Below are 53,780 nucleotides of genomic sequence, written 5' to 3' on the forward strand. Positions count from 1 at the left end.
TGAGGAAAGTTCTGCTGCATGGTTTTGCAAGCGATCTCCAGCGACTGACGCGATGCTCTTTTCGAATCGGCACAACGGACGAAGGCTGAGATCTTGACGATTCCGCTCGAATAGTTCGCCGTGCAGTGGCGGCTCGATGGCCAGCTGGAATTGCATGTTCCTAGTGGGCTTGGAAGCGCCCTTGATGATCGCCTGTCCGGGGTGGAGGAGTTTGGACGCCTCGGTGGAGCCCACCAGTTCCACGGACTCACCCGGGTCGTTTACCCTCAATGCGATTGTCGTGTTTAAGTTCGCCTTGGTTTGTCCCGTCAAAGCGCCAGCCGGACGCTGCGTGCTGAGAATCAGATGGATTCCTAGAGCTCGACCCACCGCAGCTAAACGATCAATTCTGGCGCTGGCTTGAGGAAGCGTTTCGACGAAAACACGGAATTCGTCAATGACTACCAGCAAGCGAGGCAGAATCGGGCCTGATTCGTCGAGATCTTGATATTCCGCAATGTCGCTGCAGCCTTGTGCTGCCAGAAGCTCCTCGCGCCGCCGCACCTCATGTTCTAGTTGTTCCAACGTGCGCTGAGCCGCTGCCTCATCGAGGTCGCTTGCGAAGAGCTGGACATGGGGCAAACCTGCATAGACGCCTAGTCCAGCTCCACCCTTGAAATCAATAAGTGCGAAGGCAAGCTGAGTCGGCGGGTAGTTCCGGGCAAAATCAGCAATCAGGCGCCTGAGCGCTTCTGACTTGCCTGACCCTGTAGTGCCGCAAATCAGTACATGCGGACCATCCTCATGAAGATCAAGGAACACGTCCTCTTGCTGTTCATCGAGGCCCAGATGTGCCCGTACGGCTAGTGACGGGGATGCAATGGATTCTGCGTTCTTGGTTATTGCCTGCTTTTGCAGCTGCACATACTGCTGCACCATCCTGTCGAACCGCGAAAGGCTCAGCGTGCTTAGGTTCTGCAGCACTAAGCGTTCGTCGGGCAAACGCGAGGACACGGGGCTTGGAACAATCCAATTCTCCACGGATTCGGCCAGCACCGGTGAAACGCCCAGCACCAGGGCGCCGGAAATAGGTTGAGGTTCCTGGGCAGTGACGTACAACGTCGCCAGGTTGGTTTCCTCTTTCCTGGTGAAGCTCGATTCTTCGGGAATCGACAGGTGGGCCACGGAAACGTTGCTCACCAAAAGCAGCGACGCCGGAAGACACCTGACACTGGGATCGAGCACGAGCCGTATCTGGCCGGAATGTATGGCCGGGAGATAGCGTGCAAGTACTGCGGCCAGAATAGCCCCAGCGCTTTGCCCTTGTGCAGAATTCAGCTGCCAGACGCTCGGGGTACTCGGGAAAAATACTGGACCGAACCAGGGCGCGTCCGACTTCGTCTTCCTGAGGCTACGAAATACTTTGCGGATCCCCGTGGGATCAGAACGAGAGGTGTCCTGCGGAGACCACAGTCCCTCGCCCCAAACCAGTGGTGGTATCCGGGCATGCGACAGTCCCAAAGAAGCGGAATCCAGTCCGGCTACGAACGATTCTCCGAGAGCCGGAGAATATTTACTTCTCGCGATAATGGCGGAAGCTCGTTGCACTTCCATTTCCCTTTTCCATTCGCGACGCTCCACGAACAGTTGACCGGCAGGCACCATACCCATAAGGGCCGAAACGCCACTCAAGATCAGAAAGAGCATCGAACCGGTAACCAAGGCAAGCAAGACGCCGGAGATGATCGGAACGAATGCTGCGAGGACCAGAGCAATTAAGCGGGACAGCTCGGGCTTGGAAGGTACTTGGATTTCCAATTGTTCGGGGGTTACCAATTGACCGGATTGGGCGGTTAATGGATCGCCGACAGCGAATTCAGTGTTGCCCAGAAAGAAGCGCGATCCGTGTTCCAATTCCACGGACTCGCAGCGGCTGCCATCTGGCATGGCAAGTTGCTGCTCAGAGCAGGCTACCAGGCGCAAGCTCCGGGTTGTCACGAATAACTTCGCGTGAACCCGGGACACCAGCGGATCTTCTAACCATAATGGGGCGGTTCTGCCGATGACATGTTCTCCCTTTGTGAGCGGAATCCAGGCACCAGCGTCGGGGCCGCGAACTACATATAACTTGAGGCACGAAGCTGTGGTGCTTGTGGCGCGAACAGGTTGGGGCAATTCATTGAGCAGAAGACGTTCAGACGCATGCAGGATCCCCAACTCTTCTATCCGCGTTATTCCCGAATACCATCGTTGTCCCGGGAAATGCTGCTGCAGCAGTGCGGCGAGCTGCTCGCCCGATATTCGTCCGGACATGACAAGTTCGAATTGCCGCGGATGCTGGAATTTTCGGGAAATCAGAAGTAATTCATAGCGGACCATGAGGTCTCCTGAATGTAATGGAATGTTGTCGTTCCCATCTAAACCAGCATTGAGGGCGGCGCTGGAAGATAAGAATCTTGGTGTGGAGAAAGTACCAAGAACTATCCACAACTTCGGGAACCTCTTGAAAGCGGTCTCTGCTGCAGATAGCATCCCTTGTCATACGAATAGGTATGCTGCACCGACGACGCGCTCGCCGATAGTCCCCGAGATCGGGATCCTCCAGTAGGGAAGCCAAAGGAGTCAGTCGTGGATGCGCTGTCCATTGTCGAAGACGAAGTACGCGAGCTGGTTCGCCGGCGTGGATTGGACCCGGCAAAGCAGCCAGCGATGATCCGATCACTTATTGAAGAGGTCATTCGCGACTACGACGAACGCGCATTGCTTGGCGCCGTGCCTTCACTTGGATCGCTAGAGGCCGCCCAACGTTCAGTATTCGATAATGTGGCCGGGTTCGGAGCGCTGCAACCCTTATTGGATGATCCTTCTGTTGAAGAGATCTGGGTAAATTCTCCACATCAAGTATTTTGCGCCAGAGGTGGCCAAAGCGAACTGACCCACATACGCATGGAATCGGCAGAAATCGCGGCTCTAGTAGAACGCATGCTCAAAACGTCGGGCAGGCGTCTGGACCTTTCCCAGCCATTCGTCGACTGCCAATTGCCTGATGGGTCTCGTCTTCACGTCGTGATTCCAGACATCACCCATGAGCATTGGGCCATCAACATTCGTAAGTTCATTGCTCGCGCGGGAAAACTTGAAGATCTAGTTGAGCTGGGAACCTTGAGCGAACAAGCAGCGAGGTTCCTTTCTACGGCGATCAGTGCCGGTCTGAATGTCATCGTTACTGGCCCTACACAAGCCGGCAAAACGACAATGCTCAACTGTCTGGCATCAGCGATCGGCCCCAGGGAACGCATTATCACCATCGAGGAAATCTTTGAGCTGAATCTTTCACTAAGAGATGTCGTTGCCATGCAAACTCGCCTCGCCAATCTTGAAGGCACCGGTGAAATCACGATGCGCCGGCTGGTCAAGGAGGCCTTGCGCATGCGCCCGGAACGGATCATTATCGGCGAGGTCCGCGAAGCAGAGTCCTTGGATATGCTCATTGCCCTGAACTCGGGAATCGCGGGGCTATGTACCTTGCATGCGAATTCTGCCCGCGATGAGACATGTTCAGAAAAGCGTGTACTAAAAGTCGCGTGAATCAGCTTGATTCTAGGAAAGGTCCTGTTCGCCCTCCACCTGTTGCAACGCATCGGAGACCTTTTCGACCGTCATCGCGCCGAAGGCGCTATTCCCGTACCACTTGCCACGCTCGCACCGCCATTCGAATTCAGTCCCCGGTGGTAGCCCGTGATTATTTTGGATCAGCGGGAGCCAAACTCGTCGGGTTTGTTTTGGCCAGGTGAATGGTACTCGCACAGGATCTATGTCCCATATGCGCGTGTAAGTTGGCCATCCTTCGGCTGAGGGGACCCTTGCAACGACGATGAGCTTATGGCCGGGGACAGGCCATGGCCCTAGCGGTTTCAGACTATGCCTAGATCTTCCATTGGGAAGATCAAAATCATCCTCTTTGTACCACCACGTCGATGAACTCATCGATGGTCGCTTTACGCATTGCTTGACCCAATGCACTAGTAGCTTCCGCGCAACGACCAACTTCTCAAAAAACCGCTGAATGCGAGTTGCCGGCGGCAACAATTGGTCTTTGTGCGGGTAGTACTCGGCGACTTTCATTAGTGGTCGAGCCTTACGTTTACGTCGACCTATCTCGACGATGCCCTGCAGAGAAACCTGTCCATTATGGTAGTTGTTCTGTATGAGCCCCTTGATGCGCTCGTAGTCGAAGCTCCAGGTTGCTTGTCCGCCCCGTCCCTGAAGGCTGTAGGGGATTGCAGGTCCCTCGATCCCGCTTGAAAGTTGCAACCCTTGATGGTTTCCACCCAGGTAGATCCTACTAATTTGTGTGGGCTGTGAGCCGTTGTTCACCACGGTTACGTTCAGCATGAACCGGCCGGTTCCGGGCCACTTCTCGTGGTCGGAAGGAAAGAGTACTATCGGCACCGATTGGGCTATCTTGATTCGTGGTCGAGTGTCAAAATGAGTCCAGAGCGATAGGAAAATTGCAATAGCAGCAGCAATTGCCGTGATCCAATCTGCAACATCAAAAGCCGCGGAGTTATTCTCAGATGCATCGCTCGCGTTCGCTTGCATTATTTTCAGCGGCTCTCCGAGGCCCACAATCATTTCAAGTAGCATGCTTCTCATTCTGGCGCACATGACATTAAGCCCATAACCGTCTTTCAATCTCATTTTGTCGGTATCCGCGCGATAGACTCGAACCGGTTGCGGGGTTAAACCCCGCGACCGGAAGTAGAAAGAGCCCAGATGCCTGCACTAGCCGCACCCGCTGCCGATCTCCGTACCGCACTTGAACGCGCGGCCGATTACCCGCGCCTGCGCTACATGGGCAGCAAATACAAACTAGCGCCAGCCCTGGCTCAGGTGTTCCGCGACCTGGGCGGTGAGACCTTCCTGGATGCCTTCTCCGGCTCAGGGTTCGTCGGTTACCTGGCGAAGTCCATGGGTTATGCCGTCACCTCCAATGACTACATGGGTTACGGCCGCGCCATCGCCTCGGCGGCCATTGGTGCCAGTGAGCCACTACTCTCGCCAGACCTGATCGAGCAGATCACAGGACCGGCTGCAGATGACCGCTCGTTTATCCAGGACACTTTCGAGAATGTGTTCTTTACAGCCGATGACCGCAAGTTCTTGGACTCTGCCTGGTCGCACATCGACTCCCTGGATGGGCACACCAAAGATGCGGCTTTGGCCGCTCTGATTCTTTCTGCTGCCCGCAAGCAGCCCCGCGGTGTTTTTACTATCTCGGGTGACCTGTCGCATTACGACGATGGGCGTCGCGACCTTCGGTTGCCGATGCGTGAGCATTTCATTGAGCACGCGGCTGCCTACAACAGGATCGCTTTTGACAATAAGCGAGATCATCAGGCTTTCAAGGGCGATGCCTTGGAACTCGAAAAGACAGCGTATGACGTCGTATATCTAGACCCACCGTACGCGCCGCCCAGCGATGATGCCGACTACACTAAGCGCTACCACTTCCTAGAGGGCCTTTCGGACTACTGGGCAGCTGGCGAGATCATGGAGCACACCAAAACCAAAAAGATCCCTAAGCGCCATTCAGCCTTTGCCAGCAAGCGCACGGCCGCAGAAGCGTTGCGGGCGACCTTTGAGAAATTCTCAGACGCCGGCGCCCTAGTTGTTTCATATTCCTCTAATTCGGTTCCTGGTATGGATTGGATGATCGCGGAGCTTGGCAAGGTCAAGGCCTCAGTTGAGGTTCACAAGATCCCTCACACTTACAGCTTTGGCACGCACGGCACCGCGCTGCGCCGACAAGCCCACGAATACATCTTTGTTGCTAAGGATTAGACTTGCCCGTTCCCACTTTTGAAGAGCTCCTCGGCACGCTGCGGCCAATGGTTCCACCAGCCGATCTCTTAGCAGAATCTGAGCTGCAAACCACCGTCAGGGAGGTTAGCTCTGAGCTAGCAAGCCTTCCTGAAATCACCGTTGATGCTCTCACTGAGTGGGTCGATGCACGAGCTGATGCTGTGCGAGTTCTCGGCTTGGCGGTTGGCCTGGGCCAGGAGCGTTTGATCAATTGGGCGCGGCATCATTTCAACACGGGCGGTTTTGGGGTCCTTGCGCGTGAGTATTCCCGCGAAGTGGTCGAGCTATTGGAGGCTGAGCACAATCTCACCCGTGCCATCAATCAGGGGCGCGGGGTGCAATATACCTACTCAGACATCCTGGTCACTCGGGCAGCCACCCGAAGTACAGCAAAGCGTGCGGCATCTGCAGGGCGCGGGCTTGAAGATCTGCTAGAAGAAATCGCTGTCGATTTAGGGCTGAAATACTCCACCCGTGGCCGATTCACTGGAATTGCCGGCCGAACTGCACCCTACGACTTGGCGATCATGGACGCTAATGGTCGCCCTGTAGTTGTGGTCGGCGCCAAGGCTTTTGACTCCACAGGGTCCAAGCTGACGGACGCGGTGCGAGAAGTTGAGGAAATGGCGCAAACCAGGCTCCCGACCCAGTTCGTTTACGCCGCAGTTGATGGGATCGGATGGAAGGGGCGCCAATCAGACTTCAGGCGACTGCATGCACTTTGGGCAGAATCCCGGATCGACGGCGTATATTCGGCGAGCACGATGCCGGAATTTAAGGATGAGCTTGTAAAGGCATGTCAGCGTCTTGGGCTGCTCGGTGCCTAGCGCCCACACTGCCCTCATCTCCTGCCTAGGCCCAACCCTGACTGCCGCTCTCACTGGCGGCCAGGGTGATCCCGCAGACCGGCGCCTCACTGTCGCCTTGCGCATCTTCCAGACGATCGAGGTCCAGGAGGGCGCGGATCTAGCACGTGCCTGGATGATTGGCGGTAACCCCGCGCTGGGCGGAGACACCCCAATCACGGCAATCCGTGAGGAGCGCTTCAGCGATGTAGAAGCTGCGGTCGGCAACTACCTAGCCGGCTAGCAACCTCCCACGCCTCATTCGTCACGCGACTCATCCAGGATCTGCCCCACCAACTCATCATTAAACCCATTCTCGAGCAGGCGCCTTGCCAGGTCTCCAGCTTGCCCTTGGCTAATAGGTGCTCTTTCAGGCTGCAGTGCCCGGGCGGTGTCCATGATGATCTCCCACGAGTTGCCATCCAATTCCTTAGTCACCCTTGCTGTTCCTCTGCCCACGCATCCGCCTCAAGCTCAATCTGCTGGCGCACATTCTCCACGCTCAGCTCACTGAACCGGGCGGCTGCCCGCTGAACCAAGGCTGCGCCTTCTTCGTCGTAGATGGGCATCTTGACAACCCAAGTACGGGCAGCACTTGGCGGCAGGGAGCATGCTGCATCCCAGAAGAGTGATGCAAGGGTTTCGGTTTGGTCTAGGGTCATGATTTGCGACCCCATTTGACCTCGCAGTTCGTGACTTCGTTAATTTTCGCCATCTCAATCCTTCTCTCTACTAACGGGCAGGAATCACTCTACACCTTTGAAATTCGCTATTTGACATGGTGTGATGCAGAATAATTGCGCAAAAGGTACCTATAATTTAGGGCACAAAAAAGAGCCCCGCAACGCCTCCCGGTGAGGGGAAACGCTGCGGGGTTGGGTGCCCAGATCAGTTTTCGCAAAAAGTGCGATAACTGGTGACTGGGCAACTGGCGCAAAGTTTGCGCCGGTTCGGTTAGTCCTGGTCGGATCCAGCGGCCAACCAAGGTGTGTGCCTGCGGAGGAACTGCTCCACCTTCGGCAGTGCGAGCGTGCGCGTGATTGCACCAGCGATGCCCAGGGCGACGGCTGCCGCGCCTGTGGCCGCCTCAGGGCTGGCTTCGGCAATTGCGGTGTAGATTGGCCCGGCCATGGTTGCCAGGGCAACCAGGGCTGCGAAGATGGTTCGGGCCGTGGCCCGCCACGGGTGGGCGGTCTGCGTGGTGGATGCTCTGTGCTTGCTCATTTCTTCACCCCTCGGTTGGCTGGAAGATTGAGATAGCGGATTTCCGCCTTGATGGTCATGCCCTGGCGCTTCCCATCGATCAGGCCCTTGTAGAGGCCCTTCTTGGCCAGGAAGCGTTGCAACGCCTTGACCAGCATGGGGCCGAACACCGGCTTCTTGCCATGGTCGGCCTCGATGATGCCCTGGTAGTAGCCGGCTTTTTTCAGCCAGCGCTGCATGGCAGTGGTCAGCGACTTATCGCGGTAGCCGATAGCCGCCATGAGCTCGACCCACGCATCGTGGCTGGCATCGGTGTGCACGCTGGACAATGCCAGGGTGACCGCCGGCCAGCTCTTGCCGCTTTCCTTGGGCTTTGGAGTGGAAGGTTGCGGCGTGGCTGCGCCACCCTTGATGCCCCACGAACCGGCCCTCTCAGCAGCCGCAGAGTGCTTGATGGACACATGGATATGCTTGGTGTGGCCGTTGCTGCCGTTGTACGGACGCCAACGGGTGCCGCCCCAGATGCGGCGCTCGTAGATCACGTACGAGACGCGGGGATCATGGAGCACCTGGGCCAGCACGGCGTCGGTGTCGATGCCGTCCTCGTCGATGTCCAGGGCGCGCACCACGCCGCCGTCCGCGTAATCGGGGTTGTGGTCGCTCACTCGGGCCTGATGCGAGGGATCCCCGATCCATCCATCGGAGCTCTTGTCACGGTTGGGCGAGCGCTCGTTGATTTCGCTGCGCAGTGCGGCCAACGATGGGGCAAGGTAATAGGACATTGTGCCTCCTGGGCATGGAAAAAGCCCCGGCCAAATGGCACAGGGCTTAGTGTTCGATGTTCGGTCTAGAGCTCGTCGACGATTTCATCCGGCGGCTGGGGCGGCTCTTCACCGCGGGCACGCAGGCGGGCCTGCAGGGTGCGGGCATAAGCGAGCGCGTGGCGCAGGCGGGGCCTCAGCGTCTTGACCTCGCCGGCAAGCCTGGTCACTTCAGCTTCCAGGCGCTGCAAGCTGGCTTCCAGGGCCTTGACCGCATTGCCTCGGCGTGTGGCCTGATGGCCTATGATGGCCGCCACGGCTCCGAACAGCGCGACTGCCACAGGGGCAGGGATTTCAATCATTGATGGTTGCCTCCTTGGGCATGGGACCACCCCGCCAGACTTGATGCTGACGGGGCGTTGGGGGTGGTTAGTGGTCGGCGATCCACATTTCCGTGTAGAAAGTCATGCTTGAGCCCGTGGCGCGAACCTGGCCATTAGGAAGTAGATAGCCGCCGATCAGGGGTACTTCATACTTCGGACGCATGCCCTCCGGCACAGTAAGAACAAGCAGATTTGGGGTTAGCCCATTGATGACAGACCCGCGCAGGGCAGCCGCCCCATCTGGGCGGAGCATGATTTCCGGGGTGTCTCCTTCGTCAATCTGGAAGCCGTTCGTGAGTGGCAATGCTTGCCAGCCGGTTACTGCGGCCGTCGGGTACTTTGCTAAGCCGAAGTAATACGAGACGCTGTCATAATGCCCGGGCAATAGGGAGAGGACGCCATTTATTCCGACGGTGCCACTCGGAGACCCGCTCGACCCTGAAATCAAGCTTTTCGCGCTGCGGCCGGGTGGGGGTGTGGGAAGGGATAGCGAAGCTGATCTTGCGTAATGGGAGCCGCTTAACCAGACGAAACCAAAGGCATCTTCGCCAGCACCGGCTGAGCGGTTGAAAGAAGTTATGGTTTCATAAATGTCGTTGCTGGCGTTATAGGCGAAGTTGATTGTCATAACGGCGCCTGGCATCAGGGAGCCCCCCAGCGTAACTGCCCCTGTAGCCTCGGAAACAGTAAAACCGACAGGCATGTCTTTTGATGTACTTTTGAGGATTATCTCCTGCACCGGCCGGAAGTCCGCCGGCATCGTGAAGAGATGAGCGCCGGCCAGGAGCTGAGTACCGGTGTTGTTGTATATGGCGCCGTTGGCGAAAACTGCCCCACTACTAAGCTTCGTAAAACGCAGTTCGCCCCAGCGCTTCGGGTCGGCATCGGGCAGACGCCCGGTTGGCGGTGCCGGTTCGGTCCACTGCCCGTTATCGTATGGTGCACCAATTGCCCGGCCCAAGATCGTATTGCCCAGGTAGCCCACCCGGTCATTGACCGCCGGGCTGTAATCGCGCATCCACTGATAGTCGTGGCCGGTCGGGGTGGTGGTCCCTTCCTTGACCAGGCGCACCAACCCATTGGCGCCAAAGATCGGCTCGGGGCCGATGGTTCCGAATTCGAGTGAGGCACTGCCGCCTGAACCACCCCCGCCGCCGGAGCCCGCCGAGCTGCTGCGGCGGTTGACCTTCTCCATGAGCGCGGCCTTTTCGCGATCCCAACGGCGCAGTGGGCCAGTGACGGCGCCGACTTGGACGCCCGCCGGCCCCACCTTGATCGCCGCCCCGGTGATGAGTGCGGCTTCTTCACCGGCCCCGGTCTCAAGCGTCACCTGGTCACCGACGCGCCAAGCGGAGCCGTAGCGCTTCGATGCCTCATCGGAAGGGATGGCCTTGGAGACAATCTCAGTAGCACCCCCGCCAGCTGATGCCAGCGCATCTTCGCCAGCTTGGCGTAGGACTGACTCGTCCTGCTCGCTCGGTTGATCGATGAACGTGGCTCGGCGGACGCCCCACTGCGATTCGGCGGCTAAGGATGCCGGGGTGGTTACCTCGACGATGCGACGGTTCTCAGCCTCGCCCTGGCCAGCAACGAGCACGCGGGTCAGGGTCGGGGCGGTCTTACCCGTCTCGATTGCTTGCAGCTGTCCATTCTCGATGGAGAAGCGAACCAGCCCGGATCGATTGCGCAAATCAAAGACACGGGCGACCAGGCGGGTGCCCTCTTGGATGACGTTGAAGCCCATTGAGTTGGGGTTGCAAATCTCCACGGCTAGTTCGCCCAGATCTTGGAAGCGGCCGCGCTTGGTGAGAGTGTTTGAACGGGTGGATTCATTGATGGCAACCATTGATCCGCGGCGGCGTGCAGTCGGGGCCGCGCTGCCAACATTGGCGTTGATGAAGCCAGTGAGGACCTGCCCAGGCGTGCCGGTGCGGGTGTCGGTCTCAGCGATTTGATGAGAGCCCGCGGCAGAATCTGGGTTGGGGTAAGCCAGCTCTTCCAAGACGACGATGTTGTCTGAGACGCCCTCGACCTGAATGATGGGGGATTGACTCAGCCCCTGTTTGTGGCGGGGCGCAGTAGTCGGTCCGCTGAAAACTTCGGCACCGTCGATGCTTACGATGATGCCAGCGCCTGGTTGCCGCAGCGCACTGGCTAGCGCATGGCCGGCCGGAATTTTCAGGCTCCAGCTGCCGGCGTCGTTCAGCTCTGGCTGAATGAGCGCATCCAGGATTGCCGCCGGTTCGATGCTGCCCAGGCGGGCATACGTTCGGTCGCGAACCTCAAAGGTGACGTCCTCGGGAATCATGATGCTCCTAAATAATGGCCCAGCGGCGGTCGTAGAATTCGACGGTCAAGCTGCCGCCGGTCGAAGCCCTGGAAATGTTCCAGGCGTCATCGCCCGGGTGCAACTGTTTGAATCGCGGGCTCGGGTCCAGCTCTGCGTATCGATTGCGGCCCGATGAATCCCAGATGGAATGCTTCTGTGCGTTGATAGTGAGGCTCTGGCCGGCGGCCAGCTCGCCCCGCCAGTGAAGATTTGCCCCATCAGGGGAGGTTAGGCGCAGCGCGGTGGCCGGACCGGTCAGTGTCCAGATGGGCCAGGTCGCTGCGTCGCCGCCAACGGGGATGTTCCAGTAGCTCGAACCGTTCCATCCCAGGGTGGTTGGTTCGGTCTTGCGCCAGTAAGGATCCCCAGCGCGCAGAGTGACGATGAACTCAACCCAGAATTCGTCTTCCATGCGCACGGCGTCCCGTGTGTGAGCCCAGGTGCCGCCCGCGATTCGATGAACGATTAGCAGCCAATTGCCCATGGATTCGGGGTCTACCGAATAGCGCAGGGAAGTGGCGCCGTTACGCGGATCCAGGAATGAAGCCAGCTCTGACATGCGATCCTGCAGCCCTTGGGCGGTAGCGGAGGTCAGCATCAGTGGGACGTCGATATCACGGGCCAGGACTCGGTGGCCGGCATAAGCCGAGCCGTCGCCCGCCCCCTCATTCCAGCGCACCTCCACCGGAGGGAGACCCGTTCCGGTCAGCCCTTCGACAACTTGGGTCGCCTCGATGCCGCTAAGCATGCCATCCAGGCGGAGCGTGCCCAGCTTGGAATTGACCAGGTATAGATGGGACACGAGGCCTCCTTCGGTGGTTGGTTAGAATCCGAATGCTCGGCCCATTGCGCCTAAGAACTCAGATTCTGAATCGATGCTTTGATTTGGTGCCGCGTGGTAATTCACGGTCTTCGATGGTTGTCCCGTGCCAGCAGTAGCCGGTGCGAGGCTCGAACCGCGCTGCGGCTTGGGAACGGATACCAGGGTTTGCATGGACCGCTCGATGACTTGGCGCTTGCCCTCGATGCCTTGCAAGAACCCATCGCCGGTATCGCCGCCGTAGCGGGCAAAAACACGGCTCGGGGAGTTGATTTCCATCTCGCCGGTGAAGCCGCCCGTGATGACGCCTGGCAAGGTCTGAGTGAAGAACTGACTTACATTTTCCAGCCCGTCTTCGAGACCGCCAAGGAATCCATCGATGATGTCATTGCCCCACGATTGCGCGCCTTCAACGAGGCCTGTGAACGTCTCGTGCGCATTGTCGCCGAAGTCGGTAACCCACGCACTGGCTGTTTCAAAACCGCCTGTGATATTGCCGGTGAGGTCACCAAACCAGCCTTGAACATTCTCGATGCCTGGGCCGATGAAATTCATGAAGCCGCCCCAGGCTTCTTTGATCCAACCGGTGGCGGTCTCCCAGTTCATGGCTAGGGCGATGATACCTGCGCCGAGACCTGCTGCCAGGAGGATGACCCAGGTAATCGGGTTAGCCAGCAGTGCAGCGTTAGCTGCCCAAATTCCGGCAGTCCACCCGACGAACGCCATGGTGAGCACGCCGCCGACAACTGCGGCCGCGGCGCCTAGAATCCAGCTGTTCTCGGTGAGGTAGCCCAGGACGCCAACAACCACGGGCAGGATTGGAACGAGTGCTTCATCCATCAAGCCATTGAAGGCGTTTTTTGCCTTATCCAGTCCGGGACCTAACCCGGTATTCACAGTGTCGGTGATGCCTTGGGCTGCCCCGGTGAACTCGCCGGAGGCCTTGGAGCCGCCAGCCATGGCTGCCAGGAAACCGGGAATCTTCTCTTTTGAAAGATCTTCAAGCGGGGTTCCGAAAAGAGCAACGGCTAGCTGCACTTGCTTGGCGGGATCCTTAACCTTTTGGATTCCCTGCGCCATTTTGGCCATCGCCGCGGAAGCCTTTGCGCCGCCGCCCGCAATATCGGACGACATCCTGCCAGCGTTCAAGCCGATTGTGTCAAACGCTTCGATGGTGGACTTGTCGCCCGCAGAAATTTTTAGGGACATCTCCTTGTAGGCATCCCCCATCTTGTCCATGCCAATGACGCCTTGCTGCGAACCAGCGATGATCAAGCCCATGGATTGTTCGGCGGTGAGTCCGAGACCTTGCCAGTGGGTGGCGTACTCGGCCATGACGGGGAGGACTTCGCCGCGCATTTGTTTTGGGACTTGTTGCATGCCGCCGGCGATAAGATCCATGGATTTGCCCATGTCCATGCCCTTGAAAGAGTCCATCATGATGGTGGCAGTGCCGGTGATTTCTTCGGCGCCGACCTCAAAAACAGACGCCATATTTTGGGCGTTAGCGGTCCATGAGGCTAATTGCTCGTCTGTGGCCTTGACTCCAGCGGTATTGATCGAGGAGTAAACCGCATCGGCAGTACCCACGACCTCCTCCATGGTCGAGCCGTAGGCGCTTGTGAAAGCCTTGCCGCTGATTTCACCCATGCGGGCGGATTCGGCAGGGCCCAAACCGTTAGCTGCGGCCAGTTTGTTTGTGGCCGTCTCTTTCTCGATTGTTCGGCTGAAAGCGCCGGCAACGGCAAGCGCTGCGGCGGCACCGGCGGCCAACATGCCAGCCTTGGCAGCAGATCCGAAACCTTCACCGAATTTCTTGCCCGACTTCTTGCCTGATTCTTCCCCGGCCTTTTCGAGGGGGGCGCCCATGCCCTCGGCTAGCTTGCCCTCGGTACCCTCAAAAGACGGGATGATATGGACATAAATAGAGCCGGCATCAAATGATTCAGCCATGCGGTGCCTCCTCAGGTTAATAATGAATGGGGAAGAACCCCACCCGCGGCTAAGCGGATGGGGTTCTTGTGGTGCGCCTCGCCATGCGGGCCGCATGCCTTTCGGCTTTCGCAGCCAGCCGCTCGGATCTCTCACGCGCTTCATGCTCGGCTTGATACTTACCCTTAGGCGGCTCGGGCGGCTTCGGAGCATTGCGGCCCGACTGGCCATCCTTTGATTGCTGCCAGGCAAGCACGCTCAAAGCATGAATGGTTTCTTGGGCCAGCTGCTCGGCTATAGCTAGGGCGTTCCAGCCGCCCACCTCTTGGAAGGTGAGGCACCCGCGAGGGAGCCGGTCGATTGCCTCGGCGGCCCACCACAACGGAACCTCCTCGGACAGGATCTGCCCTAGGCTGACTCCGTAGTTTCGCCTCAGATCAATGTCCAAGGCGAAACCGTGAGCTTTGGCCAGGTATGCCGCTCGTATTAAGCGCCCGCCTGACGAGCTTTTCCCAGCGCGGTGAAAAAATCCTTAGTTGCCGACAGCGGGTATTCGGTCAGGAACTCGTACTCGTCCGCGCTCAGCAGGTGGAACGCGGCCTTGCCGATTGCGCCTTGCTCCATCAGGTGCTGAACCTTCAACGTCCAGTTGTGGGTGTCAACCTCGAACGGGTGTCCCAAGAATTCGATCTTGATGACGACGTCTTCGGGGTTGCGGTAATCCTGCGGCAGGGTTGCGCCAATCTCTGCGGCGCGCTGCTTAGTGGTCTGTGAGGTCGTTGCCATGGCGATGACTCCTGTTTAGTTCGTGGAATGGGTTGGCGATGAAGAGTGGAACCCCGGGGCGCGCATCGCCTCACGCCCCGAGGTGGCTTACTTACGCGGCTACGGCAGCAGCTGGGTCATTTGTGACCGTATCGGCGGTGCCGGTGCACGTAACGGTGAACTCGTGGAGAGTGGCCCCGGACGCGGTTCGGCCGACGGCGCCTCGGGCGGTGACTTCGCCCCTGCTCCAGATCTCGCGGCGATGGATCAGATCTGCCACCGACTCGTCGTAATTGTCGAACACCCAAACATGAGGGTCTGACTTTGTCTTCTGGATGTTCTTCCGCGTGGTCACACCCTCTACGCTCGTGGAAGCGGTTGAGCCAGGATGCATCAGACCCGCGACCACGGCGTTTTCTTCGGTGCAGACGAATTTCTTTTCCAGCTTTTCGCGGTTGATCTTCGTTTTTGCAGTCCGGCCGCCCTGGTGCACCTTGGTTTCGTTCACCGTTTCCGTGACCGTGTCCTCGAGGCCGGATTCGTCCAGGAATCCTGGGCTAACATAAGCCGCGGGGAGCTCTTCCAAGCCGACCGGCAACGGAGTTCCCAGCGGGGCCACGTAGACCGCGTCGTCGTCGCCGCCGTAATAGCGGATATTGGCTTCATTTTTCATGCGGTTGCCTCCTTGGCATTGGCCCGAGCGCGAGGCGCGGGCTCGATGGGTACTTCATCCCCATTGACAGGGGCGTCCTCGGTGGCCAGCCGGGCATGGCCAAGGTAGACCAGACGACGGGCCATTTCGGGTTTGACCTCGACGGTCACGCCGGCGGGTTTGCCGGAGTACTCCGTGGTCAGGATGATTCGGGTCATGGGGTGGCTCCTGCCTGGTAGCGGATCGATAGCTGGATGGTTTGCGTGTAGCGAGACAGTCCGGCATGTGCAGGATCGGGAAGGTTGGCCGGGCCGGAGACCTCGGCAACTTTGTAGACTCGGGGATTCACGCGGAACGCCGCTTTCATGCCCTCCAAAGATTGGCGGGCATCCTCGGCCAAATCCCACGCGGCGCTTGGCGTATCGGCGTACGCCTCGACAACCAGGATCGGCTGATCGACAACACGACCCATGCGGGATCCGCCAGTACGTAGGATCTTGATGAATTGCCCGGTGGTGGACTCCTTGGGCGGAGCATCGGCGACGTGAACGCCGGGGAGCTCAGCCGCCAGGTGTTCCTGGACTAGGCTTTCAGCATCGTGGAAGCGGACGGCCATTAGCTCACCTTTCCGGCGGAGATTGCCCTGGTGAGCGCGCGATCATTTTGCTCAGCCTGGATTGCTTCAAGATTGCTTGCAACAACGGCGGCGCGGGCTCGGTTGCGGCTCATTCCGCGCTTGACGATGAAGCCTGGACCGGCTGTAGCTGCTACTTTTTCGGCAACGCCGACCATGGAGTTTTGCATGCCAGCGGAGCGGGCAAGGTTGCGAATTCCGGCATGATTCAGTTCAACGCGGATCCTTACTTTAGCCATCAGTGCCCCTCTCGAACCAGATGGGCTTCAACGTGAGCTGCAACCCCGGATATCCCAAAATGTGGGATTGGGGGAGCATCCAGGCGGAAACGCCGCGGGATACTAGGAAGGGTGACCAGGTCGCCCTCGGTGATGTCGGAGCCCGGTGGTAGCAGTAGAAGCCAATCCCACGTTGCGGCTTGGTTGACGCCGCCAGCGGTAGCGCGTGGCTCCGACCAGCAGCCGGTGACCTCGTGCGTGGTCTCAGGCCCGGAGGCTTGTGGTGTGCCGCGCTCAATGACGGTTGCCTTGCGGTGCACCTGGACGACCTGACGGGCGAAAGATGGGAGTGCCACTAGATGCCACCGCCGATCCGGTACGGGGCCAGCAGAAGCCGTTCATGCTCCATGAGGACCACGCCGCCCGCGGCATTCGGGGCAACCATGGTCGGGGTTAGCTCGGTCATGCCTGCTTTCTCCCTGATCGCGCCAGTGGGTGACATCTCGGCACGTGCGGCCATCTGTCGGATCGTGTCAATGATCAGGCTGGCGTCTTTGATGCCGTGGGTGAGCGTAACGCTCACGCCGCGTAGGCGGTTCGTCCATCGCTGGCCGGCGGGTAGACGGACGAAGCCAGCCTCAGACCACTCGAGAGTTTCGGGGTCTAGCTCTTCACCCTCGTTGCTCATGGCCGAAATGGCGGCAATGCGGAGTGTTGGCAGGCGCAGCGAGTTTTCGCCGTTGCCGTCCAGCGTTAGCGTTTCCTCTAGCACCGGAGCGATATGCCAACCAGCGAAGTCGCGAACGGCCTTTTCGGCGGCGGCCAGGTAAGCCCGGGAGCCGCCCGGGGCGGGGATCATGGATTGCATCGGGCGGCCTCCTGGCTACTTGTCGAGGGTTTCGGTTTTGGTGTTTTCCGCCGGAGGCAGGGTTACCGACTTGTCTTCGGGCTTCGAGGCCTTGTTCTTCGGTGCCGGTGCTTTGGTGTCGGCGACCTGGTGGAACATCTCAACGCCTTGATGCATAACTTTTACTATTTTCACGGGGTTCCTTAGAAAGCTTTGGGGTACAACCAAAGGCCCGCAGCATGGTTAGCTACGGGCCCTCGGTTGAGGAATGCCGGCCTAAAGCTAGGCAGCAGGTGCGGCGCTCGAAAGCGTCACGATGGCGAAGGCCGACGGCTGCTTGACCTGCAGCGCCAGGCGCTTGGAGGCCTTCAAGGTCACCTTGCCGGTCTCGAAATTGTCGCCGTTCTCGCTGGACGCGGCCACGGCCACGCCGCCCTTGCGGTAGACCTTGGCGGTGGCGAAGGCACCAACCAAAGGCTTACCCAGGGTCGCGGCGGTGGTCACGATGGCATCCATACCCCAGACCTGCGCGCCCAGCGCGGAAGCGAACGGTCCTCCCGCGATCCAGCGCCCCTCGTTGTCCTTCTCCAGCCTGAGAGCCTCAAAGTCGGTGGGGTGGATTGCGACCGTGTCCGCATCGCGGTTGCTCGCGATGTTCACCTGAGTCTTGGCGCGGTGGATTGCGGACGCGTTGTCGGCCTTGTCCGTGGAGGCCACGGCCAGCACGCCGGTGCGGCGGGAGAGGCCCAGCAGATTCGAGCCGACGCCGTCGCCGTCCAAGATCTGGCGCTCCTCCTCGATCTCCACGTCATCCGCCAGCAAGCCGTTCACCTCACCGGAGATGTACTCGAGGTCATCCAGCATCTCCTCGGTCAGGTCGGTCATACCCTGGACCTTGGAAATGCCGTCGCGGTACTGCTTGAATGCGTAGGTGACTTTCGAACCCTTGGTGCCTTCGGCGACCGAGGTGACGCTGCCCTGCTTCGCTTCTTCGGCGGTGTAGGTGATGCCGGTACCGGTCAGGGTGCCGGAACCCATGCGCGAGGCCACGGTCGGGATGACGCGGGTCTGACGCTCAACCTCGCGGTCCACCTGGTCATCGCGCAGCGAGCCGGTGGTCAGTGGGTCGCCCGCAGCCTTGTATTCAGTCGCCGCGACATCGCGCACCTGGCCCGACTTCAGGCGGGCCAGCTGATCGCCAGCTTCAGCGACAAAGTGAGCGCCTGCCGACTTCGCGCGGGCTACCTGGTGCTTCGGGGCGTCCTGGTCGGCGTTCTTCACGCCGGAGATAATGCCTTCCATGGCGACCAGGTCGGCTTCGCGGCTCTTGGCCTCGGCGATCTCGCCCTTCAGCGAGCTCATGCGGGCCAGCTGCTCGGCGGTGGCGTTGCCAGCCTTAGCTGCGGTCAGGATGTTCTTGGCTTCTGCCAGGAGTGCTGCAAGATTCATTTGGTGATCTCCAATTCGAGATTGATTGCGGAAAGGTAGGTTTCGAGCTCGGCTGCTTGCGTTGCGGATGACTTGGCGGGCGGCTCCTCGGACTTGGCCTGTGAGGGCTCCTGGTCCTTGGCCGCGGGGCCGTTATCGGCTGCCTTGGCGTCGCTTTCAACCTCGGTGAGGGATGCGAGGAGTTCGCCCAGGGCTTCGTGGGCCTTGCGGATGAGCTCCTCATTTTTGGCGGATACCTTGCGGCCCGCCTTTGCCTCGACGGCCGGCGCGGGGGCCGATTTCACGTCGAGTAATTCTGTGGATTGGTTGGCACCAACGAGTGTTGGGCCGACTTCAAAAAGCTTGAGCTTCCGTAATTCGGTGACGTACTCGCCGTCACGTTCGCCACGGGTTGCCTCAAGCACCGAGTAAGCAAAGCTGAACTGCTTCACGCGGCGGCCCTTCATCAGGCGGTAGGCCTGCGCTGCGGTCGGATTATCTTCGATATCAAGCTGTGCGGTGAATTCAAGACCAGTCTCGGTTGCCTTGATCTCGGTGCAATAGCCGATGTGGTTGAAGGGATCCGAACTGCCGTGCGACCAGACAACCGGGACCGGGTCGCCGGATGCGGCGAACTCAGCCAGCGTCTCGTCGAACGCTTCGGGCATGACCACATCGCCGTAGCTGTCGACGTTGCCGAACACGCTCGCGACGGCGCGGATGATGCCAGCGCCGGCCGATTCATCGGGCGCGGCCTTCACCGTGAATACGGCATGCTTGGTTGCTGCCATTTGGTTGCCTCCTAGGGCTAGTTTGTTGTCCAGGACACTTCGACAGCGCAGCGGCAACCCGCTACGCCATCGGCGCCCAGGGAGGGATCGCCGGGCCACTGGGCACCGTTCGAAAATGGCTCGCCCGCGGGCACTGTCTCGCCGTTCATGCGGACATGCTCTGAGCGCGGGTTGCTGCTCGTGACCCGCCATGTCTTCGTGGCGGTGGAGCCGCCCACCTGCTCGGCGGTTTCTTTTGTGGCGAACGCGGCCAGGGTGGTTAGCAGAGTCGCCGCTGTAGCTTTGCCTCGCTCGCCCTGAGCATCCTTGAACACTCGTTCCGGGGTGCGTAGCGGCTGGCCGTCTTCGTCCTCGCCGGGATCATCCAGAGCCTCCTGGAGGGCCTCCTGTGTGGCAGAGTTGATCCAGACAGCGCGGGCTGCTGCAACTGCGGCCAGGAAGGCCTCGGTCTGTTCGGAGCTGTATGCGCCTGGGTCAGCGTCGATGCCGACCAGCAGGTCGGTTGCTACCTGTTCGGTCACCTTCAGCGAGGCGGCTAGCAGGTCGGCTGCTAGCTCGCGGTCCCAGCGTTCGCTGTCCCACCATTCGGCGTCAGCCTTGGCGTTGAGCTTGGCCAGCACGCTTGCCTGCTGGCGCTTGAAGAAGCGGTCCAGGGTGGAGGCGACCAGTTGCTCTGAAGCCTTGGATACCTTGCCGGTAGCTTGCACCGTCTCGGCCTCGTCGGCTGCTGCCTTGGTGGCGATGGCTGCCTGGGCCTTGGCCGGTGCCGGTGCGTCGGTCTGACCCGCAACCAGGAGGTTGAGCGGAACAGCCAAAACGTCGCCGCCTTCGACGGGTTGCAGGTTCTCCATTGCGCGAACTTCATTCACGGTTCGGTAAGGTCGGCCCGTTGCCTGGAAGTAGATGCTCGCCTGCTCTACCGGGTCATCACGGAGGCGCTCCTTGACGTTGAACTCTGCGAACAGAGCCTTGTCTGGATCCAAACGCGGGATCAAGAACTGTGTGAACCGCTCTTCCATCACGCGCAGGATCGGCCCCAGCGACTCGCCGTACAGCGATTTGCGGAAGTCCTTCAGATTCGCGTAACTCAGCCCCTGGGTGCTGCCCAGGTGTGCCGGATTGATACCGAATACGCGGCAGACAAGCTCAAGGGCCAACTGGTTGGATTCCAGCCATTGCGCCTCTTTCGCATTGAACTGGACTGACTCGATCTTCATGCCATCTTCAAGAATCGGCATTCCGCCAACCTTGCCGCCGCCGGAGCGGTAGGCGGCCATGGCTTCCTTGAAGCGGGAGAACTTTGTTTCGTCCCAAGGGGCATCCTTGTTGGCCGGCCGCGAAACATAGTTTTGAATCTGGCCGCCGTTTTTCCAGGTATGCAGCCGGAATTCCTGGGCGGCGATTTGCTCAGCCAGGACGGCGCGCAGCGTGTCCACCGGGGAGAGCCCGCGCGCGTCGTGGTCTGCGGTGAAGCCGGCGAAGTGCAGCAGGTGACGCTGCTCGATTTCGGATGTCCCATAACGGATCACAAGATCCTCATCGATCTCAGCACCGCGAACGATGGAGACACCGGAAGGAGTCAGCGGTCGGAGCTGGAAACCGCCGGCCGGCAGAGGTCGGATCAGTTGCCATGCATCGCTGTTGAGCACGAAATCGGCAGTCAGGTTGCGCACCCATTCCGTGCCCGTCTGGGCAGGGTTCGGAGATGCCAGCGTCTTTGCCGTTACGCTGTCGCGACTCTTGCGACGGGTGCCATCGGGCATGGTCTCCCAGATAGTGAGGCCGGTTAGCGCAACCTGGTTGGCGATGAAGTCCACGGCGGCGCGGACGTTCGACTGCGAGGCGTAGATGGTTTCTGGATCTGCAGCTCCCATCTTGAAGATGAAACGGTTGATTTCGGAGCTGGTGAACCGCGGCGCAGAGGTGACCGCGCTCTTGCGGAAGATGCTTAGGATTCCCATTAGGCGAGGAAGCCTCCTTCAAGGTCATAGAAACTTGGCCCAGCCGCGGCGGGTGCGCGGTTGGCTTCGGTCAGCAGAGCCCAGTGAGCATGCGACCCAGCAACGAGCGGCGCGATGTCCTCTGGGCTGGCCTTGAGGTCCCAAAGCCAAGCGGCCCCAGCGGTTCGTAGCTGCGCGGTCATGGCTGCCAGCGTGAGTGCCGGCTGTCCCAAGTGGGCCAGACGCCCGTCACGGACGGCATCAAAAAACAGCCCAGTCGCGGCGGGCAGGTCGGAGCCGCCCACGGTGATCACTGGAAGGCCCGCCTTTTCGATGTACTCGATCAGTCCGGATGCCTGGCTGCCAGTTCGTTGGAGCACGACCGCAGCCGCGCCGAAACACTCGAACTCTTGGAGGGTCGGGACCACCCACTCGGAGCCAGCCCGAGCGTGGATCAACTCCACGTGAGGGGTCCCCTCTAGATTCCAACCGGCAACTGTCAGGTAGGTTGTGAGGCGGTTCGCGCTCGTCTCGATGCCCAAGTAGAACGGGCGTTCGGGGTCCAACTCCGAGGTTGGATCCTCCAGGCCTTCAAAGATGCCCGGAGCCCAAGGACCGGAGACGGTAGCAACTACCCACTGGCATAGGTGCTCAGTCTTGAAGCCGCCAACGTCTGGGGATTTGCTGGCATCCTCAAGCACGGCAATGTCCAGGGTGTAGCCCAGACTCGGGTTGGCCTGTGCCCATGCTTGGTGGTCCAAGATGTCGGCATCTTCATGGGCGGACCATTCGAAAATTGCGCGGCGTGTAGTCGGATCATCGATCGCGGCAATGGCCGTATCGCGTTCTTCCCGGAGAACCAGGCTCTTGGCCGTGCCGGCGTTCGAGACGCCGTAGGCCTGGCCGTTTCGGCGGGCCGTGGTTGTGGCCTTGGCGGCGGCCCAGGCGTCGCGTTGCTCCTGGGTGCGGAGCTCGTCGAAAAACAAGAGGTCCACGGTCCAGCCGCGGGTGGCATCCGGCTCGGAGCTTTCCGCGCGCCATTCAGCGCCGTTGAGCAGCGGCAAACAGAGTTCGCCGTTAGCCGTGCGGGGTTTCCCGTCAAGCTGTGCAGCCAGGGCGGGGGTGCCCTTGACCGTTGCAACGGCCTCGGTCCAGGGCTTCTTGGCACCGGCCAGTTTGTGGGCGACGCCGAGAATAAGCTCGCACGATTCATCGGCGTAGAGCCGGTAGAGGCTCATCACCTTCATGACGGCCGATTTGCCGTTCTGCCTAGCAATGAGAAGTAGGACAGACCGGAAGCGCAGTTGCCCGCGTCGGTCGTACTCCAAAGCCCGGATTAGGAATTCTTCCTGCCAGGGCACGAGATGCCAGCCCATGACCTGCTCAGCAAACGCGATTGCCGCAAAGCCCATGGAGGTTTCGGGGGTGAGAGGCCGGAGTGGCTTGGTGCTGATTCGAGGATTGCGAATGCCCTTGATCGGGGAGAGGGTGGCGTCATAGCGCATTGCCATGGCGCGTCACCTCTATTTCTTTTTGGCTCGGGCCTTTCCTTCGGCTTGCAGCGATGCCAGGGCGGCCGCTGCGGGGTCAACCTTGGCGGCCGGGGCGGTGCGGGAATCTGGGGTGCAACCCAGCGCCTTGAGCGCGGCCAGCAAGTGCGGGCCCAGGTGCAGCGCCTTGGTGAGGTCTGCGGGATCGCCGGTAAGCCGAGCGGAATCGATGCCGTCGGCGTAGGTCAGGGCCAGCTCCTTGGCCGCAGCGTCAGCGGTTGTTAGCCCCTGGGCGCCACGCAGTGCGGTAAGAACTGCAGTTCGCAGCTTGCCGGCGGGCTTTCTTGGGGTTGCCATCAGGCGGACCTATTTCTGAACAGGAATTGCATTTTTGAGAAGTTCTTCATGCGTGTATTGGCGCTGGGCGAATCGATCGCAGAAGCGAAGGTGACCCAGAATTTCCATCGCGTTTCGGCGAAGGTAGAAGCCAGGGGTGATAATCCGGGGGCAGGTTTGGGTTAGCCACCCTCGGAGGCAGTCGACCGAACCGACGATGAGGCAGTCTTTTTGGCGAAGGCCGGAATCCTTCCTGACTCGCCGAGCCTCTTCAGCATTACGGGCAAGGATCAGGGTCGGTTCGAACGCCTCGGAGGTACCTTTGGAGGCAGGCTGCGCAGGAGCCTTGTTCATGCTCCACCGCCGGCCGGGAACAGGTCGCAGAGCTCCATCGCTTTAGTAGCGCCTGGAGAGTTCCTGAAAGCTGCTGTGACGATGCGAGGCTGACCACCCGTGGAGCGACCGCGCAGGTCGGAAAGCCTATAGATGAAAATGCAATTTTCCTGGAGCAATCCAGCTTTTCGGGCTGCTCGTTCAGCATCGTGCAAATCGGCTGCAAAGATAAGAGTTTTCACGGTTTTACCCCTGTTTTTCATATGTATTCGTGTATGTAAATCGGCCGCTTGCCAATGATGACGCGGAAAATGTCGATAGGGGGGGTGCAAGCCGGGGAGAGAGGCCCACTACCCGGGAGATCAAAGCCGCGGCAAAACTTCCGCAACATTTCAACCCCCTTACCCTGAGGGGCGTGCGAACCAATCTCTCGAAGTTGTTCCCAAGAGATTCGCTGCCTTCTTGTTTCCGCGTGCTCGGTTGCAACCGCGGTGGCTGGCTCGCAAGTTCGCGGGGTCATCGCCGTACTCCACATGCGTGGAGACAGGGTAAAAGTGGTCAGGCTCCCACACGGCGTCATCGTAAATATCCTCGATGCTGTAATCGATCGGGCGACCGCAAAGCCAGCAGGGCGCTTGTTCGGCTTCGCACTTGGCTTTGAAGCCAGGGCGAACAACTTCTTTCCAACGCCTGGTGGATCGTCCGGCTGACTTGGCCCCCATACCCATACCCTTACCATCGGCGTGTTGTGCGAAGTTCTTCATCAGTGGTCAGGGTGTAATTAGCGTATGAGTGAAGAAATCATCCTTGTACTAATTAGCTCTGCCGTCATTCCGGCTTTAGCTTGGTTTTTCCGTGACCCTTGGGAAAATCGGATCGAACGTATCGAGCGGCTACAAAAACTCGAAGATGGAGCGAAGCAAAATCCACAAGCTTGGGCACTGGCTCAAGCCGAGTTTGATTACGAACGCGAACGACGAAAAATGGAATTCAAAGGGGCAAAGCTCACCGTCTATGTTCTCGCCGGTGTCGTTATAGCTGTACTAATTGGATCAATCTCAATATTGTTGTTCGGGCTCGAAACTCCACTCAGCTTGTTGGCCGTAGTTGGAATAGGTGTCAGCTTCGGGTTGGCTCTGGGAATTCGAGACTATGCAAGAAGTGGACCAGCGGTGACGGATCAGCACATCGCTGATGCTCAGGCTGCTGCTGCTGCCGGAACGCCAGCCGATCCAGCAGCAGCACCGGTAAATCAGGAAGGGTAGAACTAGCCCCAACTAAAACCCAGCGAATCCACTGGGGAAAACGAATAAAGATACTCGCCGGCGTCGTAATCGATGCCGGTTAGTTCGTAGTAGGCGCCGTCAGCCCGTGTCAGCCGCGGCACCTGCCCAGACCCAGGCTCAAGCTCGCTCGGCATCGCCGTACCGTCCAGCGGCCCGCCAGCGAAGCGTGCCGGTGCACCCTGGGGGAGAATCCCAAAAGCTTTGGCCGTATCTACGGTGCTGCCCTCGCGGTGCATTGAAGATCTGATCCAGTCATCGGTGGCCTGGGTGATCCCGGCCGCGTGCATCTGGGCCAGCACCTCGGCGCGGGCCTGGGGGAGCAAGGTGTGAATGCTTGGCGGGAGCGTTGGTTCGGTGGCGGCCATCGCCATCATGCGCATGGGCGCCGGTGTCTCGGGAGCCACTGGCTCAGGTGGCTGCAGCGTCAAAGTCTTAGTGAAAGGAATCAGCTCGGTCATGATGCCCCCTAAGCTAGCTGTATGGATGATTCTAAATATCTCTTGGAAGTGCTTCCGCTCGCGTTGGTGCTTAGCTTGGCCGGCTTGCGGAATCCCGACGCCCCGCCCGGGCAATCGCCGGAATCCAGCCAGCGCATGCAGTTCGCTGCGCGCATCGCTCGGCGGATCGAAGCCGCAGAATCGCGGGAGACTGCTACAGCTTGGCTTGCCACGGCCAATGAGGAGCTAGGCGGTGAGCTGCCAATCAAGGCAATTCGGGAGGGTCGGTTTGACGACGTGGAGGCAGCAGCTGAGCGTTTTGTCAGTGGTTGGGCTGGCTAGCGGCCGCCAGGTTCAGGCGGCGTGCTGGTGGGCGCGGGGTTTCCCGCTTGTCTGGGCCGCACAGAAACACGGGCGTAGCCTCTTAATGTAGCCGTGGAGCTGAGGGAAATAAGAGGTGAAGGCGGTGAAGAAGCCATCTCCTGGAGGTAATGCAGCCTCTGGAATAAAGGGAATGCCTGCGCGCAGTTTCGGATCCCGTGCATGCAGCGGGGTGGCCATGGCGTGCAACAGCTCCTCAAGCGAGGTGATTTGTGCCCTGTATGCTTGCTCCTCCGACTGCGTTACCACTCGGCTAGCATCGTTCGCGTAGAGGCTGCCGCGGTAGACCGCATAACCGAAGGCACGCAGCGAGCGTTGCAGCTGCTTGGCCAGCAGCGGCCGGCTTGTGTGGTCACGCTTCAAGCCTTCCAGGAGGCCTGAGGCAGCCATGGCGGCATCTACCCGGGCTAGCGCCTGGGCTTCCAGGACTTTCGAGTAATCAGCCATGGGGTGCTCCTCAGGAAAGCTTGTAATCGGCCAGGGTGGCAATTCGTTCAGGGCGGAAGCCAGACCATGCTGGGATGGACGGGCTGGTCGGTTCGACCACCGGGGCTTGCATGTGACCCTGGCGGCGCAGGCGCTCCGCGTCCTGGAGGTGCTCGGCGAGATCGCGGACCTCGTGGGGGATGCCCAGAGCCTCGAATCGGCGGACTGTCGCACCACATGGGCCGCAATGCTTGCGCGTGAAGACGACAGCCACGGGAGCGGGGTCTGCGAAGGTAGATTGAACGGTCACTGAAGAGCCCCCTATATAAGGTGTGAAGATTGAAGCGCGCCGGCCGGGGAGCTCTTGAACCGCGACCAGTCAGATTGGCGGCGGGGCTGCAACCCAGGCGGCGCGCGAGATAGTCCCTGCTCGCACTCCGGTTATTCCATGCAGGGCGCCTCGGTCCATCGGGCGAATTATCTGCTTAGCTACTGAGCGGGCAACTCGACTCCGCCTGCGTGGCGGTAGCCAGCCGTGGAGGCCATAGAAGAATGCCGGCATCAAGTGCTTGGGGCGGTGTGTGTGAGTGGGCAGGGAAGTTTTCGGGCATGCAAAAAGCCCCCACCCAAGGATCAGGAGTGGAGGCCCATGCAGCAGATTGGAAGAGAATTCTAGGAACATGAAATGGCTGGTTTGACCCAGTTATCCCCAGTGATTCCAGTTTAACAGCTTTTCTGAAAACGTACAACCAAATGGTTGCAGGTTGTTGTTTACGAGTTCTTGCCGCAGGAAGTGCAGCTCTTGCCTTGTTGGAGGCGAGCCACAACGCGTCCACTTGCATCTTTCATGACGCTGTACTTGACGCGGTGGATGGTTTCCTTGTCGCAAACGTCGCAAACGAGGCGCTCGTTGTCGAATTCAATTTGAGTGTTAGCCATGGGCTAATTCTATTCGTCCGACTGAAGGGTCGGCCACAAGTCGCCGTGCTCGTCGGGCGTGTTAGGTGAAGGCGGCATGCGGAAGTACTTCCGCCCAGCTTCCTCTAGGCTCTCGATTTCTCCACGCTCAGCCATGGCTCGCACTGTGCGTTGGTCCTTCCTGATGAGCCGCCCCAGGCTAGCCGCTGTTCTCCAGCCTCGTTCCTCCGGCGCGAGTGGCTCCTCCGGCTTCTTTGTCTCGCTCCAGCGGGGGGATTCTCCTCGCTCCTCGATCCGCTGCCATCGTCTCAGGGCAGCGGCCGCGGTGATCCCCAGGGCGCGGCCGATCATTGCCCATGAGAAATCGGCGTCCTTGGCCTTGCCGATCAATTCATCAACCTGGTTCGTGGCTGCCTGCTGGACCGCGTTCGTCGCACGCAGGAGTGTAAGCGGGTTTGAATCAACTGGTGCGGGTGACGCCTGGTCCATCTGGTCGGGTTGGTCCTGTGGGTGGGGCAGATGTTTCTCAATCTGGATTTTTAGAGCGGAGGCAGTCTCCTCCGGTGTCCAGCCGGCAAGTGTGGCAATCTCGGCCAGCTGCGAAACCAGCTTTTGCGCTTCTTCTTCCAATGGGGTCGTCATGCGTCCATTGTATGTGCGAGGTGCCGCCGCGGTAATGATTGTATGCAGGGGGTGGCAACAGGGCAACGGGCCCGGCAACGGGCGTCAACAAGGGCTGTTGCCATGCAAATCGAGGGTTGACTAGGTGTTTTGTAGCAATGGCAACGCGGCAACAGGATTTGGGGAAAAGCTCTTTTTCTATAGGGGTAACTAACTATTTTTTCAGAGAGTTTTTAGAGAAAAAGCTGTTGCCTTGTTGCCAATGGCATAAAAAGCCTAGTCAGACGGCGTTTACGATGGCAACAGGGTCTCAAAAAGGCTGTTGCCGGGCTGTTGCCGCTGTTGCCGGTTGTGTATTGATGTTTAGTCTGAGTTGTATTCATTCATATACTTCTGTATAGTCATAGTCAGCAGAGAGAAGCAGCGCAACCAAAGGATCAGCAATGGATATTCAGGCATGGGAGACGCAATACCGGGCGATCTATGGCGAACTCCTCAAGACCAAGATCGACTACCCACAGGACGCGCTGATCTCGATCATGGGCAACCACAACTGGGCCGGAGAGAAGATGCCTCTCAGGGATTTCGACCGCATCACCGAGCGTCTGGTGGAGCTGGACCGCCGCGGCGTCGATCTCTACTTCAGGGTCAGCCCACTGGAAAACAAGTGGTACCACCCCAAGAGCCGCGGCGCTGCAGCCGACGGCCTTGGGCTACCCGCGCTCTACGCCGACATCGACACCAGGGACGGCGTGCATAAGCCCGCTACTGGTGAGCAGGCGGGGCTGGACCATCCAACCCGGGCAGAGGCCGTGAAAGTGCTCAAGAGCATGATTCTCCCGCCCTCCCTGCTGATCAGCTCTGGCGGTGGCCTCCACGCCTACTGGACCCTCAAGGAGCGCCTCAAGATCCGGAAGAACGACGCCGGCAAGCTGGATCTGACTAGCTACCCGGCGGAAGTCCTGGCCAGGTGGGCGGCCTACGTGCGTACCAGCTTCAATGAGCACGGATTCTGCGTGGACTATTCGGTGAGCGGCGACACCGCCCGTGTGTTGCGCGTGGCAGGGACTACCAATCACAAGGACCCGGGCAATAGGAAGCCGGTCGAGATCCTTTCAGTAGATCCAACCTCGGACCGGTCGCAGGGATTCTGGGGGAGTATGCTCCCGCAGCTGCCGAAGATCGAGCGTAAGGCCAGGTTGGCAGGAGCGACCAGCGGGGCTGCGTCGGAGCGCAGGGCAGCGACCAAGAAGCAGTGGGATTGGGCGGAGCGCGTCCCGGTCAGCTTCATCATGGAGGAGCTCTGGGGCATGAGCGAGATCAAGCCCGATGGGTGGGTTCTCCCCCAGGGCGATGGCCGCATCACTAGCAAGGCGCCGCACGGCTACACATTCACCGCTGAATCCGGCGTGCAGTTCGTGACGGCCTTCGGGCAGCGCCTGATGGATGCCTGGGGAACCGCGGTACCGGGATCCCCGGCGCTGAGCTCATACGATCTGATGCTTCAGCTCGTGGGTGATGACCGGGAGGTCGCCAATCTGATCATCAAGACCTACTCGGAGCCGTCCGATGACCTGGTTGATGCATTGGTCGGCGTTCAAGCCTCGTTGGCTGAACAAGCCGAATAGAAAGACTTCCTCACCGTGGAGAGACCTTTCGAAAGGTCTGCGCATGTCCAAAGGTGTGGGTCGAAAAGAATAACCGGTTCGCTGTCAGCAGGCAGCGTGCATAGAACCCGTAGAAGAGAAAGTGGGACCCGCCCTGGCAGGGGCGGATCCCGGTAACCCGTAGTAAGGATCACAATGAGCATTTTACCAGCAGCCGGCGATGGCCACACCGTAAACGGCGTCTACGTCGACATTCCTGATTTTGAGGACCGCGAGGATTTCCCTGAGAACGTCGATTACGACGACGCGCGGCACGCGGAAGTTATCGAAATTCCTCTTGCGGTTGAGTTGGCCGCCACCGGCACCGATGGCGCAGAGCGGGCCATGCGGGAGACCGCCTCGCTGATGGCTAAGCTGGAGGGCATGGATGATGGCTCGATCCAGCCGGACACCCCCGCACCGCGTAAGCCCCGGATTACAGCCGCCGCCAAGGCCTCGCCCGTGCTAGCCATCGCACCGGAGCCAGTCGAGCACCCGGAGCCGATCGGCAATCTCTGGGGTACAGTTCCGGATTCTTCGGTCATCCCGCAGGCGGCAGCATCGCCTCTCAATGACATTGGCCTGGGGGAGAGGTTGAGCATCTACTATGACGGCCGCTTGGCCTGGGTGGTTTCCAATGGTTCCGGCCACTGGAAGCACTTCAACGGGAAGTTCTGGGAAGAAGATGCCGAGGGTGTCAATGTCCGCCATGCCGTCCGTGTGGTTATCCGAACCATCGCTGAGGAGGAAGTGAACTTTTCCTCCCAGCTCTCCCCGTCGGTGAAGCGGGCAGAGAAAGCGCTGCAGACGGTCACTGCACTTGGCAATGAGGACCTCCTGCCGGCAGCCCGTGAAGCAGTGCAGAGAGCCAAAGACAAGGCTGAAATGGCAACCGAGAAGTTCGCTGACACCTGCTCGAATGGCAGGTCACATATCGACGCCGCGCTGGACGCCGCCAAAAACTTGATGACCATCAACGCTGACCGATTCGACCGCGATTACGACCAGATCAACACGCCTGATGGCTTGCTTAACCTGCGCACGCTGGCGGTAGAGCCGCACCGCCCGGAACAATATGTCACCCGCATTACCGCGGTTGGGTTCAAGCCGGGTGCCACCCACCAGGATTTGGAATCGGTGCTGGAACATCTGGATAACAACATCCCCGAATTCAGGGAATTCTTGCGCAGCTTCTTTGGCTTGGGTCTGACCGGCTACACGGTCCGAACCTTCATGGCGATTTGCGGCGCGGCGGGGGTTGGGAAGTCCACCGTCTTTGAGGCATTCATGCGGGCGCTGGGTGATATCAATGGTTCCGGCTATGGCAAGAAATTGTCCAAGGATGCAATCAACACCCGTGTTGGCGATGGGGCATCGGCCAGCCCGGCGCTGCACGACCTGCAAGGCGCAAGGTTCGTTTTTGCAGATGAGGCCGACAGGATTTCTGGCGATGCGTCCACGCTGAAGATCCTTTCCTCCGGCGGCACCATCCCCACCCGCACGCTTTATGGAAAACCAGTTTCCTGGAAGAGTCAGGCAACAATTGTGATCGCGTCGAATAACCCGGTGAGCCTGCCGGATAATGACGCCGGCATTGCGGACCGCCTGGTGGCCGCCACGCTGACCGTGCCGGTGCCAAAGGGCAAGCGCGATGGAACCCTGGATGACCGGCTGAAGACCGAACGCCCCCAACTTGAAGCGATCTTCGCATTTGGAGTTGAGGGAGCCCATGCCTGGCTTAAGAGGGGTGGGCAGCGCAAGGATCTGGGGATCACCCGGGAGATGGAGCTCGCCACGGCCGCATTCTTGAAAGATTCGGACCCCCTGGAACCATTCTTTGAGGCCCAGGTTGAGGAAGAGGAGGAGGATTCCCCGGCCGCGGGCAGGATGATGCTCTCGGTGGGGCAGTGGCATGAACTTTACTCTGCTTGGGCCAGCAGCCATCGGATCGCCTTCCCGATCAAGCACGAGGAGCTTGGGCAGCGCCTCAAGGAGCGCGGGCTGACCACCACCGGGGCTCGCATGAGCAAGGCTGGTGGATTCACTCAGACCAAGAAGCAGCGCCTAGTTGAGGGGATCTACCCCAACCAGCGGCAGCTTTGGATGCTAGCCGGGAACCCGCTTTCGGGGATCAACACGGTCAGCAGCTAGCAAGAAAAACAGGTGGCTGGAGCTCTTCGGGGCTCTGGCCGCCCGCTTTTTTTTTGCATCCACATACTCAGTTCAGAAGCGGCGTGCGTGCGGACCGGAGGCAGCATCTCTGCATGTTCGCTAATTGCAGAATGGCAATGTTTGTATTCAAACACTTACAAAAGGTGCTACGCTTATATCAACAAACAAAGGGGGACGCCATGAGCACTAAGGCACCAACCAAGCTGGAAGAGTTCCAGGCAAAGCTTGAAGAAGTCCACGCGGTAAGTGCTATCGAATTTGGTGAAGTGTTTTACGGCTGGGGCCAGGCGAACACCGCGATGATGATCCAGCAGGGGCGTTTTCCACTGCCAACCTGGCAGAACGCACCACGCGGAAAGCATTACGTTTCGACCCAGTCGGTCCGCGAGCACTTCGCGAAGACCGGCATCAGCCTCTAGCATCCCGCGCTAGCGGCAGAACAAAAAACAATCCCCGTAGTAAGGAAAAGAAAATGAACTTGAGCTTGACCCAAGCCCAGCAAAATGAAGTCACCATCTTGATGGCCGCAATCGAGTCCGAATACCGGGTGATCGGTCAGGAGGCATACGACGCCGCCACGGTCACCCTTGAATCGGCCGAAGACCTGCCCGAAGTTGAGATTGCCGACGGCGACGAGTTGTTCACCCAGCACGGGATCACTATCTCCGGCGGGCACGATCGCTCAGCTTGGACCCTCTTTGTGGCGGAAGGTACCGACGAAGATCGCCTGGAAAGCTTCCCGATTTATTACGGCGAGCTTGAAGGCCCGGGCGTGAACTCCTACCGGGAAATGCTTGAGGAGTGGGGGACCGCGATCGAGGGCGTCATCCAGGAGCGTGACAACTTCCGCGAAGAGCTAGCCGAATCAATTCGCGAAGCCGAAGAAGATAACTAACCGACCATGGGCCGGCTCCACCAGGGGCCGGCCTTAGTTCTACCAAAGGAGCTGTTATGAAGCACGCATTCACCAAAGACCGAAATGTTCTCTACACCTTGCCAACTTCGCACCTCGCACGCACACCGGGAGCCGTCCCTGTCGCAGCTGAGGTAGCCCGGGCCATGAGCACCCATCTGACCTGCGGCATGGCCCACTGCACCGCCAAGCTTCACTTCCGACAAGGCCCGTACACGGCCGCCCATTGGGCGCACTCACGCGGTGAGGCTGGCGAATGTGCAACGATGACCGGCCAGCCAGGCGAATGGCACGACCGCTGGCAACACGGCATTTTTGCCGGCGCACGCAGCGAGGTGCCCCTGGGAGGTGCCCGTGCGGACGCGATCCTGGACAGACTGTCCGGAAAGTTTGCTGCCATCGAATTCCAACATTCAGCGATTGACGCTGGAACGGTTCGCAAGCGGATTGAGTCGCACCGCGAGGCCGGCGCCATGGCCAGCGTTTGGATCCTGAACTCAGCAGCTGCCCACCCGCATCGAGGGTTCAACATAGAACGCACCTGGGCAATTGATTTGCTGAGGGCAGCAGTCGAACTGGGCACACGTCCGGAGCCTGGCAACCCCGGCTTTGCGGTACCGGTGCTCCTGCACAAATACGGCTCCCTGGTGGTCGTGGACAGTGTCCGTTTCATCGACGGCCCTGATGGGTCCGAGGTTGCCAAGGTAAAACTGGTCAAGGACAAAGCCACGGGGAAGACTTTACGAATCCCAGAAGAGACGTTCCGTCTGTGGGCTGCTGGGGCTAATCGGAAGTTTGTAGAGCGGTCCATGCCCGACGAACTTCTGGAATACGCGCCACGCATGGACGCGCTCACGACCCGGCTGGTAAAGCTCGCTCAATCCCACGAGCTCGCCGCATAACCACACACCGAGAATACCCGCCAGGCCACCAAGCCCGGCGGGGTTTCTTTTGCCCGCGTGGGGGAGACTTCCCCGTGCGTCTACGCATGTTCCTTGGTGAGGGGCGGAGACACTGCCCCGGGAAGGAAGTCATGAAGAATCTCCGACGTGAGGCCGTAGGCCAGGCAATTATCGAGCGCCTCCAGGAAATAGCACGAATCGGCATGCCACCGGTCGGCTATCAGCTCCCACGCCACGAACTGCTGCAGCGCCTCCAGCTGGGTGCCGCCGTGTGTAGCCCGGAGATTCCAGGTGCTCCTGGATGCATCATCACCGGGGCGGAGGGTGCCATCTGTGCAGTGGTGAGCCCCGCAGGCCGGTGGGTCGTATTCGAGCTGCCTGCCAGTCTGGACCAGGCCTCCTGGGAGAAAGCGTTCACCGACCTCGCTGGACGTGCCACCGCGTACCTATCCCACCCAACGGGGACGTTCCTGGCGATTGTGGATGGAAGTGCAGCTGATGCCGTGGCCCAGGCATCAGGCGAAACCCGCTAGACCACGCGCAATCAAGGCGCGGATCTCCCCGATTTTCACGCATCGCGGGTTGCTCATATGCGAGCCAGCCCGCACACAAACGAGTAACACCTACGAAAGGTTCACATTGAAACTTGTCGCAGTACACCAAGCAAATCATGACGGCTCGTTGGCTGAACGAACGGTACTTTCAGGCGCCGCCAAAGAGTCACTGGACGCGCTGATCACGCCAGGCAAGCCATACCTGAACCCCTTGCTTGGCCAGCTCAGCCAGGCGATCAAGCCAAGCGGTTTTGGCGAGGGAGGTACAGTGCCGGAGGCTCACGAGAAGTCAGTCCTCAATCTGGAAGCGATGACATTACTCGACCAAATCAGACAGACCACCGCTGAGCGTCTGGCCTTGATCACGAGAGAGGCACCACCGACCGGCACTCTGGCCGAGCAGCTAGTTCGCCTACTGGATCTTGCTAAGCGCGATGAAGATGAACGGCTGCGCACTTTGAAGACCGTAGCCAACCTGTTTGCCGGTTGGGTTCGCCGCATCGAGAGTGTTTTCAACCCTGCGCCGGCATGTTCGATACAAGGCCCATGCATCAGTTGCGGGGAAGAGCACGCCATGGTTCGCGAAGACGGGGTTTCGTGGAGCGAGGTCTGCGAGAAGCTGCGCAAGGGGGAGGCCATCCCCGAAACCGTGATCCTGAAGAAGGATGCGCTCGTGCTCCGTGGTGAGAAGCTGATCTGTCTGGAATGCGAAGCTGCTTGGACCGGCTTCGAAGAAATTTCTCGGTTCAAGTCCGACCAGGACAAGTTGGCCGCCGAAGCCGCCCAGGCCCTCCGCGCGGCGTAGGATCGAGCCATGGGAAAAGAATCCTTTGAGGAGCGTAGCACACGCCGTCCAGTCGAAACTCTTGAACTGTCGCCGCTGATGAGTGTTCACGACGTGCTGATCGGTGATCAACCTGATACCGCCGAAGTGGCCGCACAGGTGCTCTGCTCTCCACACCCGGACAATGCGAGCACCGAGCCTTTGGCTGAGTATATGCTCCATGCGCTCCGGCTAGAACAGCGGCTCGATGAGCTTGGAGTAGCAGCCTGAGCCCACACCAACGACAACACCCCGCGAGCGAACCGCTCGCGGGGTGTTGTCGTGTTGTCAGTCAGTCTGTGGTGATGCCCAGCTCAGCCGCCAGGTCGGCAAGTGGGGTACGCTCCTCGTTGGCCAGGCGGCGGCGGATTTCGGCCAACTCTTCCGGTGATTCAGTCGTCAAGTGAAGACCGCCCCGGGTCGCGTGGCTTCTGACTTTCATCTTCTAGCTTGTAAGCGGCGTCCGCGATTGGAAGAGGGACCAGGTCCCCTTTGATTAAATCACCGAGAGCGCCTCCAAGCGCGTTGTGAAGCAAAGTGCGGGCATTTCGAGATCGAATGGTTAGTTTGCTCCATTCGTTCCAGTGGATTGGATTCCCCTCCTGGGGCTCTAACGCCTCCGGGTACGTTGCGGCCAGCGCCTCGCGAGTTGGCTCAAGACTGCCGGCCAGCTCTCTGACGCGATCTTCTCCCAAGCGCGCTAGGACCCAGTTCCATGCCGCATCGATGATTGGTTGTAGTGGATTCTTAGTCATGAATCGATTCTATGGCGTGGCGTTCGGCTGGTCACAAATAATAACAGGGTCACCCGTGGCTGAAGTTCATGCATAGAGACCTGCATGACCGAAACACTCACCGCCGCGGAATGGGTCGCCCAGACCCGCGCCGCTCAGGGCTTGCCGCCCCAGATCCAGGATCCCCGAACCGTTGCTCATGCGCTGCGCGCTGCCGCCGCTCATGCTCCGGTGCCGCTCCGGCCGGCAGCTTAGATCTTCCAGACTGGCTCTAGCCGGCCTGGATCGAAAACTTTCCGCCCGGTCACAATCCGGCGCGGCTGAACAACTACCTTTTCGAATGCCTTCTCCATGAGCTGCCGCCTGATCGGCGTAGGCATGGTTGGCCACGCTGCCCGCAATTCAGCACCGGTCACCCGCGGCCGAGTCGTTTGCATTTGAGGCTCGCCCAGTTCGGCTATTTGACGATCGAATGATGCTCTAATCTCGATCCATTCATCAATCTCGATAACTCCCTCGGACATCGCGAGGTTCGCTCTCCGCCGTCGTTCCTCGATCCGATCACGGGCCTCCGTCCATTCCGCAAGGGATGGCCCTTGTCCATCCGGGGTGGCATCTGCCAGGCGGTCATGGGCAGCAAAAAGTGCCTCGGTGAGAAATTCCTCAGTTGAATCGAAATTGATGCTGAGTCGCCCGCACGCCTTCGTACCTTGATTCTTCGGACACCTATAATTCGGGACGCGAGATTTTCCAGCCAGTCCGCGGACCAGACCTGTGCCGCATAGACTACATGTCAAAAGTCCAGTGAGCAGGTACTTGCGGGGGCCGCCCCGCTTCTTGCCGCTCTGGCCAGGCGCCAGCTTCGCGCGCAAAAGGGTGTGTGACTCCTGGTCGAGAATGGCTGGCCAGCAGTCCCGCGCCACGATGACGCCGTGGTGTTCGCGATGGCCCGCGATGCGGGCAGAATAAAGCAGGGTTCGGACGGTTGACGCTCGCCACGTAGCGGAGTTCAGCGTTCCGATGCCGCGGGATTCGAGATCCCTGGAAACTTCATTCAGACCTTCGCCGTCCAACACACGCGCGGCCAGTTCGCGGATGATCTCAGCTTCTTCCTCCACCACTTCGCCGGAAGCCAGGTACCCGTACACTCTCTTGGCTGGCCAGGCGCCTGCTTGCGCTAGACTGAGCGCCTTGCGCTTGATGCGTTCCTGGGTCTTCTCACGCTCGGCGGCGGCCACGGCCCCGAATATGTGCGCCTGGAACCGTCCTTCGGCGGTGGAAAGATCGATGGCGGAACCAGTCACGGAGACCATGCCGACGCCGGATGAGTTGGAGAGCGCAATGAAATCCACGAGCTCGGCCATGGATCGATGAAGCCTATCCATGCTCCAAACGATGACCACATCGACGCCGCGGGCTTCCATGAGCTCGCGCAGTTCCAGATACGACGGCCGCTTCTTGAGACCAGAAGCGCTGATGTCGTTGTCCACGAGCTCGGCGACGACCTCGAGTCCGTTTGCGGCTGCGTAAGCGCGGCAGTCGGTCATCTGCCTGGCAACGCCCAAACCCTGTTTCTGCATATCTCGACTGATACGTGCGTAGATGGCGGCTCTCTTATTGGTCATTTCTCAAGCTTAGGTGCATGCAAATGATTCGATGCAAGTACACGCCGAACGTACATATTGGGTGCGTACAAGTGTATTTGAATATGTCCCTGACGCTATCACAAAAATTTGCACTTTGCCGTTGCTTGCAGGACCAAATATCACCAGCGACTTCACCATCAAGACCGTGGCTGCATGCATTGACCTTGTGGTTCATTGCGTGCGGAGTCCACAGGGCCATCGCTATGTCAACGAGATTCTCAGCGTGCGCAACCGCGTGGAGGAAGGGCAAATTGAGTCCTCGACGCTATTCGAGCGGCAAGCCGATCGCCTGCTGCCGGCTCGGGGAGCCGATTGGTCCCATGAAAAGTTTGATGTCGCTGGAATCAATATTGCCGAATTGATGGCGGTGTAGCGGTGGTTGCTTTCTTTGCTCTCCTTGGCGGGCTAGGCATTGCCCTCATGGTTGACTGGTTGCTCTTCGCCCCGTGGGCAAAATCGCCCAAACGTAGCTCGGCCATCAAGAATGCTCTTTTGCATGCAGGAATGAGCAATCTGGCTCCGGCAAAATTCATCGTGATTTGCCTGGTCTGCGGGCTGACTTCCGCGTTGGTGACGTTGGGACTCACCGCTTCGTGGCTCTTCGCCTTGGTGTTTAGCATCTTCGGTTCATTCGCACCATGGGTCTACCTGCGCCATCAAGCCACCAAGCGCCGCACAGCATTGCAAGAACAATGGCCAGAGGTGGTTGATCACTTGCGAAGTGCCATCCGGGCGGGCCTATCTCTTCCCGAAGCATTGAGCCAATTGGCTGTCGTCGGCCCGCAGGTATTGCGTCCGCTATTTCGGGATTTCGCATTGGACTATCGAGCCACAGCGAACTTCTCCGTGGCGCTGGACCAGCTGGGCGAACGCTTGGCAGACCCGGTAGCCGACAAGATTCTCACGACATTGCGGATTACGCGTGAAGTCGGGGGCACCGACTTGGGGCATACGCTCACAACTTTGTCGGCATTCTTGCGCGATGACGTGAGAACACGAGGGGAACTCGCTGCCCGCCAATCATGGATTGTCTCGGCAGCGCGTTTGGCAGTCGCCGCGCCATGGATCTTGCTGTTGGTCTTGGGCACCCAGGAAGCTGCGAAGGATGCATATATGACGTTCGGGGGAGTGATAGTGCTATGCCTGGGCATGCTGGTTTCCCTCGTTTGCTATCGAATCATGCTCCGGCTGGGCACCTTGCCAGTAGAAGAACGAGTCCTGGCATGAACAGCTATACACCGTGGGCGGCGCTTTGCGGTTTGGGACTTGGCATAGGCCTTTGGCTGGTCTTTGTGAACCTGCCGGGCTGGCGAAGAATGGCCTTCGCTGATCGTATTGCGCCCCATGTTCGCGTTGGCGTTCGAAGCTCACGCATGCTGGAAGACTCATGGCACTCTGACTCCGGGCACTCGGCTTTAGGCCAACTCGCTGCCCCCATGTTGCTGCAAATCAAGAAGCTGGCTAGCCTACACAGTCCTTCGGCAAGTACTCTTCGGAAGCGTCTGAACGCTGCCGGATTGGACATGAGCGTAATTGACTACCGGTCTCAAGAAATTGTTTATGCTCTGGCAGGCCTAGTAGCAGGATCTGCGCTCATGGCCTTTGCCGCCGTTCAGTATCATGTCTCTTTGATCCTATCGGTGCTAGTCGTTATTGGTTTCGGGATTGTTGGCTATGCATTGCGTGGTTGGTGGCTTGGCGAACAGATCCATCGGCGGGCCAGGAAAATATTGACTCAGTTTCCAACCGTGGCCGAAGTGCTGGCGCTAACTGTCGGCGCAGGCGAATCAACCACCGGGGCCATCGAAAGAATTTCACGAATCTGCCACGGGGTGATCGGTGACGAATTCACCAAGACTTTGAACGACATTCACGCAGGCACACCGATGGTCCAAGCGATGCAGAATATGTCCGACCGGATGCAAGTTGGAGCCATGACGCGATTTGTCGATGCAATCGTTGTTGCAACAGAGCGAGGCACACCATTGGCTCAAGTGCTCAGAGACCAAGCACAAGATGTCCGCGATGCGTCCAAACGAGAACTTATGGAAGTTGCAGGAAAACGCGAGATTTCCATGCTGGTACCGGTCGTGTTCGGAATTCTTCCTCTCACGATCGTTTTCGCCGTATTCCCCGGTCTGGCGTTATTGGAGATGAGTTATTGATCGGAGCATAGAAAAGCTTGAATCTCCCACTTTGAAATCCTTTAGCAAGTTAGAAGGGCCGTCATGAATCACATACAAGAAATGATGCTCAAACTGGTATTGCAAATCACTGCAACCGGTGAACTACTCTTTCGTAAGGTTTCCCCGAAACTCAGGGATAGCAGAGGCGACGTGCCCGGATGGGTCATGATTACACTCATGTCCGCGTTGCTGGTTGCCGCCTTGCTGGCCATTGCAGGGCCTAGGCTGCAGGACCTGTTCAACCAAGCGATCGATCGAGTTTCCGGATTGGGATGACCGCGCATGTGGTCGAATGCGGGGTCTCCTGGAAATTCGGAATCTGCGGAACTTGTAGATTGCGAGAACGGGTCTGCTGTAGCCGAATTTGTCATGGTCACAACGTTGCTTGTGGTCATCGCAATGACGCTCATCCAACTCGCGTTGGTACTGCATGTGCGCAACACCCTGATTGACGCAGCATCGAACGGCGCCCATTACGGTGCTTTGGCCAATCGGTCAGTATCCGACGCTCGAAGCAGAACTCGGATGTTGATCACCGAAAGCTTGCATGGCGGATTTGCCCGTGACATTGCTGTGAGCACAACCCGCGTTGGTGATAGCCAGTTGGTAACCGTATCGGTTAACACGAGGGTGCCCTTAATCGGGTTCTTGCCCAACGGGTGGGATTTGCAGGTTCAGGGAGAAGCTGTGCGTTATGGGTAGAGCCAAGTATCTCGCTGCCGCGATGCACAAGAGAATCCGGGCCGAAGATCGCGGCAGCGCGATAGTGGAGTTTATTTTTGCTTCAACTGTCTTGCTGATTCCCATGGTGTACCTGATTCTGGCCGTCGGACAGCTGCAAGGCGGTAGCTATGCCGTGGTTGGAGCTGCTGATCATGCAGCGAAGGTTTTCGCCGCCGCCGATAACCCCGCCCAGGCAAGGTCAGATGCGCACGCAGTCGTACGAAGAACCATGAACAACTTTGGATATGCCGACGCTCGCACATCGATTAGTTGCGACAAGGAATGCTTGAGTCCGGGCAGTGTCGTCACTGTGACGGTAGCGTTGGATGTTCCCCTTCCTTTCGTTTCCGACTGGGCAGAGGTATCTGCTTTCACCGTGGATTCTTCAGCCTCGCAAAGGACTGATCGCTTTGGCTAGGACAAAACGCGCTGCCCTGAATCCACGGGACGAGGATGGACAATCCTTAGTGCTGGCAATCGGCTTGTGCGCCATCACTTTGCTGACAATTTCAGTGGTGCTAGCAGTCAGCGCAGTCAACCTCAAAGCGCGTCAGCTGTTGTCAATTGCCGACGGGGCGGTCGTGGCTGCCGTGGATGAATTCGAATTTGTTGCGGACAATGGCGACCCGAGGATTCAGTTGGACCAGCAGCGCGTGCAACAAGCCGTGCAACAGTACCTTTCGGATGTGGGTGCGGCCGGCCGCGTCGACAATTTACGCATTGGCCGGGTGCAGATCACGCCTGATGGGCAAGGCGCGAATCTCGTGCTGCAGGGCTCGGTGCAACCGCCGATAGTGGGGTGGATCGTTCCAGACGGAGTACCAATATCTGTAGATTCATCAGCAAGAACTGTACTGAGCAGGTGAACACCTCCGCGCAGAGCAGCATGGATGTTCCAGGGAAGCGGGAAATGCACAAGTACGGGGAAGCAAGAGAAAGAACGTGTCAGCGAGCAACGCTGCTGTATGCCCCAGGAGCGGAATCCAAGAAGGATGGATCCAGCGCAACCGGATCCATCATTTTTGCGGTAGTTCGGGCTTCTTTGGAAGCTTGCGGACCCCACCTCCAAATCCCAGTTCAGAAATACTGTTCGAGAACTGACTGGCCGGATTCCCGATCGACCCGTGGATGCAAGCCTTGCAAGTTGGCTAGGGGTTCCACAGCGCGATTTTCAGTGAAAACCTTGATTGGAACTTCTTTTCGGCGATAGCACCGGACTCATTGATCAATGGCTAAATGACGTAGTCTTAGAGGACCATGGCAAAAACTGACTTCTCCGCTGAAATCCGCTCACTGCGTTCTACATTCTCCGCAATTGAAGACGTGAGCGATGTCGAGCAGATCAAAGCTGACATCGCAGTCCTCTCGGAGGAAGCTGGCGTTCCGAACCTCTGGGATGATCCGGCCGCCGCGCAGATCGTTACCAGCAAGCTATCGCATCGCCAGTCTGAGCTGGAACGGCTGACCCGGCTGAAGACCCGCATCGACGATTTGGAAGTCTTGGTTGAGCTTGCTGAACTTGAAGACGACGATGATACGTTGCACGAAGCGGATAGAGAGCTCGTCAGCGTCCAGAAGTCCCTTGCCGAACTCGAAATTGTTACCCTTCTCAACGGTGAATTCGATGCTCGCGGAGCGGTTGTCACGATTCGCTCCGGTGCCGGCGGCGTTGATGCCGCCGATTTCGCAGAGATGCTTTTGCGCATGTACCTGCGCTGGGCTGAACGCCGTGGTTACAAGGCCACCGTTATGGATACCTCGTATGCCGAGGAGGCCGGCCTTAAATCGGCAACCTTCGAAATCGACGCACCGTATGCCTTCGGCACACTCTCGGTAGAAGCCGGCACGCACCGTCTGGTTCGTATTTCACCATTCGATAATCAGGGACGTCGCCAGACGTCGTTTGCCGCAGTGGAGGTCGTGCCGCTGATTGAGCAGACTGACACCATCGAAATCCCTGAATCTGAAATCCGCGTGGACGTCTTCCGTTCCTCTGGCCCTGGCGGACAGAGCGTTAACACCACCGACTCTGCAGTACGCATGACGCATATTCCTACCGGAGTTGTCGTCTCGATGCAGAACGAAAAGTCGCAGATCCAGAACCGTGCTGCCGCACTTCGAGTTCTGCAATCGCGGTTGCTGCTTCTGAAGAAGGAACAAGAAGACGCCCAGAAGAAGGAATTCGCCGGAGATGTGAAGGCATCTTGGGGCGATCAGATGCGATCCTATGTGCTTAATCCGTACCAAATGGTCAAGGACCTGCGTACCGAACATGAAGTCGGCAATACCCAGGCAGTACTTGATGGTGAAATTGACGATTTCATTGATGCAGGCATCCGCTGGCGTGCAGGACAGCGTCGCCCTAGTAAGTAAGCGAAATCGCGAATTCCAGCTGGTCTAAACGCTTTTGCCACAGAGGGTGTAAGTATCATCACCGTTACGAACTCCGTTTCGCTAATTCCAGCTAGTCATGCCTAAGCTGGGCATTCTGCGTTAGCTGTATGTACGGCATGAATCTCGCAACACACCTTATATTTCGGCTGGTTAGCTACCTGGCACCGATAGTGTTTGGAAGACTGGCGCACCAAAAGACGTTTGATCTCGAGATTGGTATTCGTGGGTCGCGCCCCGACGAAGACTAGCGATTGAAGACATGATTAAATTCGAAAACGTCTCGATGGTTTACGAGCCAAAGCAGCAGAATGCAGCTTTGGACGATATAAACATCGAGATAGACCGTGGCGAGTTCGCCTTCTTGGTTGGCGAATCCGGTTCGGGTAAGTCGACCTTCCTCAGCTTGGTGCTGCGCGAAAAGCGCTCCACCGACGGATCCGTCTACGTGGCGGGACAGAACCTCAACCGCATTCCGAGCCGCCGTGTGCCTAAGCTGCGCCGTGACATCGGTTTCGTTTTCCAGGACTTCCGCCTGCTGCGCGAGCGCACGGTCTTCGACAACGTCGCGTTCGCCATGGAGGTCATTGGAGCTTCACGGGCCCAGATCCGCGAGCGTGTGCCAGATGCACTTAAAATGGTCGGCCTTGAAGATAAGGCGCGTCGCAAGCCAACTGAACTTTCCGGTGGCGAGCAGCAACGCGTCGGCATTGCCCGCGCCATTGTGAACAGGCCCTCGATCCTGCTTGCCGATGAGCCTACGGGTAACCTCGACCGCAAGAACAGCATCGAAGTCATGAACGTGCTCAACCGCATTAACCAGAACGGTACGACTGTCCTGATGGCTACGCACGCACATGAACTGGTGAGCGAATACCGCCACCGCGTTATTGAACTGAGTCGCGGGCAGGTCATCCGCGATGAAATTGATGGACAGTACGCCCCGATGACCACCGTGGTGAACCAGGACGGTTCGCGCGAACTGCTCGTCGGCGATTCCGCCGTGGAGTACGACGAAGAGTCACAGGTTGCTGAGGACAAGAAAGACGAGGACCAGTGAGACTAGGATTTATTCTCCGCGAAGCGGCGAAGGGCCTGCGGCAGAATGTCGTCATGGTCGTCTCTGTGGTGCTGGTGACTTTCGTATCGTTGACCTTCGTCGGTGCCTCGGTATTACTGCAGCTCCAGATCAACCAGATGAAGGGCTACTGGTACGACCGCATGGAAGTTGCGGTGTACCTCTGTGATGACACGAGCACTTCGCCCAACTGCGCTGGTAGCGCGGTTTCCGAAGAGCAGCGCCAGAGCATTGAAGAGATGCTCAAATCAGAGCAGCTTGCGCCGTATATCAAGGAATTCGCCTACGAGTCGAAGGACCAGGCATACGAAAACTTCCTCGACCAATACGAGAACTCGGCATTGGTTGACCAGGTCACTGCTGAGCAGCTGCCCGAATCATTCCGCGTCGCACTGGTAGATCCGGAGAAGTATCCGGTGATCAACGAAGCGTTCTCCACGGTACAAGGCGTTGACTCGGTCATTGACCAACGGGAACTGCTTGAAAAGGTCTTCCAGTTGGTGCGCGTGGCATCCGCCGCCGCTGCTGTCGTTGCAATCGTGATGATTGTTTGCGCGGTGCTGCTGACCGGTACGACTATCCAGCTCTCAGCCATGCACCGGCGACTCGAAACAACGATCATGCGACTGGTTGGTGCATCGAAAGCAACGATTCAGCTGCCGTTCATTATCGAAGGAGTCATCGCGTCGCTGATTGGTGGATTGCTGGCTTCTGGCACCTTGTGGTTGCTGCTGAAGTTCCTCGTCGAGGATAAGTTGGCCAATGAAAACGTCGGTGTAGCGTTCATCTCCACCAGCGAAATATGGCTAGTTGCTCCGATACTCTTGATTATTGGTATCGTTTTGGCCACAATTTCATCAGTGGTAACGTTGAAGCGTTACCTGAAGGTTTAGCTGAAACGTTATCTAGGCTTGAACTGAAGTACGCAATTTCTAAAAGGAGCTTTATGCTGTCGAACGCAGTGCGACGTAAATTCTTACGCGCCTCCATCGGTGGAGCAATGGCTCTCGCGCTCACGCTGCCCGCAGGGCTGGTAGCCGCCGATGAGCTGGACGACAAGAAAGCTCAAGTCGAAAAGAACATCGATACCCTCGAGAACGACATGGAATTCTTGGATGCCGACATTCAAGAAACCGACAGGAAATTGCGTGACCAGCAAGCACAGGTTCCTGTAGCCCAGCAGGCATTGGCTGACGCGCAAAGCCGCGTAGCCAATGCACAGGCCACCCTTTCCGATCTCAACAACCGCTTAATCAGCGCGCAAGCGACTCGTGATGAAGTGGCTAAGCAGATCGAGGAAAACGCGGCTAAGCTTTCCGACGCTCAAGATGCGATGGCGCAGATCGCTTCTGAGGCTTATAAGCGCGGCGGCGTTTCTGGCGGGCTGGACATGATCCTCAACATGGATTCGGCGACCAAGATGGCCGATGGCCTGGACATGGCCAACCGCGCCATGGAATCCCAGAATGCCGCATACAATGACCTGGCCCAGGAACAAGCCAGCAATGAAAGCAACAAGCTTCGCCTGGTTGCTGTTGAAAAGGAAATTTCCTCCCTGAAAGCCCAGGCTGAGGAAGCCTTGGCGCAGGAGCAGGCGGCGCGAGATGCTGCGCAGAACGCCAAGAACGAACTGGATGCGCTGGTTGCCAGCACCGAAGAACTCAGTGCTGAACTTGAAGCGCAGAAGCCGCGTATCCAGGCGAAACTGCAATCGCAGCAGAAGGAATACGCCGCGGTCAACCAGCAGATCAAGGAACGCCAGGAGCGCTTGATCAGGGAAGCTGCCGAACGCAAGCGCAAGGCAGAAGAAAAAGCGCGCCGCGAAGCAGAAGCCGAGCGAAAGCGCATCGCCGAGGAAAAGGCGGCCTACGAAGCTGAGCAGGAGCGCAAGGCAGCAGAAGCTCGCGCAGAGAAAAAGGCCTACAAGAAGAAGGCCTATGTAGCACCCAAATCCGAGCCAAAGGCACCGACATATGCCGAGCCAAGCAGCTGGGGTTTGGTTAAGCCCACTACCAGTAACCGATTGACCTCGACCTTCGGGTGGCGCCCGACTCCAGCTGGAACAATCGACTATGGCGGCCGTGGCGGCTATGTCCACGCAGGCATTGACTGGGGATTCGGCGGCCAGTGCGGCTCGCCAATCACGGCTGCTGCCTCCGGTGAAGTGTGGATGGCCGGTTGGGGCGGATCCTCGGGTAACAAGGTCACCGTTTCTCACGGCGTCATCAAGGGCAAGGCCCTGGCCACCAACTATCACCACATGTCCCGCATCGCGGTAAGCGTCGGCCAGCATGTGAAGCAGGGCCAGGTTATAGGCTACGTTGGCACCACCGGCAATTCGACCGGCTGCCATCTGCACTTCGAAACGATCATCAATGGTTCACATGTGAACCCCTTGGGACTTCTCTAGCGCTAGACTTGTAATCTGTGCGCGGGAATCCGCCCGCGACATGCAAGGAGTAACGTGGCTAAGAAGAATCAAGAAGATCGAGTAATCGCGAGCAACCGCAAGGCGCGCCACGATTTCGAAATACTCGACACCTTCGAAGCTGGCATGGTGCTCACGGGTACTGAGGTGAAGTCGCTTCGCGAAGGCAAGGCCTCGCTGGTTGACGGTTTCGGCCAGTTCTACCGTGGCGAGCTGTACATCGAGAACGTCTACATCCCCGAGTACCTCAATGGATCGTGGACCAATCACGCGGCCCGTCGTCGCCGCAAGCTCTTGCTGCACCGCCAGGAACTGCTCAAGATCGAACGCAAAATCAGTGAAGCCGGCCTGACCGTCGTCCCGCTGAGCTTGTACTTCAAATCCGGTCGGGCGAAGCTGGAGATCGGCGTTGCCCGCGGTAAGCGCGAATACGACAAGCGCCAGACCCTGAGGGAAAAGCAGGATAATCGCGAGGCGTTGCGTGCCATGCGCGAACGCAACCGCGGAAACGCATAAGGCTAGCTTGTGGCGCATTTCGCATTGGGGGAAACCCGGGCAGTGCGCTATGATTGGTAGACACGCCCTAGGGTGTGGTTGTACCCGGGAGACCGGGACTGACAACAAAATACGGGGATGATCGGTTTCGACGGTGTGAGTCGCGACAGATGAAGCGGGCCGAGGACGCAAAGTTATCTCGTAAACGCCCTTTGCAAACCAATAAGTGCCGAATCAAAGCGCACTGACTTCGCTCTCGCTGCCTAAGCAGCCAGACGGTCCGTTAGCCAGGGGACGCTATCGCCCCTGTTCCTAACGTCATTTAGATAGCCAATGTATCCAGCGGATGTTGCCGCTTCTGGATACACATTCAGGCAACTGTGCCCGGATCAACCACATGTTTGCGTGATGGTTGGGGCAGAGAAAATCCGCAGCAAACTGCGCCCGGAGAAGACCTGGCAACACCACATCGGACGGGAGTTCAATTCTCCCCATCTCCACAATATCCAGCTCCGGAGCCAGGCCCATAGGTCTGGCTCCGGAGCTTTTTGTTTGTTTCGGAGTCCGCAGTCACATCGCGAGCCTGTTCGCGGGATGGAGAATTTACACATAGACTTGAAATGAAAGTCCAAGGCTTTCGAAACGACAGCGTGTGCAGAAACGGAGTGAGATTGAAGTCGATGGGTAAAAACAGTTCCCAGCGGGTATCGCCTTTCCTTTCAGCAAGCTATGCGGCAGTTGCCTTCCTCTTGGAAGTAGGATTGCTTTTCGCCGCGGCACTAGCCGCTATCGCTTTCATCCCATGGCCGACAATTCCAGCAATCCTTGTAGTAGTTGTCCCGCTGCTGATCCTCTGGTCGATTTTCTTCTCGCCGAAAGCCGTCATCAAGTTGAGGCTGCGAACCCGTCTGCTCCTGGTCCATATCATTTACCTCATCGGAGCCTACGTGCTGTGGCTGAGCGTCGACCATTCCTTCTACGATCAATCGCAGATTTGGGCCATCGGAATGCTTGCGTTGACCGGCATCAGCGCCATTCTGGTCATCGCCACCGGCGGATACGTGGTCCCGCACGATCGAACCAAGCAGCCACCGAAGCAAGTTCCGAGCCGGGCACGAGCGGGTGCTCCCAAGGGACGCCGGGCAGCACGCTAGAACTGATGGAATGCCAAGCCGAAAGGCTTGGCATTTTTCGTTTGCGGCTAGAAGAGCCCAGCGACGTGGTAGCCGAGCAATGCCGCGAGCACCGCTCCAGCGAGGGTCCCCAATGCATTGGCCAGGCTGGCTGCGAGGCGGCCGGCCTGGAGCAGCCGGACAGTTTCGAAACTGGCCGCCGAAAACGTCGTGTAGCCGCCGAGCAATCCTGAACCTATGGCCGCAAGCCATTGCGCCGACAACAACTGCTGGGCCATCAGCCCGGTCAGCGCACCCAGCGCGAAGGAGCCGGAGAGATTGACCAGGATCGTGCCCCAGGGCAGCGGGGCCGGAAGCCACCGCTTGATCAGGGCATCGACCACGAAACGCAGGCAGGCGCCAAGGCCGCCGCAGAGCGCAACGATAAGAAATAAGCCGGGGGAGAGCACTAGTGTAGCCCTCCCGATTTCCGGGCCATGCGCCTAGCACCGGCGGCGATTCCGCACCAGGTTGCCAATGCACCGAAGAACACCGTGAACAGTGCGTAACCCAGGGCATGGAGCGCTGCGCCGGATGCGAACATCTGCATGCTGCCGGTGGCCAGCGCGCTGTAGGTCGTGAAGCCGCCCAGGAAACCGGTGCCCAGCAGCAGCCGCAGCCGGTGACGCTTGCCCTCGTCGAGGCCGGGATGCGAAAGCGCCTCGAGCAGCAGGCCGAGCAGGAACGCCCCCAGCATGTTGGCTAGGAAAATCGCGATCGGGAAACCGCCGGGATCTGGCAGCAGCAGGCCCAGGCCTTGCCGGCAGGCAGTACCGGCAGCGCCGCCAAGGAATACCAGCAGCAGGAAACGCGGGTTGAGGAAGGAACCCTGCGCGGGGCGCTGGGCCATGGGTGTTGGCGGACGGGTCATGAATTGCGAATCTGTTCTGCGCGGCGTGGCGGGATGAGGAGCACCGGATGGCGCTGTCGATGGGTCAGATGCACCGCTACCGAACCGTTGAGCAGTTCCCCAATAGTGTTGGCCATGGAACGCTCCCGAACCCCGAGCACAATCAGCGCCGCATCATGCTGCAGGGCAAGATGCGACAGCTGCTGACCGGGGCCACCGGCCGCGGCATGCGCCTGCCATTCCAGTCCCGATCCGCCGAGCTGGGCTTCGAGCTGCTGCAGAAGCCGTGCCGGGAAGCGCTCAATTGCTTCGTCCCCGGATTCGGGATCCAGCGGTGCGCTGCGGATGGTGCCATCGGGAAGCTCTTCGAGCGGATAGCGGGTGGGATCCACGTGGACGCAAAGCAACCGCGCTCCGAGCGCGCCTGCGAGGTCTGCGGCTGCGTCCAGAACGTGGGGATCGAGGCGATCCGGGATGCCCAGGATGATCGGTCGTGTCTCCAATGGCCCTCCCTTTGGCAGTGTGGCGCACCGTGCAGCGCGTCGCTGCTTTTAATTCTTGCACAGCCGGCAATCAGCTAGGCTTTGCGCACCCAGATCAGCGAAGCCTCAATGAAATCCAGCTGATGCGGCAGCTCGATGACCGCCCCGGGAACCAGCCCCTGGGCGGCGGCACGACGCAGGAACTGGGGATCTTCATCGCTGATCCGGTCGATGACGGCCCGGGCACCGGAGAAGCGGTCAAGCCGGATGGCCCCGGAGACCGGCAGTTCCCCTTCCGCGCTGGGAATCGCGTCGCCATGCGGATCGTGGCGCGGGTGGCCCAGCCGGGCTTCCAGGGCGTTGATGAAGCGGTCGGTGACGGTGTGCTCCAGGGCCTCGGCCTCGTCATGCACCTCATCCCAGCCGTAGCCCAGCTCATCACGCAGGAAGGTTTCCAGCAGGCGGTGGCGGCGCACCATGCGCAAGGCCTCGCGCCGGCCGGTGCCGCTGAGCGTAATGGCCCCGCGCGGCACGTGATGGACCAGGTGCTTGGCTGCGAGCTTCTGCACCATGGCGGTGGCCGAGGCAGGGGACAAGCCCAGCTGGTCGGCCAGCGCGCCGGTGCCCACTTCGGTGTCTTCCCATTCGGTGAGCAGGTACACCGCCTTGAGGTAGTCCTCTTCGCTGGTGGTCAGCCCGGCCGGCCCGCGTCGTGCAGTTGCCATCGTCCTCGCGCTGCCTAGCTGCGGTTCAGGTAGGGAAGGATCGCCTCGTGCAGCTTGCCGTTGGTGGCCAGGGCGTTGCCGCCATGGCAGCCCTCTTCTCCGGCCACCGAGGTGAAGCGGCCCCCGGCTTCGCGTACCACCGGCACCAGGGCGGCCATGTCGTAGAGCTCCAGTTCGGGTTCGAAGGCCGCATCGACCGCGCCTTCGGCCAGCAGCGCGTAGGACAGGAAATCCCCGTAGCCGCGGGTGCGCCACGCGGTATCCAGCAGTTCCAGGAAGCCCTCGAGCTTGCCGGCCTCCTTCCAGCCGTTCAGCGAGGCGTAGGCCAGCGAGGAGTCAGACAGCTCGCTCACCGAGGAGACCTTGATCTGGCGGGTGGCGGTGGTACCGGCGGTGGCACCCGGTTCGGTGACGTACGCGCCCAGGCCGCTCGCGGCATGCCAGCGGCGGGTCATGGCCGGGGCGGAGATGACTCCCAGCACCGGTTCGCCGTCGATCTCCAGCGCGATCAGCGTGGCCCAGACGGGTACGCGGCGCACGAAGTTCTTGGTGCCGTCGATCGGGTCGATGACCCAGCGCCGGGAGCCGGTTCCGTGCACGCCGAATTCTTCGCCGAGCACCGAATCATCGGGGCGGTGGGCGGCCAGCTCGGCCAGGATCAGCTGCTCGGCGCCGCGGTCGGCGTCGGAGACCGGGGTCATGTCCGGCTTGGATTCGACCACCAGGTCGTTGGCGCCGTAGCGGGCCAGGGTGAAGGCGTCGACCTTCCCGGCCAGAGCCAGGGCGAAGTCGAGATCTTGCTGCAGGGTGTATTCAGCCATGGTGTTGCGGGCGCCTAGAGCGCGCCGAGCTCCTTTTCGTGCGTGGTTTCCTCGGTGGTGACCAGCCGGCGGTAGGAGGCCAACCGGTCAGCGGCCTGGGTGCCTTCGGCATTTTCGGCCCAGGCTTCCAGCGCGCAGCCCGCCTCGCCGGCGGCATGGGTGCAACCGCGCGGGCAGCCGGTGGCGATTTCTGCCAGGTCCTCGAAGGCGGCCAGGATATTGTCCCGGTCTACCAGTCCCAGCCCGAAAGAACGGATGCCGGGGGTGTCGATCAGCCAGGATCCAGGGGTGTCGCCCAGGCGCAGTGCCAGGGCGTTGGACGAGGTATGGCGTCCGCGGCCGGTGACCGCGTTGACGTGCCCGGTGGCGCGGGTCGAACCGGTCAGGGCGTTGACCAGGGTGGACTTGCCTACTCCGGAGTGGCCCAGCACTACCGAGACGCAGCCGGAGAGGATCTCTTCGAGTTCGGCCAGCGCGCCGGCATCCAGCCGGGCGCTGGAACCGTCGGCGCCGCGCGCGTCCACGCCGGAGGCGTCGGCAGTGGTGGTGCGGGAGATGACCACGGGGAACTCCAGTCCCTCGTAGTGCTTGAGGAAGTCGGCCGGATCCTTCACATCCGCCTTGGTCACGCACAGCACCGGCTGGATGCCGGCGTCGAAGGCGGCGACCAGCGCGCGGTCCACGAAGCCGGTGCGCGGCTCGGGATTGGCGGCGGCCACGACGATGACCAGCTTGTCGACATTGGCGACGACCACGCGCTCGGTGGCGTCGGTGTCGTCGGCGCTGCGGCGCAGCAGCGTGGTGCGCTCTTCGATGCGGATCAGCCGGGCCAGGGTATCGGGCTTTCCGGAGGTGTCGCCCACCAGTCCCACCAGGTCCCCGGGCACGATCGCCTGGCGGCGCAGCTCGCGGGCCCGGGCGGCGATGACGATGCGCTCCGTGGCGGTGTCCTCATCCAGGATTGCGGTGTAGCGGCCCCGGTCCACGGTGATGATGCGGCCGATGACCGCCTGTTCGTAGGCCGGGCGGTCCTTGGTGCGCGGACGGCTGCCCTTCTTGTTGGGGCGGACGCGGACCGAGGATTCGTCGTAGTCGGAGTAGCGCATTAGCCCTGGCCCTTTGCGGTAGCCGCCATGCGGGACCATAGCTGCGGGAAATCCGGCATGGTCTTGGCGGTGGTGGCGATGTTTTCCACGCGCACCCCGTCGATGGCCAGGCCCAGCAGGGCACCGGCGGTCGCCATGCGATGGTCCTCGTAGGAATCGATATCCGCTGCCTGCAGGGCTCCGGGAACGATTTCCAGCGCGTCCGCGGTGGCGGTGATTCTGGCGCCCACCTTGGACAATTCGGTTTCCAGCGCGGCCAGCCGATCGGTTTCATGGCCGCGCAGGTGCCCGATGCCGGTCAGCTTGCTCGGCGAATCGGCCAGCACGCACAGTGCTGCCAGGGTAGGGGCCAGCTCGGAGGCATCGGCGTAGTCGATGCCGCGGATGACTCCGGTTCCGCGCACGGTGAGCACGCCGTCGCCGCCGTGGCTGACTTCCGCTCCCATCGCGGCCAGTATTTCTACCCACTTGCCGCCGACCTGGGTGGTCCTGGCAGGCCAGAAGGGCACGCTCACGGTGCCATGGCTCGCCAGCGCGGCCGCCAGGAACGGTCCGGCGTTGGACAGGTCCGGTTCCACGGTGACGGTGAAGCCCGCCAGCTGGCCCGGGGCGATGCTCCAGCCGCGCGCGTCGGCATCGACGCTTACCTCTACGCCCAAATCGCGCAGGGTCTGGACGGTCATCGCGATGTGGTCCGGGGAAGCGATAGGCCCCGGCGCCGCGCGCAGCTTCAGCCCGCCGGGCAGTGCCTGGCCAACCAGCAGCAGCGCGGAGATGAACTGGGAGCTGCCCGACGCGTCGATGACCACTTCGGCATCCTGCTTCAGCTCGCTGGCATCAATGGTGAAGGGCAGCATGCCGGTGCTCCCGGCGTAGTCGATGCGGGCGCCCAAGGCTGCCAGCGCGTCCAGTACCGGGGCCATGGGCCGCACGCGGGCCGCGGCGTCGCCGTCGAAGGCCACCTTGGCGCCGGCGACGGCAGCCAATGGGGGAACGAAGCGCATCACCGTGCCCGCCAAGCCGCAGTCGATCGCCAGCGGTCCGGCGGCCAGCTGGCCCGGGGTGATGTCCACGGTGGTGGAGCCGTCGGCCTGCTCGGTGCGCTTGATCCCGACCCCGAATCCGGCCAGGGCGCTGAGCATCAGCTCGGTGTCGCGGCTGATCAGCGTGTTGTGGATCGTGGATGGCGAGGAGGCCAGGGCCGCAAGGATCAGATACCGGTTGGTCAGCGACTTCGAAGCTGGCACCGGGACGGTTGCATCCAGTCCGGCGGCGGCATAGGGCGCTGCCCACCAGTTCTTTTCTGCGTCGTGCAGCTGATCGAGGGGGCTCCCGGGGGCGCTTGCAGTGCTGATTGGTAGATCCTTAGGCTCGAGGCTTCAATTCGGGGCCGCTGGCAGTACCGCAAGTACTGTGCGCCCACTGCCTAATTCTAGCCGAGATCGGTGCGGGAATAAGGCTTTAGCTCCGCTGGTTATACCTACTGTGACGATACGACAGGACACTTCAAACGCCGGCGGCACCGCTTGCGCCGTCGCCGAGCAACCGCGGCCGGCCCGGGCCCGCGCTGGCACGCGCATAAAGCCGTTCGAACGCGTAGACTCGGCAGTGATGAACAACAAGAGTGTGGACGAGAATTTGCCCGATGTGGCCTCCGAGTCCGAGCAGCAGCGCCGCGAACGCTTCGAGCGTGACGCGATGCAGTACGTGGACCAGCTCTATTCGGCTGCCCTGCGCATGGCGCGCAACCCGTCGGATGCCGAGGATTTGGTGCAGGAGGCCTACACCAAGGCCTATTCCGCCTTCCACCAGTACAAGCCGGGCACCAACCTGAAGGCCTGGCTGTACCGCATCCTGACCAACACGTACATCAATTTGTACCGCAAGCGCCAACGCGAGCCGCTGCGCACTTCCACCGATACGGTCGAGGATTGGCAGATGGCCCAGGCCATGGAGCATTCGCCGACCGGCTTGCGCTCGGCCGAGGCCGAGGCGCTGGACCACCTTCCGGATTCGGATGTGAAAGCCGCGCTGCAGTCGATCGGCGAGGATTTCCGCATGGCCGTCTACTTCGTGGATGTCGAGGGCTTCAGCTACAAGGAAGCCAGCGAGATCCTGGGCGTGCCGATCGGCACCGTGATGTCCCGGTTGCATCGCGGACGCAAGAACTTGAGGGAACTGCTGGCCGATTACGCAGCAGATCGTGGGATCGCCACCGGCACCCAGAGCAAGAGTGCCGCCAAGGCTGACCGAGGAGCGAAATAAGATGGATTGCAATTCAATGGGTGATTGCGCCGATGACCGCATCGTCCG

The 53,780-nt window shown here is 59.7% G+C and carries 67 protein-coding genes, 1 other RNA gene and 1 pseudogene (2 of these 69 running past the window's edge); 31 read left to right on the plus strand and 38 right to left on the minus strand.

Features of this window, described 5'->3' with window-relative positions:
* A protein-coding gene (locus tag ACIOU9_RS13405) for an FtsK/SpoIIIE domain-containing protein (protein ID WP_402697194.1) crosses the window boundary here: on the minus strand, positions 1-2,358 show its 5' portion. Its footprint begins 1,452 nt before the window's first position; only the first 2,358 of its 3,810 coding nucleotides appear in the window; its start codon is at positions 2,356-2,358; its stop codon lies beyond the left edge, outside the window.
* Between the two features lie 249 nt (positions 2,359-2,607).
* Here ACIOU9_RS13405 and ACIOU9_RS13410 point away from each other — a divergent pair.
* Positions 2,608-3,528, plus strand: a pseudogene (locus tag ACIOU9_RS13410) (CpaF family protein); the annotation flags it as partial.
* A 51-nt stretch (positions 3,529-3,579) separates the two neighbouring features.
* Here ACIOU9_RS13410 and ACIOU9_RS13415 read toward each other — a convergent pair.
* Complete coding sequence (locus tag ACIOU9_RS13415; protein WP_402697196.1) at positions 3,580-4,626, minus strand: hypothetical protein; 1,047 nt, start codon at positions 4,624-4,626, stop codon at positions 3,580-3,582.
* Positions 4,627-4,755: 129 nt separating this feature from the next.
* On the opposite strand from ACIOU9_RS13415, the gene ACIOU9_RS13420 reads away from it, so the two are divergent.
* Genes ACIOU9_RS13420 through ACIOU9_RS13430 form a run of 3 tightly spaced genes read left to right on the plus strand, consistent with a single transcriptional unit; the run spans position 4,756 to position 6,933 of the window.
* Complete coding sequence (locus ACIOU9_RS13420; RefSeq protein WP_402697197.1) at positions 4,756-5,823, plus strand: DNA adenine methylase; 1,068 nt, start codon at positions 4,756-4,758, stop codon at positions 5,821-5,823.
* Positions 5,824-5,825: 2 nt separating this feature from the next.
* Positions 5,826-6,671, plus strand: a complete 846-nt coding sequence (locus ACIOU9_RS13425; RefSeq protein WP_402697199.1) for a hypothetical protein — start codon at positions 5,826-5,828, stop codon at positions 6,669-6,671.
* A complete protein-coding gene (locus ACIOU9_RS13430) occupies positions 6,664-6,933 on the plus strand; it encodes an antitoxin Xre/MbcA/ParS toxin-binding domain-containing protein (protein WP_402697201.1) in 270 nt (89 codons plus the stop codon). The genes ACIOU9_RS13425 and ACIOU9_RS13430 overlap by 8 nt, the downstream gene beginning before the upstream one ends.
* Positions 6,934-6,947: 14 nt before the next feature.
* On the opposite strand, the gene ACIOU9_RS13435 is transcribed toward ACIOU9_RS13430, so the two are convergent.
* The 22 genes from ACIOU9_RS13435 to ACIOU9_RS13540 form a co-directional block, all read right to left on the minus strand.
* A complete protein-coding gene (locus ACIOU9_RS13435) occupies positions 6,948-7,127 on the minus strand; it encodes a hypothetical protein (protein WP_402697202.1) in 180 nt (59 codons plus the stop codon).
* Complete coding sequence (locus tag ACIOU9_RS13440; protein WP_402697204.1) at positions 7,124-7,351, minus strand: hypothetical protein; 228 nt, start codon at positions 7,349-7,351, stop codon at positions 7,124-7,126. The genes ACIOU9_RS13435 and ACIOU9_RS13440 overlap by 4 nt, the downstream gene beginning before the upstream one ends.
* Positions 7,352-7,643: 292 nt before the next feature.
* Positions 7,644-7,913 carry a hypothetical protein gene (locus ACIOU9_RS13445; protein WP_402697205.1) on the minus strand — a complete coding sequence of 90 codons (270 nt, stop codon included), beginning with the start codon at positions 7,911-7,913 and terminating at the stop codon, positions 7,644-7,646.
* The gene (locus ACIOU9_RS13450) at positions 7,910-8,674 is read right to left on the minus strand and encodes a peptidoglycan-binding domain-containing protein (RefSeq protein ID WP_402697207.1); all 765 of its coding nucleotides are present in this window, start codon (positions 8,672-8,674) and stop codon (positions 7,910-7,912) included. Before ACIOU9_RS13450 ends, ACIOU9_RS13445 begins: the two co-directional genes overlap by 4 nt.
* A 65-nt stretch (positions 8,675-8,739) precedes the next feature.
* Complete coding sequence (locus ACIOU9_RS13455; RefSeq protein ID WP_402697208.1) at positions 8,740-9,015, minus strand: hypothetical protein; 276 nt, start codon at positions 9,013-9,015, stop codon at positions 8,740-8,742.
* Between the two features lie 67 nt (positions 9,016-9,082).
* The gene (locus ACIOU9_RS13460) at positions 9,083-11,344 is read right to left on the minus strand and encodes a hypothetical protein (RefSeq protein WP_402697210.1); all 2,262 of its coding nucleotides are present in this window, start codon (positions 11,342-11,344) and stop codon (positions 9,083-9,085) included.
* A 7-nt stretch (positions 11,345-11,351) separates the two neighbouring features.
* Complete coding sequence (locus ACIOU9_RS13465; protein WP_402697211.1) at positions 11,352-12,167, minus strand: phage distal tail protein; 816 nt, start codon at positions 12,165-12,167, stop codon at positions 11,352-11,354.
* A gap of 2,020 nt (positions 12,168-14,187) precedes the next feature.
* Positions 14,188-14,439 (minus strand): DUF5361 domain-containing protein, encoded by a 252-nt coding sequence (locus tag ACIOU9_RS13470; protein WP_402697304.1) that lies wholly within the window; start codon positions 14,437-14,439, stop codon positions 14,188-14,190.
* A gap of 164 nt (positions 14,440-14,603) precedes the next feature.
* Positions 14,604-14,903 (minus strand): hypothetical protein, encoded by a 300-nt coding sequence (locus ACIOU9_RS13475; RefSeq protein WP_402697213.1) that lies wholly within the window; start codon positions 14,901-14,903, stop codon positions 14,604-14,606.
* A gap of 91 nt (positions 14,904-14,994) precedes the next feature.
* The gene (locus tag ACIOU9_RS13480) at positions 14,995-15,555 is read right to left on the minus strand and encodes a hypothetical protein (protein WP_402697214.1); all 561 of its coding nucleotides are present in this window, start codon (positions 15,553-15,555) and stop codon (positions 14,995-14,997) included.
* A complete protein-coding gene (locus tag ACIOU9_RS13485) occupies positions 15,552-15,752 on the minus strand; it encodes a hypothetical protein (RefSeq protein ID WP_402697216.1) in 201 nt (66 codons plus the stop codon). Before ACIOU9_RS13485 ends, ACIOU9_RS13480 begins: the two co-directional genes overlap by 4 nt.
* Complete coding sequence (locus tag ACIOU9_RS13490) at positions 15,749-16,150, minus strand: hypothetical protein (RefSeq protein WP_402697217.1); 402 nt, start codon at positions 16,148-16,150, stop codon at positions 15,749-15,751. The genes ACIOU9_RS13485 and ACIOU9_RS13490 overlap by 4 nt, the downstream gene beginning before the upstream one ends.
* The gene (locus ACIOU9_RS13495) at positions 16,150-16,407 is read right to left on the minus strand and encodes a hypothetical protein (protein WP_402697219.1); all 258 of its coding nucleotides are present in this window, start codon (positions 16,405-16,407) and stop codon (positions 16,150-16,152) included. Before ACIOU9_RS13495 ends, ACIOU9_RS13490 begins: the two co-directional genes overlap by 1 nt.
* On the minus strand, positions 16,407-16,742 hold the full coding sequence (locus tag ACIOU9_RS13500; protein WP_402697221.1) for a hypothetical protein: 336 nt from the start codon (positions 16,740-16,742) through the stop codon (positions 16,407-16,409). Before ACIOU9_RS13500 ends, ACIOU9_RS13495 begins: the two co-directional genes overlap by 1 nt.
* The gene (locus ACIOU9_RS13505) at positions 16,742-17,254 is read right to left on the minus strand and encodes a hypothetical protein (protein ID WP_402697222.1); all 513 of its coding nucleotides are present in this window, start codon (positions 17,252-17,254) and stop codon (positions 16,742-16,744) included. Before ACIOU9_RS13505 ends, ACIOU9_RS13500 begins: the two co-directional genes overlap by 1 nt.
* Before the next feature lie 15 nt (positions 17,255-17,269).
* Positions 17,270-17,428 carry a hypothetical protein gene (locus ACIOU9_RS13510; protein WP_402697223.1) on the minus strand — a complete coding sequence of 53 codons (159 nt, stop codon included), beginning with the start codon at positions 17,426-17,428 and terminating at the stop codon, positions 17,270-17,272.
* Positions 17,429-17,515: 87 nt separating this feature from the next.
* Positions 17,516-18,682 (minus strand): phage major capsid protein, encoded by a 1,167-nt coding sequence (locus tag ACIOU9_RS13515; protein ID WP_402697225.1) that lies wholly within the window; start codon positions 18,680-18,682, stop codon positions 17,516-17,518.
* Entirely contained in the window at positions 18,679-19,452 is a 774-nt protein-coding gene (locus tag ACIOU9_RS13520) for an HK97 family phage prohead protease (RefSeq protein WP_402697226.1), read from the minus strand. Before ACIOU9_RS13520 ends, ACIOU9_RS13515 begins: the two co-directional genes overlap by 4 nt.
* 17 nt (positions 19,453-19,469) lie before the next feature.
* Positions 19,470-21,413, minus strand: a complete 1,944-nt coding sequence (locus ACIOU9_RS13525; protein ID WP_402697228.1) for a phage portal protein — start codon at positions 21,411-21,413, stop codon at positions 19,470-19,472.
* Positions 21,413-22,903: a terminase large subunit domain-containing protein gene (locus ACIOU9_RS13530; RefSeq protein WP_402697229.1), complete on the minus strand. Its 1,491-nt coding sequence runs from the start codon at positions 22,901-22,903 to the stop codon at positions 21,413-21,415. Before ACIOU9_RS13530 ends, ACIOU9_RS13525 begins: the two co-directional genes overlap by 1 nt.
* A gap of 12 nt (positions 22,904-22,915) precedes the next feature.
* Positions 22,916-23,239: a hypothetical protein gene (locus ACIOU9_RS13535; protein WP_402697231.1), complete on the minus strand. Its 324-nt coding sequence runs from the start codon at positions 23,237-23,239 to the stop codon at positions 22,916-22,918.
* Positions 23,240-23,248: 9 nt separating this feature from the next.
* Positions 23,249-23,572 carry a hypothetical protein gene (locus ACIOU9_RS13540; RefSeq protein ID WP_402697233.1) on the minus strand — a complete coding sequence of 108 codons (324 nt, stop codon included), beginning with the start codon at positions 23,570-23,572 and terminating at the stop codon, positions 23,249-23,251.
* 767 nt (positions 23,573-24,339) lie between these two features.
* On the opposite strand from ACIOU9_RS13540, the gene ACIOU9_RS13545 reads away from it, so the two are divergent.
* Positions 24,340-24,816, plus strand: coding sequence for a hypothetical protein (locus ACIOU9_RS13545; RefSeq protein ID WP_402697234.1), 477 nt, complete (start codon positions 24,340-24,342; stop codon positions 24,814-24,816).
* 2 nt (positions 24,817-24,818) lie between these two features.
* On the opposite strand, the gene ACIOU9_RS13550 is transcribed toward ACIOU9_RS13545, so the two are convergent.
* A complete protein-coding gene (locus tag ACIOU9_RS13550) occupies positions 24,819-25,295 on the minus strand; it encodes a hypothetical protein (protein WP_402697236.1) in 477 nt (158 codons plus the stop codon).
* 21 nt (positions 25,296-25,316) lie between these two features.
* Between ACIOU9_RS13550 and ACIOU9_RS13555 the strand changes: the two genes are divergently transcribed.
* On the plus strand, positions 25,317-25,616 hold the full coding sequence (locus ACIOU9_RS13555) for a hypothetical protein (protein WP_402697238.1): 300 nt from the start codon (positions 25,317-25,319) through the stop codon (positions 25,614-25,616).
* A 12-nt stretch (positions 25,617-25,628) separates the two neighbouring features.
* On the opposite strand, the gene ACIOU9_RS13560 is transcribed toward ACIOU9_RS13555, so the two are convergent.
* The 4 genes from ACIOU9_RS13560 to ACIOU9_RS13575 form a co-directional block, all read right to left on the minus strand.
* Complete coding sequence (locus tag ACIOU9_RS13560; protein ID WP_402697239.1) at positions 25,629-26,102, minus strand: hypothetical protein; 474 nt, start codon at positions 26,100-26,102, stop codon at positions 25,629-25,631.
* Positions 26,103-26,112: 10 nt separating this feature from the next.
* Positions 26,113-26,391, minus strand: coding sequence for a glutaredoxin domain-containing protein (locus tag ACIOU9_RS13565; RefSeq protein ID WP_402697241.1), 279 nt, complete (start codon positions 26,389-26,391; stop codon positions 26,113-26,115).
* 461 nt (positions 26,392-26,852) lie between these two features.
* Positions 26,853-27,020: a hypothetical protein gene (locus ACIOU9_RS13570; protein ID WP_402697242.1), complete on the minus strand. Its 168-nt coding sequence runs from the start codon at positions 27,018-27,020 to the stop codon at positions 26,853-26,855.
* Positions 27,021-27,029: 9 nt separating this feature from the next.
* Positions 27,030-27,641, minus strand: coding sequence for a hypothetical protein (locus ACIOU9_RS13575; protein WP_402697244.1), 612 nt, complete (start codon positions 27,639-27,641; stop codon positions 27,030-27,032).
* Between the two features lie 422 nt (positions 27,642-28,063).
* On the opposite strand from ACIOU9_RS13575, the gene ACIOU9_RS13580 reads away from it, so the two are divergent.
* The 8 genes from ACIOU9_RS13580 to ACIOU9_RS13615 all read left to right on the plus strand — a co-directional run bounded on the left by ACIOU9_RS13580 (position 28,064) and on the right by ACIOU9_RS13615 (position 34,861).
* Positions 28,064-29,248: a hypothetical protein gene (locus ACIOU9_RS13580; protein ID WP_402697246.1), complete on the plus strand. Its 1,185-nt coding sequence runs from the start codon at positions 28,064-28,066 to the stop codon at positions 29,246-29,248.
* Between the two features lie 174 nt (positions 29,249-29,422).
* Positions 29,423-31,417, plus strand: a complete 1,995-nt coding sequence (locus ACIOU9_RS13585; protein WP_402697247.1) for a DUF5906 domain-containing protein — start codon at positions 29,423-29,425, stop codon at positions 31,415-31,417.
* A gap of 200 nt (positions 31,418-31,617) precedes the next feature.
* The gene (locus ACIOU9_RS13590) at positions 31,618-31,857 is read left to right on the plus strand and encodes a hypothetical protein (RefSeq protein ID WP_402697248.1); all 240 of its coding nucleotides are present in this window, start codon (positions 31,618-31,620) and stop codon (positions 31,855-31,857) included.
* 53 nt (positions 31,858-31,910) lie between these two features.
* Complete coding sequence (locus tag ACIOU9_RS13595) at positions 31,911-32,333, plus strand: hypothetical protein (protein ID WP_402697249.1); 423 nt, start codon at positions 31,911-31,913, stop codon at positions 32,331-32,333.
* Positions 32,334-32,497: 164 nt separating this feature from the next.
* A complete protein-coding gene (locus tag ACIOU9_RS13600) occupies positions 32,498-33,253 on the plus strand; it encodes a hypothetical protein (protein WP_402697251.1) in 756 nt (251 codons plus the stop codon).
* 131 nt (positions 33,254-33,384) lie between these two features.
* Positions 33,385-33,786, plus strand: a complete 402-nt coding sequence (locus tag ACIOU9_RS13605; protein ID WP_402697252.1) for a hypothetical protein — start codon at positions 33,385-33,387, stop codon at positions 33,784-33,786.
* Positions 33,737-34,612 carry a hypothetical protein gene (locus ACIOU9_RS13610; protein WP_402697253.1) on the plus strand — a complete coding sequence of 292 codons (876 nt, stop codon included), beginning with the start codon at positions 33,737-33,739 and terminating at the stop codon, positions 34,610-34,612. The genes ACIOU9_RS13605 and ACIOU9_RS13610 overlap by 50 nt, the downstream gene beginning before the upstream one ends.
* A 9-nt stretch (positions 34,613-34,621) precedes the next feature.
* A complete protein-coding gene (locus tag ACIOU9_RS13615; RefSeq protein WP_402697255.1) occupies positions 34,622-34,861 on the plus strand; it encodes a hypothetical protein in 240 nt (79 codons plus the stop codon).
* A gap of 161 nt (positions 34,862-35,022) precedes the next feature.
* On the opposite strand, the gene ACIOU9_RS13620 is transcribed toward ACIOU9_RS13615, so the two are convergent.
* Positions 35,023-35,385 (minus strand): hypothetical protein, encoded by a 363-nt coding sequence (locus ACIOU9_RS13620; RefSeq protein ID WP_402697256.1) that lies wholly within the window; start codon positions 35,383-35,385, stop codon positions 35,023-35,025.
* A gap of 84 nt (positions 35,386-35,469) precedes the next feature.
* Between ACIOU9_RS13620 and ACIOU9_RS13625 the strand changes: the two genes are divergently transcribed.
* Complete coding sequence (locus ACIOU9_RS13625; protein WP_402697257.1) at positions 35,470-35,619, plus strand: hypothetical protein; 150 nt, start codon at positions 35,470-35,472, stop codon at positions 35,617-35,619.
* Here ACIOU9_RS13625 and ACIOU9_RS13630 read toward each other — a convergent pair.
* Positions 35,616-36,989: a recombinase family protein gene (locus ACIOU9_RS13630; protein WP_402697258.1), complete on the minus strand. Its 1,374-nt coding sequence runs from the start codon at positions 36,987-36,989 to the stop codon at positions 35,616-35,618. The two genes, ACIOU9_RS13625 and ACIOU9_RS13630, sit on opposite strands and share 4 nt — an antisense overlap.
* Before the next feature lie 31 nt (positions 36,990-37,020).
* Here ACIOU9_RS13630 and ACIOU9_RS13635 point away from each other — a divergent pair, with 31 nt between their 5' ends.
* From ACIOU9_RS13635 to ACIOU9_RS13700, 14 genes are all read left to right on the plus strand, one after another.
* Positions 37,021-37,383, plus strand: a complete 363-nt coding sequence (locus tag ACIOU9_RS13635; RefSeq protein ID WP_402697260.1) for a hypothetical protein — start codon at positions 37,021-37,023, stop codon at positions 37,381-37,383.
* 2 nt (positions 37,384-37,385) lie between these two features.
* A complete protein-coding gene (locus tag ACIOU9_RS13640) occupies positions 37,386-38,237 on the plus strand; it encodes a type II secretion system F family protein (RefSeq protein WP_105662565.1) in 852 nt (283 codons plus the stop codon).
* Positions 38,234-39,175 (plus strand): type II secretion system F family protein, encoded by a 942-nt coding sequence (locus ACIOU9_RS13645; RefSeq protein WP_105662566.1) that lies wholly within the window; start codon positions 38,234-38,236, stop codon positions 39,173-39,175. Before ACIOU9_RS13640 ends, ACIOU9_RS13645 begins: the two co-directional genes overlap by 4 nt.
* 81 nt (positions 39,176-39,256) lie before the next feature.
* The gene (locus ACIOU9_RS13650) at positions 39,257-39,472 is read left to right on the plus strand and encodes a hypothetical protein (RefSeq protein WP_286134310.1); all 216 of its coding nucleotides are present in this window, start codon (positions 39,257-39,259) and stop codon (positions 39,470-39,472) included.
* 6 nt (positions 39,473-39,478) lie between these two features.
* On the plus strand, positions 39,479-39,898 hold the full coding sequence (locus ACIOU9_RS13655) for a TadE family protein (RefSeq protein ID WP_402697262.1): 420 nt from the start codon (positions 39,479-39,481) through the stop codon (positions 39,896-39,898).
* Positions 39,891-40,337 (plus strand): hypothetical protein, encoded by a 447-nt coding sequence (locus ACIOU9_RS13660; protein ID WP_105658364.1) that lies wholly within the window; start codon positions 39,891-39,893, stop codon positions 40,335-40,337. Before ACIOU9_RS13655 ends, ACIOU9_RS13660 begins: the two co-directional genes overlap by 8 nt.
* A gap of 49 nt (positions 40,338-40,386) precedes the next feature.
* Positions 40,387-40,785 carry a hypothetical protein gene (locus ACIOU9_RS13665; protein WP_332487271.1) on the plus strand — a complete coding sequence of 133 codons (399 nt, stop codon included), beginning with the start codon at positions 40,387-40,389 and terminating at the stop codon, positions 40,783-40,785.
* A gap of 391 nt (positions 40,786-41,176) precedes the next feature.
* Positions 41,177-42,292 (plus strand): peptide chain release factor 2, encoded by a 1,116-nt coding sequence (prfB, locus tag ACIOU9_RS13670; RefSeq protein WP_105658366.1) that lies wholly within the window; start codon positions 41,177-41,179, stop codon positions 42,290-42,292.
* 280 nt (positions 42,293-42,572) lie between these two features.
* Complete coding sequence (ftsE, locus tag ACIOU9_RS13675) at positions 42,573-43,370, plus strand: cell division ATP-binding protein FtsE (RefSeq protein WP_105658367.1); 798 nt, start codon at positions 42,573-42,575, stop codon at positions 43,368-43,370.
* Positions 43,367-44,281 (plus strand): permease-like cell division protein FtsX, encoded by a 915-nt coding sequence (ftsX, locus tag ACIOU9_RS13680; RefSeq protein WP_105658368.1) that lies wholly within the window; start codon positions 43,367-43,369, stop codon positions 44,279-44,281. Before ftsE ends, ftsX begins: the two co-directional genes overlap by 4 nt.
* A 53-nt stretch (positions 44,282-44,334) precedes the next feature.
* Positions 44,335-45,798, plus strand: coding sequence for a M23 family metallopeptidase (locus tag ACIOU9_RS13685; protein WP_105658369.1), 1,464 nt, complete (start codon positions 44,335-44,337; stop codon positions 45,796-45,798).
* A 54-nt stretch (positions 45,799-45,852) separates the two neighbouring features.
* A complete protein-coding gene (smpB, locus tag ACIOU9_RS13690; RefSeq protein ID WP_105658370.1) occupies positions 45,853-46,332 on the plus strand; it encodes an SsrA-binding protein SmpB in 480 nt (159 codons plus the stop codon).
* Positions 46,333-46,445: 113 nt separating this feature from the next.
* Positions 46,446-46,814, plus strand: a transfer-messenger RNA (tmRNA) gene (ssrA, locus tag ACIOU9_RS13695).
* A gap of 177 nt (positions 46,815-46,991) precedes the next feature.
* Complete coding sequence (locus tag ACIOU9_RS13700) at positions 46,992-47,465, plus strand: DUF2568 domain-containing protein (RefSeq protein WP_166650814.1); 474 nt, start codon at positions 46,992-46,994, stop codon at positions 47,463-47,465.
* A gap of 47 nt (positions 47,466-47,512) precedes the next feature.
* Here the strand turns inward: ACIOU9_RS13700 and crcB are convergent, their stop codons facing one another.
* The 7 genes from crcB to aroA all read right to left on the minus strand — a co-directional run bounded on the left by crcB (position 47,513) and on the right by aroA (position 52,783).
* Positions 47,513-47,893, minus strand: coding sequence for a fluoride efflux transporter CrcB (gene crcB / locus ACIOU9_RS13705; protein WP_105658372.1), 381 nt, complete (start codon positions 47,891-47,893; stop codon positions 47,513-47,515).
* A complete protein-coding gene (locus ACIOU9_RS13710) occupies positions 47,893-48,354 on the minus strand; it encodes a CrcB family protein (protein WP_105658373.1) in 462 nt (153 codons plus the stop codon). Before ACIOU9_RS13710 ends, crcB begins: the two co-directional genes overlap by 1 nt.
* Positions 48,351-48,836, minus strand: coding sequence for a universal stress protein (locus tag ACIOU9_RS13715; protein WP_332504504.1), 486 nt, complete (start codon positions 48,834-48,836; stop codon positions 48,351-48,353). The genes ACIOU9_RS13710 and ACIOU9_RS13715 overlap by 4 nt, the downstream gene beginning before the upstream one ends.
* A 74-nt stretch (positions 48,837-48,910) precedes the next feature.
* Positions 48,911-49,540 (minus strand): metal-dependent transcriptional regulator, encoded by a 630-nt coding sequence (locus ACIOU9_RS13720; protein WP_105658375.1) that lies wholly within the window; start codon positions 49,538-49,540, stop codon positions 48,911-48,913.
* Positions 49,541-49,554: 14 nt separating this feature from the next.
* A complete protein-coding gene (locus ACIOU9_RS13725) occupies positions 49,555-50,361 on the minus strand; it encodes an inositol monophosphatase family protein (RefSeq protein ID WP_105658376.1) in 807 nt (268 codons plus the stop codon).
* A 14-nt stretch (positions 50,362-50,375) separates the two neighbouring features.
* On the minus strand, positions 50,376-51,467 hold the full coding sequence (locus ACIOU9_RS13730) for a ribosome small subunit-dependent GTPase A (RefSeq protein ID WP_105658377.1): 1,092 nt from the start codon (positions 51,465-51,467) through the stop codon (positions 50,376-50,378).
* Positions 51,467-52,783, minus strand: coding sequence for a 3-phosphoshikimate 1-carboxyvinyltransferase (gene aroA, locus ACIOU9_RS13735; RefSeq protein ID WP_133834483.1), 1,317 nt, complete (start codon positions 52,781-52,783; stop codon positions 51,467-51,469). The genes ACIOU9_RS13730 and aroA overlap by 1 nt, the downstream gene beginning before the upstream one ends.
* A gap of 295 nt (positions 52,784-53,078) precedes the next feature.
* Between aroA and ACIOU9_RS13740 the strand changes: the two genes are divergently transcribed.
* Positions 53,079-53,732 carry a sigma-70 family RNA polymerase sigma factor gene (locus ACIOU9_RS13740; RefSeq protein WP_166650812.1) on the plus strand — a complete coding sequence of 218 codons (654 nt, stop codon included), beginning with the start codon at positions 53,079-53,081 and terminating at the stop codon, positions 53,730-53,732.
* Position 53,733: 1 nt separating this feature from the next.
* Positions 53,734-53,780, plus strand: partial view of a mycothiol system anti-sigma-R factor gene (gene rsrA / locus ACIOU9_RS13745; protein WP_105658379.1) — the start only. It continues 214 nt past the right edge of the window; 47 of the gene's 261 nt are visible here — the first part of the coding sequence; the start codon lies at positions 53,734-53,736; its stop codon lies off the right edge, out of view.

Source organism: Glutamicibacter sp. NPDC087583 (genome assembly GCF_044743685.1).
Lineage (GTDB): Bacteria > Actinomycetota > Actinomycetes > Actinomycetales > Micrococcaceae > Glutamicibacter.

Bases quoted from the DNA above. Each gene is read 5' to 3' on its own strand.
- ACIOU9_RS13415 (WP_402697196.1), bottom strand. From the start codon at position 4,626: ATGCTACTTGAAATGATTGTGGGCCTCGGAGAGCCGCTGAAAATAATG.
- ACIOU9_RS13420 (WP_402697197.1), top strand. From the start codon at position 4,756: ATGCCTGCACTAGCCGCACCCGCTGCCGATCTCCGTACCGCACTTGAA.
- ACIOU9_RS13440 (WP_402697204.1), bottom strand. From the start codon at position 7,351: ATGACCCTAGACCAAACCGAAACCCTTGCATCACTCTTCTGGGATGCA.
- ACIOU9_RS13445 (WP_402697205.1), bottom strand. From the start codon at position 7,913: ATGAGCAAGCACAGAGCATCCACCACGCAGACCGCCCACCCGTGGCGG.
- ACIOU9_RS13450 (WP_402697207.1), bottom strand. From the start codon at position 8,674: ATGTCCTATTACCTTGCCCCATCGTTGGCCGCACTGCGCAGCGAAATC.
- ACIOU9_RS13455 (WP_402697208.1), bottom strand. From the start codon at position 9,015: ATGATTGAAATCCCTGCCCCTGTGGCAGTCGCGCTGTTCGGAGCCGTG.
- ACIOU9_RS13460 (WP_402697210.1), bottom strand. From the start codon at position 11,344: ATGATTCCCGAGGACGTCACCTTTGAGGTTCGCGACCGAACGTATGCC.
- ACIOU9_RS13475 (WP_402697213.1), bottom strand. From the start codon at position 14,903: ATGGCAACGACCTCACAGACCACTAAGCAGCGCGCCGCAGAGATTGGC.
- ACIOU9_RS13480 (WP_402697214.1), bottom strand. From the start codon at position 15,555: ATGAAAAATGAAGCCAATATCCGCTATTACGGCGGCGACGACGACGCG.
- ACIOU9_RS13485 (WP_402697216.1), bottom strand. From the start codon at position 15,752: ATGACCCGAATCATCCTGACCACGGAGTACTCCGGCAAACCCGCCGGC.
- ACIOU9_RS13490 (WP_402697217.1), bottom strand. From the start codon at position 16,150: ATGGCCGTCCGCTTCCACGATGCTGAAAGCCTAGTCCAGGAACACCTG.
- ACIOU9_RS13495 (WP_402697219.1), bottom strand. From the start codon at position 16,407: ATGGCTAAAGTAAGGATCCGCGTTGAACTGAATCATGCCGGAATTCGC.
- ACIOU9_RS13505 (WP_402697222.1), bottom strand. From the start codon at position 17,254: ATGCAATCCATGATCCCCGCCCCGGGCGGCTCCCGGGCTTACCTGGCC.
- ACIOU9_RS13515 (WP_402697225.1), bottom strand. From the start codon at position 18,682: ATGAATCTTGCAGCACTCCTGGCAGAAGCCAAGAACATCCTGACCGCA.
- ACIOU9_RS13520 (WP_402697226.1), bottom strand. From the start codon at position 19,452: ATGGCAGCAACCAAGCATGCCGTATTCACGGTGAAGGCCGCGCCCGAT.
- ACIOU9_RS13525 (WP_402697228.1), bottom strand. From the start codon at position 21,413: ATGGGAATCCTAAGCATCTTCCGCAAGAGCGCGGTCACCTCTGCGCCG.
- ACIOU9_RS13530 (WP_402697229.1), bottom strand. From the start codon at position 22,903: ATGGCAATGCGCTATGACGCCACCCTCTCCCCGATCAAGGGCATTCGC.
- ACIOU9_RS13535 (WP_402697231.1), bottom strand. From the start codon at position 23,239: ATGGCAACCCCAAGAAAGCCCGCCGGCAAGCTGCGAACTGCAGTTCTT.
- ACIOU9_RS13540 (WP_402697233.1), bottom strand. From the start codon at position 23,572: ATGAACAAGGCTCCTGCGCAGCCTGCCTCCAAAGGTACCTCCGAGGCG.
- ACIOU9_RS13545 (WP_402697234.1), top strand. From the start codon at position 24,340: ATGAGTGAAGAAATCATCCTTGTACTAATTAGCTCTGCCGTCATTCCG.
- ACIOU9_RS13550 (WP_402697236.1), bottom strand. From the start codon at position 25,295: ATGACCGAGCTGATTCCTTTCACTAAGACTTTGACGCTGCAGCCACCT.
- ACIOU9_RS13555 (WP_402697238.1), top strand. From the start codon at position 25,317: ATGGATGATTCTAAATATCTCTTGGAAGTGCTTCCGCTCGCGTTGGTG.
- ACIOU9_RS13560 (WP_402697239.1), bottom strand. From the start codon at position 26,102: ATGGCTGATTACTCGAAAGTCCTGGAAGCCCAGGCGCTAGCCCGGGTA.
- ACIOU9_RS13570 (WP_402697242.1), bottom strand. From the start codon at position 27,020: ATGGCTAACACTCAAATTGAATTCGACAACGAGCGCCTCGTTTGCGAC.
- ACIOU9_RS13575 (WP_402697244.1), bottom strand. From the start codon at position 27,641: ATGACGACCCCATTGGAAGAAGAAGCGCAAAAGCTGGTTTCGCAGCTG.
- ACIOU9_RS13580 (WP_402697246.1), top strand. From the start codon at position 28,064: ATGGATATTCAGGCATGGGAGACGCAATACCGGGCGATCTATGGCGAA.
- ACIOU9_RS13585 (WP_402697247.1), top strand. From the start codon at position 29,423: ATGAGCATTTTACCAGCAGCCGGCGATGGCCACACCGTAAACGGCGTC.
- ACIOU9_RS13590 (WP_402697248.1), top strand. From the start codon at position 31,618: ATGAGCACTAAGGCACCAACCAAGCTGGAAGAGTTCCAGGCAAAGCTT.
- ACIOU9_RS13595 (WP_402697249.1), top strand. From the start codon at position 31,911: ATGAACTTGAGCTTGACCCAAGCCCAGCAAAATGAAGTCACCATCTTG.
- ACIOU9_RS13600 (WP_402697251.1), top strand. From the start codon at position 32,498: ATGAGCACCCATCTGACCTGCGGCATGGCCCACTGCACCGCCAAGCTT.
- ACIOU9_RS13605 (WP_402697252.1), top strand. From the start codon at position 33,385: ATGAAGAATCTCCGACGTGAGGCCGTAGGCCAGGCAATTATCGAGCGC.
- ACIOU9_RS13610 (WP_402697253.1), top strand. From the start codon at position 33,737: ATGGAAGTGCAGCTGATGCCGTGGCCCAGGCATCAGGCGAAACCCGCT.
- ACIOU9_RS13615 (WP_402697255.1), top strand. From the start codon at position 34,622: ATGGGAAAAGAATCCTTTGAGGAGCGTAGCACACGCCGTCCAGTCGAA.
- ACIOU9_RS13620 (WP_402697256.1), bottom strand. From the start codon at position 35,385: ATGACTAAGAATCCACTACAACCAATCATCGATGCGGCATGGAACTGG.
- ACIOU9_RS13625 (WP_402697257.1), top strand. From the start codon at position 35,470: ATGACCGAAACACTCACCGCCGCGGAATGGGTCGCCCAGACCCGCGCC.
- ACIOU9_RS13630 (WP_402697258.1), bottom strand. From the start codon at position 36,989: ATGACCAATAAGAGAGCCGCCATCTACGCACGTATCAGTCGAGATATG.
- ACIOU9_RS13635 (WP_402697260.1), top strand. From the start codon at position 37,021: ATGCAAGTACACGCCGAACGTACATATTGGGTGCGTACAAGTGTATTT.
- ACIOU9_RS13645 (WP_105662566.1), top strand. From the start codon at position 38,234: ATGAACAGCTATACACCGTGGGCGGCGCTTTGCGGTTTGGGACTTGGC.
- ACIOU9_RS13650 (WP_286134310.1), top strand. From the start codon at position 39,257: ATGATGCTCAAACTGGTATTGCAAATCACTGCAACCGGTGAACTACTC.
- ACIOU9_RS13655 (WP_402697262.1), top strand. From the start codon at position 39,479: ATGTGGTCGAATGCGGGGTCTCCTGGAAATTCGGAATCTGCGGAACTT.
- ACIOU9_RS13660 (WP_105658364.1), top strand. From the start codon at position 39,891: ATGGGTAGAGCCAAGTATCTCGCTGCCGCGATGCACAAGAGAATCCGG.
- prfB (WP_105658366.1), top strand. From the start codon at position 41,177: ATGGCAAAAACTGACTTCTCCGCTGAAATCCGCTCACTGCGTTCTACA.
- ftsE (WP_105658367.1), top strand. From the start codon at position 42,573: ATGATTAAATTCGAAAACGTCTCGATGGTTTACGAGCCAAAGCAGCAG.
- ACIOU9_RS13685 (WP_105658369.1), top strand. From the start codon at position 44,335: ATGCTGTCGAACGCAGTGCGACGTAAATTCTTACGCGCCTCCATCGGT.
- ACIOU9_RS13700 (WP_166650814.1), top strand. From the start codon at position 46,992: ATGGGTAAAAACAGTTCCCAGCGGGTATCGCCTTTCCTTTCAGCAAGC.
- ACIOU9_RS13710 (WP_105658373.1), bottom strand. From the start codon at position 48,354: ATGACCCGTCCGCCAACACCCATGGCCCAGCGCCCCGCGCAGGGTTCC.
- ACIOU9_RS13720 (WP_105658375.1), bottom strand. From the start codon at position 49,540: ATGGCAACTGCACGACGCGGGCCGGCCGGGCTGACCACCAGCGAAGAG.
- ACIOU9_RS13725 (WP_105658376.1), bottom strand. From the start codon at position 50,361: ATGGCTGAATACACCCTGCAGCAAGATCTCGACTTCGCCCTGGCTCTG.
- ACIOU9_RS13730 (WP_105658377.1), bottom strand. From the start codon at position 51,467: ATGCGCTACTCCGACTACGACGAATCCTCGGTCCGCGTCCGCCCCAAC.
- ACIOU9_RS13740 (WP_166650812.1), top strand. From the start codon at position 53,079: ATGAACAACAAGAGTGTGGACGAGAATTTGCCCGATGTGGCCTCCGAG.